This window comes from Carboxylicivirga agarovorans (genome assembly GCF_050589845.1).
Classification (GTDB): Bacteria; Bacteroidota; Bacteroidia; order Bacteroidales; family Marinilabiliaceae; genus Carboxylicivirga; species Carboxylicivirga agarovorans.
In genome coordinates, this window is sequence record NZ_JBNGPA010000032.1 from 1 (window position 1) to 57,671 (window position 57,671).

A 57,671-nucleotide genomic window follows, 5' to 3' on the forward strand; every position below is an offset into this window, starting at 1 on the left:
CTTAATATCTGTGATAGATTCTTCCTAATTACACGGTAAAGTTAACGCAGCAGATGGAGCTTTTATCCAAAGAAAATATTCTTTTTTATCTTCTTCTCTTTTTCAAGTACAAACTAACGATTACACGAATTACACGGATTATCTAATCGCGTAGCGATTAGTGGTAACCATAATCAAATGGCCCAGTCAATAATACGTGTACCCCGATAGCCATTGGGGTTAGCGGATTATACGGTTTATGGCATCGCCATAGCAATCGCGTAGCGATTGCACAATTCGTGTAATTCGTGTAATTCGTGGTTCATTTTTTTTATTTATTTAAATCATTGGTTTGTGTTATTTTTTGCCTCTCAGTAAAACCACGGTTTTCTTTTTCTTTTGACCACGCCCCAATAGTTATCGGCGTGCTTGCTTTAAGTATCAGTAATTCAGTTCTCTATTTACTGTTTGGCAGTTCATCAATTAAGCAATTCGACAATCCTACAATCCTACAAACCTACAAACCTACACTTCCATTCATCAACTTTTAAACAAAAAAAGCCCTGACTATTTCCAGTCAGAGCCCTTATATCATACTTTGTCACAAATTATTAGACGGTGTATTCATCATGTTCATCATCACCTCCTCCAGGTTAAACTTAGCAGGCTTCTGGCGTGGTGGAAACTCTTTGAATGTTTCTATCATTTCACCTACTTTAACCTGGGCCGGAACAGCTAAAAACTGCGCAACGCGCTCCATCCATTCATAATAACCATTGGCGTCGGTTGAAGCCCTCTCGTATGGATCCATTCTCAGATCAAAGATCAAAGGAACACGTAAGGCCGTGAAAGGTTCCATCCAAACTCTGAACTGCTTAGCTTTTTGTTCCATAAAGACCAACTTCCAACGGTCATAACGGTAAGCAACCAGATCACCATCATCACTCCAGTAAAAAAACTCCTGCCTCGGCCACTCAGACTGTGGTTTTTCATCTATCAGGTTCGGCAAAAGGTTATAACCATCGATGTGAACCTTATACGTCATATCGCCAACCGTGTGTCCTCTTTTGAGTTTATCTTTAATGTCATGCTCACCAACAACCGCCATCAAGGTCGGCAACCAGTCTGTGTGAGAAGTTATACCGTTTTCAATTTGTCCGGCTTTGATCTTTTCGGGCCAGCGCATGGCAAACGGAACACGATAGGCCCCTTCCCAGTTGGTGTTTTTTTCGCCGCGGAAAGGTGTTACGCCACCATCGGGCCACATATTGAAATGCACACCGTTATCTGTTGTATAAATAACAATGGTATTATCAGCAATGCCTAACTCATCCAACTTATTAAGTAGTATGCCTATCTGATCATCGTGTTGGATCATTCCATCGGCATACACATTTAAGCCCGATTTGCCTTTGTATTCATCCGGCACATGGGTGTGGTAATGCATGCGTGAAGGATTAAACCATACAAACCATGGTGTTTCCTCATCTTCTTTTCGTTCTATAAATTCCATTGTGACATCCAAAAATTCCTGGTCAATGGTTTCCATGCGTTTTTTGGTCAGCGGGCCCGTGTCTTCCACTTTACCATCTGCCGTTGATCTAATAACACCGCGTGGACCAAAACGCTCTCTGAATTCCGGATTCTGCGGATAGTTCGAATGTTCAGGTGCTTCCTCGGCATTCAGGTGGTAGAGGTTACCAAAGAACTCATCAAAGCCATGCTCGGTGGGCAGAAATTCATCTTTATCACCTAAATGATTCTTACCAAATTGTGCGGTTGCATACCCATAAGGCTTTAATAGTGTGGCCAGGGTAGGATCTTCTTTTCGAATTCCAAGGTCAGCTCCTGGCAGGCCTACTTTCGTTAAGCCTGTTCTCACAGGCATTTGTCCCGTAATAAAAGCCGAGCGCCCCGCAGTACATGACTGCTCAGCGTAATAGTCGGTAAATTGCACACCCTCGTTGGCAATACGATCGATGTTGGGAGTTGTATATCCCATCATACCTTTATTGTTGTAACTTAGATTAGATATCCCGATATCATCGGCCATAATAACTAAAATGTTTGGTCTTTCGCTTTTTTGTGCAAATGCGACAAGGGAACTAAGGGAGATCATTAAATAGAATAATACCGTTTTTCTCATACCTTTTTTGTTTGTTATAGTTAATATTCAGTATTCAACTTATAATTACATGACAAAGATATGGTGAGTCACTACTTCAGTTGTGTAACGAAAGTGACTAAGAGTATCGCGAATGCGTCAAGTGATATGAAGGGATTACTTATTTAATAAGCTTGAGGGGGAGTAACCAAACTGATCTTTAAATATTTTAGAAAAATGACTTGTTGATGTATAGCCCATTTTATAGCTGACATCAGTAATAGAAAGACGTTGTTCCAGTATCATGTGCCTGGCCTGCTCAAGTCGCACTTGTTTTCGATAGCTGGTCATGTCAAGACCATGATAGGCCTTGAATAAGCGTTGCAGTTTTCGTATGCCTACCGACAGTTTGTCTGATAGCTCTGATATTTTAACGATCTCGTCATTGGATTCAAGCAGCATCTTCTCTGCCTCATATAAGGTACTGAGATCATCCTGATGCATAAAACTGTTTTTATCCGATCTTTGACTTTGTTCTTTGAATATCTGCTCAAGTGCCAGCATGATTAATTCTTCCGATTTATTGATCATATAACCTTTAGCAAAATCATCTTCAATTTTATAGCTGGATAACTGATGCAACACTTTTTGCACCTCAGGTGTAAACGGAAACTTATAGCACCATTGCTCATCTTTCATTAGTTGGCGGGTGACTTCAGCAGGCAACTTGTAATAGCTGCATAGTGACATGAGTTTATCGACGCTTACAAACAATTGTATTTGCTTAAACCTGGTATAGGCAGGAACAATGTTATTGTAGGAATAATACTTATTAAAGAATAAAAGGTAATTATGAATGCCCGATTCATTGTTTTCATCGTTGGTAAATATGTAATTGGGCTGATTGAAGACATATATTAATGAGAAATGGTGTATGCTTTCATCTTCATCAACTTTACGATTGATGATAAAATCCTGAAACAGGTTAAACTCACCATCCTGCAGAATGATGCCTTTGACCAGCTGATTTCTTGAGATCTGACCTTTCCCCAGGTGTTCAGGAATAGACATGATGTTATTTTCTATTGTGCCGCCCAGTTGGGTAGCCAATTCATGCAGTTGGGTTTCTGTTTTGGTGATTTTAAATTGCAACATGGTGCTTATCACTGTTTTTTACCTAAATCGCGATGTGCCAAGTATTCATTTTACTGCATCCAACTTGGTGTAGCAAACAAAATACTGTGATGAAGATACATTTATGTATTTGATTAATATTGAAATATTCAAAAGAAATTACACTTAGCTCATAAGCACAGGCTGCCCTGAAAACGAATTACCACGTCTTGGTATGCCTGCATACCATGTCTTGGTAAGCCTGCATAGCACGTCTTGGTAAGCCTGTATACCACGCCGTGGTAAATGACATGTTATTACCGAAGCATGTTGTCATATTCATGTAAAATTGAATGAATGACCTGATAATGTTGATTTTAAGTGAGTAAATAATTAACTTTTTCTACTTCAATAGTATTCATGTATATAAAGCGCTATAATATGAAAATGTCAATCAGGTTAATTTTAGTTTTAGTTACAGTATCTTTCTTTACAAGTGCTTTTGCCCAGGATATTCCGGTTAAAGAAAGCGATCAAAAGAAAATGTTATCGGAGAAATACAAAGGAAAATCCTATTCTCCGCATGCCAAACGCGATTTTCCAAGTAAAGTGCTTTGGGGTGATTCGCATCTTCATACGGGAATGTCTTTCGATGCTGGTACAGCAGGATGTATATTACTTCCGGAAGATGCTTATCGTTTTGCAAAAGGAGAGGAAGTCATTTCTTCATTTGGTATTCCGGTTAAACTATCGCGTCCGCTCGATTGGCTGGCAGTTACTGACCATAGCGACAATATGGGATTTGTTATTGATATGATTGCCGGTAAGCCTGAAATAATGGCTAACCCCATGGGAAAAGACTGGCATGACAGACTGACGGTTGCCAATAAAGAAGAAAAACCTGAAATAGCCTATGAGATCATTAAAGCTTTGATGGTTACTAAAACCTTTCCACAGGAAATATACTATGGACCTGAATCAGCAGGCTATAAATCGACATGGGAAAATATTGTTGGTGCTGCAGAAAAACATAATGATCCCGGGCAATTTACAGCTATGATAGGTTATGAGTGGACCTCCACATTGAATGGAAATAACCTGCATAGGAATGTCCTATACAGAGATGGTGCGGTAGAGGCATTAAGGCTGGTTCCCTATACAACAACACCACCATTGGGCAGTTCTGATCCGATGGAACTGTGGAAATGGATGACCAATTATGAAAAGGAAACAGGAGGACAGGTATTGGCGATAGCCCATAATGGTAATTTGTCAAATGGTTTGATGTTTCCGCTTGTTGCACAATATACAGGTCGAGAACTGGATGATTTTTACATGAAAGAGCGCGCTAAATGGGAGCCCATTTATGAAATAACCCAAATAAAGGGAGATGGCGAGGCGCATCCGTTGTTGTCGCCCAAGGATGAATTTGCAGATTATGAAACCTGGGATTTTGGTAACATTGTACCCGGTAATATGGTCATTGCCAAAGAAACGGAAATGTTGCCGAAAGAATATGCTCGTGAGGCATTGAAAAATGGTATGGTACTGGAAAGTAAATTTGGTACCAACCCCTATAAAATGGGTTTTGTAGGTGCCACCGATAGTCATACGGGACTGGCTACAGCCCAGGAAGATAATTTCTTTGGTAAGCATTCTGGTTATGAGCCGGATCCTAACCGGATGGATCATTTGTTCATGCAAAGCACCGTTGGTAAAATGATGAGTTGGGGACAGGTAGCTGCCGGTCTTGGTGCCGTGTGGGCCAAAGACAATACACGCAAAGAGATCTTTGATGCGATGCAGCGCAAGGAGGTATATGCGACCACAGGCAGTCGAATGGCCGTTCGCTTTTTTGGAGGCTGGGAATATACGGATGAGGATTTAATGAGCAGGGAACCAGCATTTGCCGGTTACCAGAAAGGTGTACCTATGGGAGGCGACTTATTCGATGCGCCAACGGGTAAAGCGCCCACATTTATGGTGTATGCTTTGCGTGATCCGATAGGAGGAAACCTTGATAGGATTCAAATTATTAAAGGCTGGTTGGATAAGGACGGTGCAACCCATGAACGTGTATATGACGTGGCTGTTTCAGACGGCAGGGTGATCGATAAGGACGGCAGATGCAAAAAAGATGTGGGCAATACGGTTGATGCGGCTACTGCAAGTTTTAAAAATTCCATCGGGGCTTCAGAACTTAGTGTGGTTTGGACTGATCCTGAATTTGATCCGAAGCAAAAGGCCTTTTATTATGCCAGGGTTATTGAAATACCAACACCTCGCTGGACCACCATTGATGCTTTCCGTTTTGGTATTGAAATACCTGAAGGAGCTCCTGTAAGTACTCAGGAAAGAGCTTATACCAGCCCGATCTGGTACTCTCCGAAGAAATAGCTTATCAGCTGAGAATATTAAGAGCTGCATTCTGGATTATCGCAGTTAAAACGCAAGATAACCGGGCACCGGGTAGTTAACCGGGGCCTGGTTAAACTGTACTTTCAGTACGGTTTAATTCATGTATCACAAAAAAAACATTGATGGAAAAGATGTCAGTATTCGCATATATAGTAATAAACAAGCTGTCCCTGGTAGCTGTCGGAATCAGTTCTGCTCTTTTCAACTTTCAACATTTTTGATCAAATAATGGATTTTAATGCTTAAATCATTTAGATTTGAATATAAGCATTAAGGACCAGTCTGTTACAATTGGTGGGCAGTAAATAGAAAATTGTAACAGAAAGAGCAAAGACCTAACACGAATATGTACGAAACTTTTAACCTGTTTGCAGCTATTGCACTTGCTATCTTTATTGAGGCAATGCCTTTTTTAGTGATTGGCGCACTCTTCTCTGCATTTATCGAAGTATATGTCTCCACTCAGCGACTCCTGCGCATGGTACCAAGGAATATTGCAGGAGGTCTGGCATTGGGTATTAGTGCTGGTTTTGTGCTTCCAACCTGTGAATGTGGAGTGGTACCGATCGTTCGTCGCCTGATGAACAAGGGAGTACCTCCTTATATTGCCATCGCCTACATGTTGGCGGCCCCCATCGTAAATCCGGTAGTTTTGGCGTCTACCTACATTGCGTTTCGTGGAAGTTTTACCATGGTTTTTGCCAGGATATTGCTGGCTGTTATAGTTGCAGCAACTGTGGCATTGATAGCTAAGTCACTGGTCAATGTTATACGTCATTCATACCAATTGGCAGATGAGCACAAATGTGATCACGAGCATCATGATCACAATCATCATGATCATTCCCATACATCCCATAAGCCGAAAATAGTCACTGTACTCAGGCATGCTGCAATGGAATTTATGGATATGGGTAAGTATCTTATCATAGGAGCGTTAATTGCGGCAGCTTTTAAAACGTTTCTGCCCGTAAGTGTCATGGATAGCTTTGGTGATAACCTGGCTTTATCCATTGGCGGAATGATGGTTCTTGCCATTCTCCTGTCTGTTTGTTCGGAGGCAGATGCCTTTGTGGCCGCCTCATTTGTTGGTTTCCCGCTGGCATCTCAATTGGCATTTATAGGAATAGGTCCAATGGTTGATCTAAAACTAATAGGCATGTATGGCATCACCTTTCAGCGAAGAATGGTGATGGTTTTGATACTTGTACCATTTGTGCTGGTATACCTGATTGCAATGATTGCAGGTAAAGCAGGAATCATAATTAGTTAATGTATGAAGGCGACTTTAGCAAAAATATATGGAATAACAGAGGCCCTTATGCTATTAATCACAGGGCTGTTCGCCTTGGGTCTGTCCTTATCAGATAACTATGGTTTATTAATGAATGAAAACTTCAGGTGGCTAACCTTTGCAGGTGCTTTGTTACTCATAATAGCAGGGCTTGTATTGCTTGTAAAGCCGCCTGAAAAAAAAGGAAGTAACCTGGTGTTTTTTGGTCTTTTGTTTCTGCTTGTTGTTATTGGTAAGCCATTTTTACCCAATTCAGATATGCCTGATCCTTCCGCGAGTTTTATGCAAGCCGGACTGTGGGATCAGATTGATCAGACACGTTTTCCCAAAGAAGAATTGAGCAATCTTTCGACACTTGGGGCAGATATGGTATATACCAGCGGCTCATCCTTTACAACAGTAGGGGTAGTTAAGCGCCTTGACGAATTGGATGAACAACAGAGTTTTGCATTGATGTCAACCTTTATGTACTGCTGTGTGGCTGATATGTTTGGGACCGGGTTCCGTGTTCCGGCAGACAATTTTGATAAACTGGAAGATGGGCAAATGGTAATGATCAGCGGTAAGCTCGAAAAAGAACAATTGCCGGTTGACCTGCCTAATTTCAGGTTTGGCAGGGCATTGATTTCGTCAACCAATAAAGATTACTACCTGAAAGCAGAACATATAATGACCTATAACCGGCTGGATCAATTGCCATTGCTTTCTGAATTAATCACAGAGGGAGAACGAATTGAACGATTCAGAGCGGCACTGGAACGAGCCAGTTTATTGGACAAACTGGCTTCAGATGAACCATTCACCATTTTTATTCCTGTCGATAAGGCTCTTGAGGATCTGGATGTGCCGTTTGAGAAGATGTCAAAAAGGGAATTGAAGAAATTTCTGAAGACCCATATGGTGAAAGGCAAATTGCTGAGCAGGGATCTTATGCAATATGACCAAATTGAGTCGTTAAGTGGCATGGAATTGAAGATTGATTTTAAACACGCAAAGAATACCGTTAATACATCACGTGTCTTATTTAAAGATACAGAAGCGCAGAACGGCGTGTTGCATTTTATTTATCCGGCTCTTACAGCTTCGGAATAGATCATAATTGAAACATTAAAACTCTATGAATAAAATAGTCCACTTGCTTAAACACCCTCTATTTATATTCTTCCTTCTTGGAACAGGTATGTATGTATTATATGTTTTGCTTGGGCGGTATGTAGAAAATAATAGCAGGAAAATTGTTGTCAGTAACGCGCAAATAGAACTTTTGCGTGAAGATTATTTCCGTACCTGGAGTCGTTATCCTACCGAAGAAGAAATGCAGAGCCAGATCTATGGTCATGTGATGGATGAAATATTTTATAAGGAAGCGGTTAACATGGGATTGGATAAATCTGATATCGCGGTGAAGAAAAGGTTGCGTCAGTTAATGGAAATGATGCTGGATGACTATTCTACGGTTTATGCCACTGAACAGCAGTTAAGGGAATATCTGCAATCGAATCCTGATAAATTCAGGGAGGAATCAACCATCTCTTTTTCCCACCTTTACTTTGATGTGAATGATAAGGAAACGGCTTATAAAGTTCTTAAAAACCTTAAGGATGCTTCAGATATAAGCAGGTATGAGGGCTATAGTTTAATGATGGTGCCTGTTGATTTTTACTCAGAGACAATGAGTAACGTTGCCAGAACTACGGGTAAAGAGTTTGCAAACCAGGTATTTCAGTTAAAAACCAATGAATGGCAAGGTCCGATAGCTTCTGTTTACGGATGGCACCTGGTATGGGTTGAGAACATTGAGCCGGGTAAAGTACCTGACCTGAACAGTGTATGGGATATTGTAGAAAGGGAGTGGGCAGCCGAACAAAAAAAGATCAGGAAGAAAGAGCAGTATTCTTTAATGCGTCAACAGTATGAAATCGTTTTTGAAGATACGGACAAATACACAAGTGATAAAAGCTAGTAATTAGTCGTTGTAAATAAGTTTTTCAATGAGTTACCCTCTTAATAAATACCAGGAACTACGATCATTGCCGGCCGCATTTAAAGCAATGCTGCTGTTGCTGATGTTTTGTTGTTTTCAGCCAGGCGACCTGTATGCCGACGATCCGGGTATTGCCAAAGTACGATTGATTCAGCAGAGTGACAGTAGTTATGTTTTTGAGGTTGATATCCCTCAGAACTTTCTTGGCTCTTTTCAAAAACCTATACTTCCTCCGGGATTTACGATTACTAAACCAGAAAGAGAGTTTCAATCCGGCTGGGTTACATTAAAAGCTGATATCATAGCAACAAAAAGAGGGTTCAGCCATGAAGATATTATTGTATTGCCATGGGCCAGGAATGCAGTTGATGTAACGGCGCAATGGTTGGACGGGACTTCTTATAAGGGCTTTTTCACAAGGTCTCTTAATGGCATTCATGTTCCCTTGAATCAGATTATGTCACATGAACTAAGCACAAAAGAGGTGCTGACAACATACTTTATAAGCGGACTCAGACATTGGCAGTTTAAGCTGGTTCACATATTACTCGTATTTACATTGGTTATAGTGCTGCCCAATCGTAAGCTATTTAAGGTTTTACTGGCTTTTACCCTGGGACAAATGACAGCTATGGTTCTGATTGACTTTCAAATTACAGGATCAGAGCTTCTTTTTGGCGATTTAATGCTATTGCTATTGGTAATTTATATCGCCTTTTATCACTATCGTAAAAAGAAAATTCAATACCTCTTACTAATGGTTTTTGCTACTGCTATATGCCATAGTATGTCTTTGGGCAATGAGCTTCGTTCTGAAAGTTTGCTATCAACGCAAAAAGTACAGGCCGTATTTGCATTCAATATGGCGATGGATATGGGAAACTATTTGCTGGGCAGTATTTTGCTAGGGATTATGAGCGTCATTGGTAATGAAAAACTTAATTCAATATACCTGCCGGTAGTATCAGGTAGTCTGGCTGTATTTTGCATGCTTTACATCTTTAATGACAATGTACTGGCGGGTAACGATCAGGTGCTTGACTTCCAAACAAGCAGAAATGAAGCAATGGTGCAGACAACTGTCAATAACCCTATCGAAGGGACGGGAGGTGTATCAAAAAGCAAGGGATTCATGACATCCCCGATCATGTTGTTTCTCTCGGTTGAACCATATGAAACACGTAAAGAAATACTGATAACGGGTCGTGAAGTTGTCAATATACTGGATCTGAAATTGACAGAGGAGAATACCATTCCATCTCATCAGCAACCGTCAATAAAGCGTCGTTTGGAGCAGTTGATAGGTCAAAGGGATTCCACGTTTATTAATAAGGACTTAAGCAATGCAGAAATAGTAGTAGCAAATTTTGTAATATTGGGAAAAGGTGGTGTCACGGTTAAGGAAACTGCAGTTGATGAGGATGTGGATGAAGCCATAGTAGGCATTACTTTGAATTATTTAACTGGTGATTATCCTGATTCGATCCGATTTAACTGGCACTTGTTTTCTGGGAGTGAAAGCATTGATTTATCTATGGTTGATCCGCATGCTACCTATTCAGGTGAGGTAACACCTCTTAAAAATGAGGTAAGATGGGCCAGTCGTATTAAAGGATATAAGGTTCCCGCCATTGAACCCATTGAAGTAAAGAAAGAGCCCATTGCCATTATTTCCTATGCTATCTGGTTTTGTTTGATACTGGCAGTGCTGGTGACCTGGTTTTATAAAAGGGTTTTGTACAATAACAGGATGGCACGGTTTTACCTGACTTTTACCTTATTACTTGGCTTCCTGTTATTTCCTTTTGCTCGTCCAGCACTGGGCATTTCCTTTATCTCCCATGGAAAACCATCAATGGAAAAGGGGAAGTTATTATTGGATGATCTGTTGACCAATGTATACCGTGCATTTGACCAAAAGCTGGAGGATGCTGTTTACGATCGCTTGGCATTGAGCGTAACAGATGAGCAATTGGCAGAGATCTATTTGCAGAACCGTGAATCAATGGCCCTTGAAAACAGGGGAGGGGCAAGAGCTACAGTGGATGAAGTAACAATAAGTGAGGTTTATGCAATCAGCCAATTAAAGGCCGGAACATACCAGGCCGATACTGAATGGACGGTTCGTGGTTCTGTCAATCATTTTGGTCATACTCATTATCGACAGAACAGATACCGCGCTTTGGTAACGCTTATAATAGAGAAGGATATCTGGAAGATCGGCAATGTGGAAATTTTGGATGCCAGGCGCATCTATTAATTGAATAAAGTGATTCAGTATTAGTTTAACATGGCAGATAAAGCATTATAGTATTTGAAAAGCAATAGATTATGATAGAACTGACCCAATTGGAATTTCGATATCCTAAATCTGATTTTAGGCTTTCTATCGAACAACTAAACATAGCTAAAGGTAGTAAGGTGGCGGTTATTGGGCCAAGCGGTTCGGGTAAAACAACCTTACTTAATCTTATTGCAGGCATTATTGATCCCATTGAAGGGCAGGTAAAGGTTGGTAATACAAAAGTGGAGATGCTTTCAGATAAGGCGAGGCGCAACTACAGGATTCAGGAAATTGGCTTTGTTTTTCAGGACTTTCGGCTGATCTCTTATCTGAATGCCAGGGATAATATCTATTTGCCTTTCAAAATCAATAATGGGATAAAAGCCAATAGTGATACAAATGAATGGATTGCACACATGACGAAAGAAATGGGTATTGAAAACAAATTACACAAGTATCCGGGGCATTTGTCACATGGTGAGAAACAGCGACTAGCCATTTGCAGAGCCCTGGTTGCCCGTCCTTCAGTTATTCTTGCTGATGAGCCCACCGGTAATCTGGATCCGGATAATAAGGCTAAAATTATGCAGTTACTATTCTCCTATGTTACTAAGAATAATTCAACCCTGGTGACAGTTACACATGACCATGAAATACTCAAGGGTTTTGATACTGTCATTGATTTTAATGATTTAAGAACCAGAAAGTCATGATTCAGAGTTTATATCTTGCTTTAAAATATTTGCAATACAATAGCTATCAAACGCTGACTCTTGTGGGTTCCATCGGACTGATGCTCTATCTCCCTGCCGGGCTTCAAAAACTGATCAGTGAAAGCGAACAGCAAATGATGTCAAGGGCAGAAACCACACCCCTGATCATAGGACCGAAGGGTAACTCAACCGATTTAGTTATTAACGGGATTTATTTTGAGCAGAATGAAATAGAACAGATAAGCTACCTCAAAGCCCGGGAATTAGATCAGCTTGGGTTTGGTTACTCCATTCCATTGATTTCTGTTTATAAAGCCAGGGATTACCCCATTGTAGGTACCACGCTTGATTATTTTAAGTTCAGAAAACTAAGTGTTGATGAAGGACGTAATCTACAATTTATTGGAGAATGTGTGATTGGCAGTGAGGTCTCAGAAACCTTAAATCTTAGTGTTGGCGACAGCCTGGTTTCCTCTCCTGATAATTTTCTTGACCTGGCTGGTTCGTACCCCCTTCAAATGACCGTTGTCGGTATTTTAAAAGCGTCAAATACCCCGGATGACAAAGCAGTATTCACAGACTTAAAAACCAACTGGGTGATTATGGGCTTTGGTCATGGTCATGAAGATATGTCAATGGTGAATGATCCGACGTTGATATTAAAAAAGGATAGTTCCAATATTACTGCGAGTTCCAAGCTGTTTATTCACAATCAAATTGATGGTAAAAAGCTGCAAAGTTTTCACTTTCATGGTGATATTATGTCATTTCCAATCAGTGCCATACTTTTTGTCACCAATGATCATAAATCAACCACGCTTTTAAGAGGACGCTACAAGACAGCAGATTATCAGGAACAGGTTCTTATTCCTTCTGAAGTGATTAGCAACCTTCTTGAGAATATATTCAGGATAAAACACATTTTTAATACTGTTTTTATTCTCGTTGGTGCAGCTACCTTATTAATCCTGGGTTTAATAATTATTCTTACACTGCGTCTGCGAAGAAAAGAATTATATACCATGTTTACCATTGGTTCAAGCAAAACAAAGACAATGGAAATTATCAGCGGCGAACTTCTTTTTGTCATTTGCGGTAGTTTTTTGCTTGCTACTATCCTATATGGCTTTACTGGTTACTTTGTTGATGATTTTATTCGTCAGTTTATTATTTAAATATATCACCGCTTGCATTTGCAATGGCACTAAATAAAAGAGATCAAATTAACAAACCAAATATCTGACACATGAAACACATAGTTTATTTATTACTGACCCTTAGCCTGTCAGCATGCTTTTCGAAAAAAGGGAATGAACAGGCACAAGCACCTTCAAAACCAGTGATCACAGCAGTGAATTACCCTTTGTATTACTTTACAGAACGTATAGGTGGTGATTATGTTGATTTGAAATACACCATCCCTTCCGATGTTGATCCTGCCTATTGGATCCCTGATTCAGAAAGTCTTACGCTCATTCAGGAATGTGACGTCCTGTTCACTAATGGTGCAGATTATGCCAAATGGTTGAATAATGTAAGTATACCCGAACGTATCAAAGTCAATACCACGGCTGGCCTTAAAGATGAATACATTGAAATTAAAATAGGACAGGCACACAGTCATGGAGATGGGGAGGAACATGTTCATACCGGCCTGGCTTTTACAACATGGTTGGATCTGTCGATTGCCATGCGGCAGGCAGAAGCAATTAAAGATAAGCTGGTTGAGTTGTGTCCTGACAAAAAGAGTGAGATTGAGGCCAATTTTGCAGGACTAAAGACCGATTTAAAAAGTCTCGACGGACAGTTGAAAAACATACAATCAGATGCCGTTTTAATAGGCTCACACCCTGTATATCAATACCTGGCTTCCGCCTATCACTTAGAGATATATAATGTTCATTTTGAGCCCAATGAACTGCCTTCTAACAAGCAGTGGCATGAATTGGATCATTTATTGGACCATTACCCGGCAGCAATGATGATTTGGGAAGCAGAGCCATTGCCTCAAATAAAAGAGGAGTTGGAGAAAAGAAAAGTTGCAGTCATTGTTTATAGTCCGGTTGGGAATAAACCTGTGGAGGGAAATTTTTTAAGTGTTATGCAAAGCAATGTAAAGGAGTTGTCCTCCCAATTGTATTAGGGTGTTGATCTACTGCTATTAAGAATCGTACGTTTTCAACCCTCAAATTGTTATTTAATTAATTGTACTGAATGTTAAATGTTTACGAAGATATTGACTACTATTTTTAATAGTCGTATTTTTTTGAGAATACAAGAACATAGTGCAGAATAATCATAACAATAAATAATGACTATGAAAAAACTAGTATTACTCATTTGTGCAGCATTGATAATTACAGGATTATTAAGTGCTCAGGATATTGGTACTCCGGATATGAAAAATATAAAGGGATTATATCCAGGAGAAACTTATTCCCCCTATGCAAAAAGGAAGTTTCCGAATAATGTTTATTGGGGAGATACACATTTGCATACAGGAGTTTCACTTGATGCAGGTCTATTTGGTAATATTTTAGGGCATGAAGATGCATACAGGTTATTACGAGGTGAAGAAATAACATCATCAACAGGTTTACCTGTTAAGCTCGGCCGTCCACTTGACTGGGTGGTAATAACAGATCATTCTGATTTGATGGGATTAGCTGTAGGTATCCAGGAAGGTTCTCCGAATATTCTTGCCGAACCTTTAGGGAAAAGGTGGCATGAAGCTTTTGAGAAAGGTGGTGAATATGCCGGAAAGGCAGCCTTTGAACTTATTCAAAACTTTTCACAGGGAACGCTTCCTGAGAGCATGTTGAACGATTACAGTCCGGGTTCTGCAGTATACAATAACATTTGGGAAGATATTATCAATACTGCTGATAAATACAATGAGCCGGGAAAATTCACGGCATTGATTGGATATGAATGGACGTCAGTTCCTAAAGGCTTTAACTTACACCGTAATGTGATCCTCAGGGATGATAAAACAAGAGCTGGACAAGTAGTTCCTATGGTTACAATGCCACCACTTGGTTCTACTGATCCACTTGACTTATACAAATGGTTGGAAATGTATGAGGAGAAAACAGGAGGGCAGGCCCTTGCACTCGCGCATAACGGTAACCTGTCAAATGGTTGGATCTTCCCTGTGGATAAGACTTATTCGGGTGGCGTAGTTGATGCCAATTACGTTGAGCAACGTGCCAAATGGGAACCTTTATACGAAGTGACACAGATCAAAGGTGATGGTGAAACCCACCCATACCTATCGCCCGACGATGAATTTGCAGACTATGAAACCTGGGCTGTTGGTAACCTGGACCTTTCAGAGCTTAAGAAGCCTGAGATGCTGGCTGGTGAATATGCAAGAGAAGCCTTGAAGAATGGTCTGATGCTTGAAACTAAATTTGGAACCAACCCATACAAATTTGGAATGGTCGGTGCAACAGATAGCCATACTTCACTGTCAACCGCTGAAGAGGATAATTTCTTTGGTAAATCAGTAAGTGTAGAGCCGTCAAAAACACGCGTAGAGCATCCTTTTATTAAATCGGATCTTGGTGAAATCAGTGGTGATATGATCGTGGCCTCTGGTTACCAGGGTGTATGGGCAACCGAAAATACGAGAGAGGCGATATTCGATGCCATGGAGCGAAAAGAAACCTATGCGACTACAGGTCCCCGTATTCCGGTTCGTTTCTTTGGAGGTTGGGAGTTTACTGATGATGATTTGAGAAGCAGAGCACCGGCATTTGTCGGTTATGAAAAAGGAGTGCCCATGGGAGGAGATCTAAGAAAAAGTACGGGTGCTGAGGCTCCTAATTTTATGGTATATGCCCTTCGCGACCCCATTGGAGCTAATCTTGACAGGATTCAAATTATAAAAGGTTGGGAAGATGCCAATGGCAAATTACACGAACGCGTATATGATGTAGCTGTATCAGGTGATCGGAAAATTGATAAGGATGGAAGGTGCAAAAAGCCTGTTGGTAATACAGTGGACTTAGAATCAGCCAGCTGGACCAATACGATTGGAGCCTCTGAACTAATGGCAGTTTGGAGAGACCCTGATTTTGATCCTAAGGAGAAGGCATTTTATTATGCAAGGGTAATTGAAATACCAACACCTCGCTGGTTGGTATATGACAAAGTAAGACTGGGTGCTCATATTCCTGATGGAGTCGAATTGATAGGTCAGGAGCGTGCCTATACTTCTCCTATTTGGTATAATCCACCTGAATAGGGTAAACAATAAGACAAGATCAAGAAAAGAGCAGGATTATCCTGCTCTTTTTCTATTTCAGGGCTTCAAAAAAAGATGAATGAAAATTGCTAACGGTAGTGATATATCAGCGATTAGAAAATGAATTTACTGGCAGAAGTCAGCATTTATTTTTTTTCATTACTTATTAATTTATCTAGTTTTGTAGTAAACCAAGAGGTAAGACGTATATGGAAATTGAAAGTTACTTTGATCTTTTTCTTTTATTTGGTGCCGCATTTGCATTCCTGATGTCAATGTATCTTGTATTTTATCCCCACAACTTATTTGCCAATAGAATTTTAGGTGTATTGGTATTTACATGGGCGTTTACGGTTGTTGGCTATGTATTGGGTTCTTTTGGCACTCCCCGATCGTTTTTCATAAAATATCCGCATTTCTATGGTGTTTCCACCTCATTTTCCCTATTATTTTTTCCTTTAATGTTCATGTACATAAAGAGTTACCTTTATAAGGATGCCCGGCGTTTCAGAAAGGGAATAATTCATTATGTACCTTCCATAGCTTATGTAATCATTTTTATGCCCTTCTTTTTAAAAAGTGGTGCAGAAAAAATAGAGATGTTAAAGCATGGGTTTTCTCCATGGATAATAACACTTCAGGGAGTTTTAAATATTGTCATTATACTTCAGGGGATTTTCTATTCCATATTATCATTACGCTCACTTCATCATTTTCAATATTTTAGAAAACGGAAGCTATCAAAGAACCAGGTTCAATCAGTTAAGTGGTTACGTTTTTTTGTCATTGCCAACGTTTTGTTATGGATCATTGGAGCATCAGGAGCCTTAACTGAGATTGTCGATATTTCCTATCCCATCAATCCATTCAATATCTTTTACCTTGGTTTGACATTATTAACTATTGTTATTAGTGTTTTTACAATAATACGCCCTCAACTTTTCGCCATAGAGGAAGATGTGACAAGTCTTCTGGATGAACCAAAGGCGGAGGAAGATACCATAAGCGATGAAGAAAAGGATCAGCGCGATTATGACTTTTTACTGGAGTACTTCAGCAGAGAAAAACCATTTCTGAAGAATGATCTTAAAATGAAAGACCTTGTCAATGGAACGGGCTTATCCAATAAACGGATAACTGATATTTTAAATTTAAAGTTTGATAAATCATTCTTTGACCTGGTAAATGAATACAGGACCAAAGAAGCCATTCGTTTAATACAGGAAGGATTTCATCAGAAACATACCTTGCCCCATTTAGCTGAAGAAGCCGGGTTTAATTCAAAGACAACTTTTAACCGGATTTTTAAGAAGTATACCGGACACACGCCCAGCGAATACATTCAGAGAAACAATTATTAAAGGAAAGTAAGTTTGCTGTCGAATATTAGGGTATTCGCTGTTATTTGTAATTTTGAATTGTGTCTTAAAGATCTTGAATACAAATACAAGGTTTAACTGCTTACTATCTACAATTATTAATTTCATACAGAGAATAACATGATCCTATGATATGTTATTTCTCCATACAAAGGCTCCTAATGTGACTTACACCTTATATTAAAACTAAACGATAATGGGGTAGAATAGTTAGGTTAGATACAGGAGTTGAACTAATCTGTGTATTCAAGATATAATTCTACTAGAGTTGAAACTAAATATACTTCATGTTATCGATCTTTAGATAGAGGCCTTAGCCTGCAATTTAAAGGGCAGGAATGAAAAAGAATCTAGTATTCTTAATTATTTCAGCAAGGGCAGGGTTTAAGCCCGACTTTTTAAGAGTGTCTCCAGGATTAAATAATACCTATCTCCTTCGCAAAAGCAAAAAAGACCCTGCAGTAATTGACAAGTAACCGAATGTGCAATTGTTTACCAAATTCTATACAGGAGGTAAGTGAATTTTTAAAAAAATCCCCGGAGTTATGAGCTCCGGGGACATAAGATATTATGAACTATTCTACAAAGGCTATTTGTACTAAGTTCACTTAATGGTTAGTTTTTAACAATGCGAATAATTTCTGTTTCACCTTCGATTTCGATAGAAAATAAATAAACGCCATTTGAAAGGTTTGAAATAGTCACTTGATTTAAACCTGCATAAAGAACCGTTGATCGAACAACTGAACCTGCTGCGTTATAAATAGTTAAATTTGCTGAATTAGTTAACTCAATATTTACAAAATCAGTAGCAGGGTTAGGATATGCTTTTAATTCAAAGTCTGGCACAACATCTTCAATAGCGGTAGGTACATTATCTACAGTACCTGTACCTGAGAAAGTAGCCGTCTCTGCGCCCGAATTAGTCATCCATCCGTTTTGCGGAACCAGGTCAGTGTTATTGTCGTTATACATGAAATAAGAAGTAATCATACCCTCATTCCAGATTCTCCACTTAAATTCACCATTCCACATTTCATCAGTATATGAAATCTTCACTCCTTCAGTAGGATGTTGATATACCGGCTTGTTATTGCTATCCGTTTCTACATACTCATATGTACCATTAAGGAAAGTTTGTGAAGCATTGGCAATAGTAACAGATGTACCTTCGAAAATACTTTGGGTACCAGTGCCAGAGAAAGTAGCTGTTTCTGCGCCCGAATTAGTCATCCATCCTTCTTGCGGAACCAGGTCAGTGTTATTGTCGTTATACATGAAATAAGAAGTAATCATACCCTCATTCCAGATTCTCCACTTAAATTCACCATTCCACATTTCATCAGTATATGAAATCTTCACTCCTTCAGTAGGATGTTGATATACCGGCTTGTTATTGCTATCCGTTTCTACATACTCATATGTACCATTAAGGAAAGTTTGTGAAGCATTGGCAATAGTAACAGATGTACCAGTATAATCTTGTGCATTGACTTTATCATTCATTCCAAATAAAGCAAACACCGCCAATAATGTTATCAGCCAATTTTTCATTTTGTGTACATTTTTTTTCATGTAATTCAATTTTAAATTTAACATCGCAACAAACATAGAAGGTATTGAATAGGCGGATGTACCAACTTGAATAAGTGTGTACCAATGGTTCAATATTGATATAGCTGTAAATGGTACAGTTGATTGGATTTTAGATTTGGTGCATCTTAACATTCAGAATATTAGTGTTATATGGATGGTGTATTGATAAAGGTAATATTGTTCCCCGCGCAATTCCAATTTTGCGGATCCAAATGGCAGGAGTTGTTATTGGTGATATCCTGGTTAGGGTATAATTACCCTTTTTTCATTTTTTTTGCCGGTAATATTATTTAGGGATGACTATAAAGTCAGCATGATATACAGGATAACTTATTGTTGGATCAATAGCATAGTAAAGTTACTCCTCTAACCTTTCTGCTTTTACATTTTAAAATCTGGTTAATTATTAAGTGTGTCATTCTAACTTTACGTATTAGCATAGACGCGTTATGGGTATGCAATTTATCCAATTCCATACTCCTGCTTATACTCAGGTGTGTTTATGGTGGGATCACAATGTAGGTCCATTATTGAAAAGAGCAATAAGCGTATAGATACAATATACTATTGTGTCTGTTTAGCAATTCAAGAGGAAGGAATTAAAGCTGTTGTAACTATTAGACTGTGGATTACCACATTAAATTTTCGTTGGAAACCACAATTTTTAATGTGGTATATGCTGTAAGTGTCAGGTAGTCTGATATGTATGTTTGTATTGTGAAATATTCCGCATCCGTATCGAAAGAAATTCTAAAGAAATTATGTCGTATTTGGATTGATGGTTTTAGATGTTCAATAAGGTAGAAAGTAAGATCAAATCACTTTTTCCAAAAAGTAAAAAGACAGGTGTTAACAGAAAATATTTTGTAAAGTGATTCAATTATCAATGGTGTTTAAGGAAATGAATATAAGGGTTATAGGCATCTCCTGTGTCAAGTGTTTCAAGTGTCAATTTGAGAGTTGGAACAATGTCAAAGTAATTGGTTCGACTGACAATACCTGAATATATAAAATTGCACACCTTAATCAGATTTCGAGAAGGTGTCTGTAACGAATACAAACTTTAAAATTTAATGTATGAAAAGAAAAATTTTATCAATGATGTTAGTGGCCTTCGTGGTCCTGTTAGGAAGCTGTGTTGGAGACGACATAGATGATTTGCAAGGGCAGATCGATGATTTAAATGAGCAGGTTCAACAGTTGGAAGAGGCCCAGAAAGCTGCACTTAGTGCTCAATTACAACTATTGATGGCAGAGATCGAAGATTTGAAAGCAGAAAATGCCGAACGTATTGCCAATAGCGAGGAACAAGCTAATAATATTGATCAGTTAGAAGCTGACTATACCGACTTATTGGAACAGATTGCTCTTTTGGAAGATTTAATTGCACAAAATGCTGATGGTGTTGAGGGCAATAAAAACATGATTTATTTTGGAGATGTGAATAACGAATCAGCCTATGCATCTTTTGCGGCTCAGGAAGGAGCAACAGTTATTGTGGGTAAAGTGAAGATTGAATCACAAGCTCAGGCAGAATTATTAGCTAATGTGACTTATGTTGGTGGTAGTGTTGAAATTATTAATATTGAAGCAGCCAACAGTATTGTTTTATTACCAAGTTTAAAAACTATTGCAGGAGATCTGTTAGTTGGTTTGGATTGGGATAAAACAAATAAATATAGTCAACCTAGTACTTCTGCGAATACAGGTTTGGTTGCGGTTGCAATGCCTGAATTAAAATTTATCGGATCAGTACGTATAAATAACTTCTTTTCTGCCGGAGGTACCGGAAGTGGAGCTGAAGACAATGACGGTTTAATAACCACATTAAATCTGGGAGGGGCCAGCGTATCTGGTGATGCCTGGTTCGGATATCTTAATAAGGCAACAACAATAAATATTGGTGCCGTAGCAGGAAACTTGAATATTAGCAAATGTAACTCTACAATTGTTGAGATAAATGGTAACATCGGCGGCGATTTCACCTTTTACAATAATAAGCTGACTACCTTGTTAACAGGTTCTTGTTCTTCTATTGGCGGTAATGTCGCTATTGAATCTAATGGTCACAAGCCACAAGTAGGTGATGTTAAGGGCATGGCAGGTGAGCTATTGTCTAGTGTAACAACAATTGGTGGAGATATTAAGTTGTGGGGCAATCATTATTTACCTGGCAGCAACATTGAGGTTAACTGGTTTAAGAACTTAATAAGCTGGAAAGGGCTACTGATTGATATCTATGAGTTTAGTGGAGGATATGCAACCTTAAAATTATTCAATAATCTGGAAGATGACCGATTCTTAAGCTATACACCTTATGGCACCCCTCAGGTAAAAGTAATTGTACCTACTGGCTTAGCTTCATTAGAGGCCTTTAATTCTGCTACTAAAATAGGTCATATTGACTTTAATTCGAATGATGCTCAATCGGTATTTGCATTTAAAAGCCTGACAGGTTGCCATGTTTCTGGAGGACCTTCTAAATTTGATTTCTCCGGTTCTCAGACTGTAGATGCCCTTAATGTTTTCACTACTTGTCGTTTTTCAAGTTCAGCTATTGAAATACATTTAAATTCAACACAGGATAAATGTTCTATGAATACTTTCTTACAAAGTGTTGCCGATGGTTCATTTGTAGGCAACCCGGTATTTTTTGTTGATGATGCAGAGGTAACGGATGTAACAGCATTTATTACAAGCGCAACAAGTGGTTGTTAGTAGAGTTTAAATTGTAATACTATATTCTAAAACAAAGGAAGAAGACTCTCCGGTACTTATAATAATATGCCGGAAACATAAAATAGTACCGGAGATGCTTTTCTACTTAGTCGTCAGCTAAGCTGATGTTTTTATTAGAATCAATCTTAAAATTAACAAGTCTAATTAATAACAGTTCTTATTCACAGCACTACTTGTGGTGATGAGTAATAAGGTGTGCTGTGTCAAAATTAAAAAACGAACTAATGAAAAGTTTTCTGTGGGGATTTCTTTTAAGCCTGGTATTTACAGTGTCATCATTGGCGCAAACAATTCAGGTTCAAGGAACAGTGACTGAAGAAGCCACCGGGTTAACATTGCCTGGGGTAAGTGTTTATATTGAAGGGACAACAACGGGTACCATCACTAATATTGATGGACAGTACATACTTGAAGTTCCTTCTGATGCTACCATAGTGTATTCATTTATCGGGATGAAAACCATTAAAGAGGTAGTGAACGGGCGTACAACCATTGATGTGTTGATGGCGCCAGACAGTGAAATTGTGGACGAGGTTATGGTGGTAGCTTATGGTTCAACGACCAAAGAGGCCTATACCGGTGCCGCACAGGTGGTGGAAGCCGAAGTTATTGAAAACCGCCCCGTAACATCTTTTGAAAAAGCCCTTCAGGGTACAACAGCAGGCCTTCAGGTGACCAGTACTTCAGGTCAGCCGGGAGCAACCGCTCAGGTCCGCATCCGTGGTATTGGCTCATTATCAGCCGGTAGCTCACCTTTATACATTGTTGATGGAGTACCTATTGAAGGAGGATTAAGCAGCATTAACCCAAATGATATTGAAAGTACAACTGTACTAAAGGATGCTGTGTCAGCGTCATTGTACGGTTCACGTGCAGCTAACGGTGTTATTATCATTACAACCAAACAAGGTAAAGCAGGTAAGACACGCATTTCTTTTAGTGCACAAACGGGTATCGCCAATCGTATTTCAGATGGTTACCCATTAATGAATTCTACCCAGTTTTACGAACACTCGTGGCAGGGTATATACAATTTTGGAATTGCAAATACACCTGAGGAAGGTGATACCGGATGGGAAGATTTCCAGAATATTGATGGGGGTGACCCACACAAATATGGTGTACGTATTGCCCACCGTGATGTTGAAGATATAGTTGGATACAATCCATTTGGCATTGCTAATCCACTGGATGACAATGGAAAGTTAATTCCAGGTACAGAAGTACGTACCAATACCAACTGGCGTGATGAAGTGTATAAGCAAGGTATCATACAGAACTACAACTTAAATATATCAGGAGGTACAGAAGATACCAAAGTATATTTCTCATTGGGTTATTATGATGATAATGGTACAGTATTAAGCTCTAATTATAAGCGATACAGCAGTAAAATTAACGTTTCGCATAAAGTTAATGATTTCATTACAGCAGGTGTAAACAGTTTAATGTCATACAGCATTACCAACGGACCTCCTTCAGGATCAGGTGGTGCCAACCCAACACGTTCGGCTGATATTATCAATGCCGCTTCTCCTGTTAAGATGCCTGACGGTTCTTGGGCATGGGGTAACAAGGCTGCTTTTGACTTTAACCCTGTTGCTTTGGCCGAGATGGATATTTATCGTTCAAAAGGCATGCGTAGCATGTTAAGCTCTTACATCAATGTTCAATTATTACCGTCATTATCGTTTAAAACAACAGGATCGGTTGATTACAGTCACTCAAAAGGATTAACATACTACAATCCGGAGCACGGTAATGGTGCTGCTGTAAACGGCCGTAGTTCTATGTCATCGGGAGAAGGATATGTGTGGAGTATTTCTAATATTTTCTCATGGAATAAGTATACCGATCGTTCAAGCCTGGAAGTTATTGCGGGTCAGGAAGCCTCAGGTACTTACAGTGAAAGTATGAGTGCAGGTGTAACTGACTTCGCCATTCCCGGTAAGTACGACCTGGTTTGGGGTAGTCAGCCGTCAACGGCAGGAAGTGGTAGTTCAGAATCAAACCTGATATCCTACTTGGGACAGGCTAAATACAATTTTGCCAGCAAGTACTATGTGAGTGCAAGTGTTCGTGCTGATGGTAGTTCCCGTTTTGGAGAAGAACACAAATATGGTTTGTTCTACTCTGTAGGTGGTAGCTGGCGTATAAAGCAGGAAGGATTTATGCAGAATATCCTTTGGTTAAACGACCTGAAATTCAGAGGTAGTTATGGTACTTCAGGTAATAACAACATTGGTAACTATGCTTCATTAGGTTTATATGGAGGAGGTGCTAATTATGGTGGTTACCCTGGTTTAGGTGCTTCACAACCACCAAATCCAAATATTCACTGGGAATCAATGACAGCCAGTAACTTAGGTGTGGAAGCTACGGTGTTTAAGAACCTGTCGATGACAGTGGAATTGTACGAAAAGAAATCAGAGGGACTGCTATATGCCCGACCATTGTCTTCATCAAAAGGTTTCACCAGCATTACGACCAACCTTGGAGCAATGAAAAACTATGGTATTGAGGCCATGGTGACATACAGAAAGAAGTTTGGTCAGTTTTATAATGAAACAGGTTTCAATGTAACGGCTAACCGCAATGAAATTCTAAACCTGGAGCAGGACCGTATTACAGGTGCTACACAGATGCGTGAGCCAGGTGGTGATATTCACCAATTCTTCATGAAAGAGTGGGCAGGAGTAAACCCAAACAACGGTGATCCAATGTGGTATACCAATGTAGCTTCTGATGATGAGGAAAACAATGTAGAGCCAGGGTCAGCATTTGCACATCCTGATGGTTCAGGACGAATGGTAACAAGTGATTACCAGGACGCGGAACGTACCCGCCAGGGATCAGCGATGCCTGATTTCTATGGTGGTCTGTCAAACATGTTGACGTACAAAAGTTTTGATTTTGCCTTTAACTGGTACTTCAGTGTAGGAGGTCAGATTTATAACTATGATTATGCGGGTAATATGCACGATGGATCGCGCACAGGCGATAACCTGTCAACGGATGCATTAGCAGCCTGGACACCTAATAATCGATATACAAATGTTCCTAAGTATGTACAGAATAATGCCAGCGGGAGTAATCAGATTTCAACCCGCTTCCTGGAAGATGCTTCATACCTAAGACTGAAGAATATTTCATTGACCTATAATTTACCCCAATCTATTTGTTCGAAGATGAAGATGCAAGGCTTAAAGGTATTTGTTTCAGCAGAAAACCTATTGACCTTCACTAACTTCAAAGGTTTTGATCCGGAGGGTGCCCTAAGTGGTACGACTAATAATAATATACCAGGTGTAAAAACTTACACCGTTGGTATTAAAATGGATTTGTAGAGCAAACAGGGATATTAAATAACAATGAGAGTTTCATCCCGATTTACAGGGACAAGTTGTAATCATTGAATAATAAATTTTAGACACATGAAGTTTTTAAATAAATATATAAAGTTAGTAGTTGCTGCCACTATCATAGGCTCAACACTTTCTTGTAGTGATGAGTTTCTGGATACCAAACCAGAAACAGCAGTGTCGTACGAAGAGGCATTTGAGTCGATCACCAATGCTGAATCCGCTTTGGTGGGTATGTACAACAACTTAAGTGCATATAATTTTGATGGTTTATATGCTCCTATTATGGGTGATTTGGTAGGTGAAGATCTGTTACTGGACTCAAAACAGAACTGGGGCTGGTTTTTATCAGTATATCAGTTAGAGACTTTGCCAAACTACACATGGGCAGCTGAACCATGGTCAAGTGGTTACTTTTTAATTTACCAGGCTAACCAGATAATTGAAAATGCTGATCGCGTACCTGACGCGACAGATGCTCAAAAAGGAAATTTGAAAGGTCAGGCTATGGTTATGCGTGCGGCTACCATGTTAAAACTGGTACAAATGTTTGGTGAAGCCTATACGGTGAATCCAGGTGCACCAGGTATTTTAAATGCCAATACTACAAAAGAATGGGATGAAGAAGACATTGCCCGCTCAACTGTTGGAGATTGCTATGGACAGATTCTTCAGGATCTGGAAGACGCGATTCCAATGTTGGAAGCTTATGCAGCTGAAGTATCTGAATTGCCGGTAAGTGAACAGCCACAAATGTTCAGAGATGCAACTGCTTTCTTTAATGTACGTTCGGCCAATGCTGTATTAGCCCGTGCTTACCTGGATATGCAAAACTGGGAAAAAGCCCGTGAGCACGCAGCCATTGCAAAGGAAGATATCACTCTGATGCAGATTGATGAATTATTGAGTGGTTTTAACTTTCCGAATAGCGAAACATTGTATTCCATAAAATACACAGCGGAGGATAACAATATCTACTTGTCAATTCCATCATTCTATTTTCCATTGGGAGGGTATAGCTCTATGCGTGCAGACACCAGCTTTGTTGATACCTACAATGATTTTGATGTACGCAAGAAATGGTTCCCGCACGGACGTGACCTGATGGTACGTTGGTCAGGAAGTGAAGAGGATGTTCCTTTAGATGCTGATAATTATGTGGTGTTGAAATTTCAAAGTATTAATGGACAAACGGGTTACGCACAACGCATCAGCATACGTGCTTCTGAGATGTACCTGATTGAGGCTGAATGTGAAGCTGAATTGGGTAATGATACAAAAGCACAAGAGCTTTTATATTCCATCCAGAGAAGAGCCTATCCTGGTGCTGTGAAGTCTGGTAATACCGGTCAGGCTTTGATTGATGAAATTTTATTGGAACGAAGAAAAGAATTAGTGGGAGAAGGTTTCCGCTGGAACGATATCAAGCGTCGCAGCCTGCCATTTAAGCGTAATGGTCACCACTGGTCGAAATGGGATTTCCAGTTTGGCGATGAAGATTACTACCGCCTGACTTTCCCGATACCGCAAAGTGAGATTGATAACAATAGTGCTTTATCGGAAGCAGACCAAAACCCAGGTTATTAATCGATGAAAGAGATTGATTAAAACGGGAAAAACATTGTCTATGATGGTAAATATAAATAAGTGGTTAACAATTGGTCAATTACTAAGTATCCTTGTGATACTTAGTAGTTGCTCCAAAGAAGAGAGCATGGTGAGCTTAAACCCCAACGCGGGTCAAAGCTTCCTTAATGTGGAGAGTGAGGGTTATGTAGTAACCTTAAACGCAGAGGAACCTGCAGATGACCAGGAAGGAATCTGGCGCATCTATAGTGGAGCAAACGGGACATTTGATGATGTGAATGACCCAAAGACAGTATTTCATGGTGAACCAGGAGAAATTTATCAGCTTGGATGGGAGGTAAGCCATGGAAAAGAATATAAAGCTGAAACCATAACAGTTTCATTTAAGCCATTAAAGGCGAATATAGCCACGGAAGTGGCAGATACATTAATTAATAATGTATCCGTTGAACTGGAAGCAGAAGCTGCAAGATTTGGCGCCAACGGACACTGGACAATTGTATCCGGAGAAGGTGGCCGAATTGAGAATGCAGATAATCATATAGCGCAGTTTATTGGAAGAGAAGGACATGATTACAAATTAAACTGGACACTTTCATTTGGTTCTAAAAAAGATATTAAGTCCGTTTCTTTTCATACCGATACCTTGCGCGCAGATGCAGGAATTAACAACCTGGATATAATAACAGCCAAAGAAGCCAGCGTTAAGTATACCAACCTTAATGCGTTTTTACCAGCAGGAGGTACCGGAAACTGGACATTATTAGGTTCGACCGATGGAGAGGTCCTGGCAAACAATGATGCCAGTTCGGTTTTCAAAGGAACAGCTGATCAAACCTATCAGCTAATGTGGACAGTGCAGGTAGATGACTATCAGGCTGCTGATACACTTGAGATACGTTTCCGCGGTCAGTGGGGCATGTGGACCGATGATAGAGATGATCAAAGCTACCGTTTTGTAGAGATCAATGGTCTGGAATGGATGGCTGATAATTATAATTACAACAGCTACCCTTATTCGGGAGGTGTACATCCGTATACTGAATATATCCGATCGTGGTACTATGGTCAAACACCGCGTGCACATATTAAAGATGGTGTTCCGGTGGAAGGAGAAGAGGCCAGAAAGTTATATGGTCGCCTGTATAACTTTTATGCAGCATTGTTTGATGCACCAGAAGGCTGGAGATTGCCAACCAAGGAAGAATTTCTGGCTTTGGGTGGCTACCTTTCATCTCATGGATATACAGCTGATGAACTGATGGTTGGCGGTAAAACAGGTCTTGAACTGGTATACGGAGGAAGCATGGCCTATAGCAATAACCGACCAGAGCAAAAAGATTATTTCTCAGAGCAAGGAATTGCCTGTTATTACATGACAAGCGAATACACCCCTGAAAAATTTGAAGTGATAGGAATCGCATTCAATTCAAATTACGGAGGACCGGCACAGGTGCCTATGTCCGCGTTTTTTACAGGTACTTCAGTTCGATATGTAAGAGAGGTGACGAATAATTGATTTTAAAACAAGGCTTAATGGTGAATTTTATTCACCATCAGGATTAATTGTAATCATATGAAAAGGTTAAAATATAGTTTTCTCTTAGTCATGTTCTTTTTACAGGTGCTGGCCGTGCAGGCTCAGGTGCCGGTGGAAGATCTGGTAAAGGGAAAAATCAGGATAAAGCTCAAGAAGGAATACCTGCAAGAGCTGTCACAACTTAAAGGAGCAACGACCAATACCAGCTCTAATGTTATTGGTATTGATCGTATTGATCAGTTAAGTGATGAAATAGGTATCACACGCATCAATCGTGTCTTTCCTTTCTCTCCATTACATGAAGAGCGTCACCGTAAGCACGATTTGCATTTATGGTACGAGTTGGATTTTGATGAGACAGAAAATCCTAATGGAGTGGCTACTATGTATGCACAGTTAGAAGATGTGGCCATTGCCAAACCGGTGTATAGGAAAATATTTATAGAGGGAGAGGGAACACCAGTTCCGGTTAATATTGACTCCCTGAATTTAACAGCTACTGAGGGTAGTGAAGCCAGTGCTACGCTTAAAAGTTCTACGGCTGGTAATAGTGGAGAAGTTAAGTTTAACGATCCACAGTTAAATCAGCAGTGGCATTATGAAAACGATGGTACTATTGGTACAGCCAATGTCGACATAGACCTGTTTAAAGCATGGGCTAAAGAGTCGGGAAGTGCCGATGTCATTGTTTCTATTGTAGATGGTGGGATTGATACAAAGCACGAAGACTTAATCGAAAACCTCTGGGTGAACCAGGCCGAAATGGATGGTGAACCGGGTGTTGATGACGACCAGAATGGATACGTAGATGATATTCATGGATTTAACTTTGTTTACGGTGGTGCTGTAACAGCTCATTTTCATGGAACGCACGTAGCCGGTACTGTTGGTGCAGTGTCCAATAATGGTATTGGTGTTGCCGGTGTCGCCGGTGGTGATTTTAAAGATGGTAAAGGTAATGGTGTCCGCCTGATGTCTTGTCAGGCCTATGATACACGAGGTGGTGACGGTAAAGGTTTTGCCGCAGCTATTGTATATGGTGCCGATAACGGTGCTGTTATCTCGCAGAACTCATGGGGTTACTCAACACCGGGATATTGGGAACCAGAAGTACTTGATGCCATTAAATATTTTATTGCCGAAGCGGGGTACTATGAAGGTAGTCCTATGCAGGGTGGAATTGTTTTCTTTGCAGCAGGTAACTCTGGTAAAATGGAGGAGCATTACCCGGGAGCCCATGAGGAAGTAATCGCTGTTGGTTCAACCGGTCCTGCAGGTGATAATGCGCCATATAGTACGCATGGTCCGTGGGTGGATTTGTGTGCTCCGGGAGGTGATCAGAGTGGAGCATTCGGACCGGAAGGTGGTGTATTAAGTACCCTGCCTAATAATAAATACGGTTTTCAACAGGGAACATCCATGGCTTGTCCACATGCTTCTGGTGTGGCTGCTTTGGTGGTCTCAAAGTTTGGCGGACCTGCCTTTACAGCTGACGATCTGAAAGGAATCATATTGGGTTCAACTACAGGTTTAACATTTGATCACAGCGATAACTATGGTATTGGTAACCTGAATGCACTCAACGCATTGGCAGAAGATTTACGGATTGCTCCTGATCCGATTAATGACATAAGGGCTTTTAATATTTCCCATAATGAATTGTCATTGGAATGGACTGTGCCTGTTGACTCAGATGATTTTCGTCCTATCAAGTTTCACCTGGCGGTTAGTGGAGATTTGCTGACTGCTAAAAACTTTGACCAGGCTTCGGTATTCACATTGGATAATCCTTTTGAAGCAGGAGAATCTGTACAGGTGCGTATACCTGGCTTACAAAAGCAGACTAAATATTACTTTGCTGTAAAATCATCAGATCGTTATGACAATGTTTCTGCAATTTCGAATGTGCTTGAAGTAACAACAACCGATGCGCCTTATTTCAAGGAATCAACGCGTGAAGTGTTCTTCAATGTTGATGTCACACAGTCTGCTCTTCAGTCACAGACCATTCAGTTCTCTAATATTGGAGAAGGATTGGTATACTGGGGAAGCGAAACAATGAATAATAGTGACTTGTGGATTGATATGGCCGACTGGGAGCAGGAAACACAGGCACTGGCAGAAGAAGCGGCCGCTAATCCGCAACTGTATCAAGCCACTCAACCTTATCTGGAAAGTGAAACAACGAGCTTAAAGAGTGGTACCAAAGATCATTTTATCAACGATAATACCATTGCATTTGACGGACAGTCATATGAAGCTGGAAACGGCTATTATGATTTGATTGGCTCTGGAACACCCAATGCCGGTCTTATTTACGGAACACGTTTCAAAGGGCCGATCAATCTCACACATGTGGAGATGGCCTTGTATCCGACACAAAAGGAATGGCCGATAAGAGTGGAGGTAAAAAGAGGATCAGATCAGATCGAAAACGCCAGAACCGTTATAGTGCAGGAATACTATGTGGATACAACAAATGTCATGAGTTTCTTCAAAGTGCCTTTGTATGAGCCACAGAATATGTATGAAGATGAGTATTTCTGGGTGGTGCTTCACTTTCCAAAAGAAGAGCCGTATCCTTTAGTGGTGGAAAGCCTTGCACCATACTATGAAGGAGCCTTTATGGTATCGACCAATAATGGTTATTCATATAATGAGGCCTATCATACAGTCGGACGCAATAAAGTACCACTGGTACGTGCTTTAACATCTGGTAAGGATGGTGCTTTTGCATTTATTGATCCAACTTCAGGGTCAATACAAGGAGGTGAATCGCAGGATGTACAGGTAACAGTGGATGCTGAGTACCTTAGCAATGGCAAGCACATGGCAACCCTTTCATTGTATACAACAGACATCTATAAGCCTGGTGTGGCCATTGATGTAAAGGTGCAGGTAAGTGGTCAGCAGCCAAAATTTGAGGCAGAGGATATTTATAGCTTTGATATACACGCAAATGTTGAGGAACTATTGCATTTTGATGTTGTTAACGGTGGTTATGATACCTTGGTAATACGTGATGTAAGTGATATCAATGGCTTCTACACAAAAGCCTTTTCTGATTCCCTGCTGATATTACCAAAGGAAAAAGTAAGCATACCGCTTAACTATCTGTCAACTCAGACGGGTATTTACAATGAAGATATAACAGTGATGACCAATATTGGTGATCAGCGGATGACAGCACAAATGAGAAGCATAGAGGCTCCAACGATGGTGGTAGCTGCATCTTCTTCTCCTGTCAATATTGAAGTCCCATACAACGGTTCATCAGATATTTTAGTAAATGTGAGTAATACAGGTACTGGTTCGGTGCTGAATTATGACATCAGTGAATATAACGCGTCAAGAGTATATGGTGGTTATCAGGCCAATGGTCTGAACTATGAAATCAAAAGTTCTCATGATGTGGATGGTCCTTCGGAGAACCTTTGGGAAGATATAGAACCTTTCGCTGTTACTTATCCACAAAAGTATTTCTTTATAAGAGAGTTTTCCTTCGAAAAGGCATTCCCATTCTTTAACGGACAGCTTAATAAAATGAGAATCGATCGTGATGGAACACTATTTAGTGATGGTCGCGATGAAAGTGCTGTGAGAGTATTGAGTAACTTTACAACCATTGATTGCAAGGATGCCAATGTTTTCTTCAGGGACGTTTATTATCATGATTTCGGTGATCGCCGTGTCTTTACATTGGTGACTTACCTGGCTGATAAACAATATGAAGGAGAAAAAGACATTTATACTCAGGTTGTTTTCTTCTCAAACGGAGCCATAGAGTATCGCTACAAAGATGTTGACGCCATTGTTACTAATAACCTGAATAATTGTAATATTCAGCTAAATGGGTTTAATACTGCCGATACCCTTGTGTATGCCCGATATGATGATGGACAGCAAGTTCTTAAAAACGGACTCGTTGTGCGATTTGAGCCAACAACGGATCTTAATGTTGTCTCAACTTATGAAACCAATGGTGCTGTAGCAAAAGATCAGACGCGTCAGATCGCTTTTAAGGTGGAGCCGTCAAAAGCAGGGTTGCCTGCAGGTACATATGCGAATACTATCCGCATTAAAGGCAATTCTCCTGACGAGTATCAGGACGTGCCGGTAACTATTACCGTCACCGGTATGCCAGAGTTAGCTGCAGCTGATACACTAAGTTTTCCAACGGTTAAAACGGGACAATCAGAAATCGCTTACCTGGAGGTAAAGAATACAGGAAGTGATATAGCCATAATAGATAATGGCGATATAATATTTGGTGATCCACAGCTTTCTGTAGTTAGTGCTTTACCGATTGAGCTACCGGCGTTCTCGTCACGATTAATTAAAGTAGCTTTTGCACCAACAACTGAAGGCAGTCTTACGACCACTGCCATTATTAATTTCTCTAACGGGCAAACAGCTTCATGCGTTGTTACCGCTACAGGTAAAACTAATCCTGTAATGACAAATACTTTGCCTTTATCTGTTACAGCAGAAGTGAATGCCGGAGATGTGCTATCCATTCCGTTCAGTATTGAAGCCGGTGCTGCTGATTTGGCATACAGCTTTAAGAATTCGGTATTTGCACAGGCGATCAGAGTGGATCAAAAGATGGGTGAAGGAACCATAGAGGAAGACCTGACAGGTTCATATGGATACAACTGGCAGGAAGGTGACATTTATGGTCCGACCCATAAATGGGATGACTTAAATGATTATACAGATACCGATACTTTGTATGTTTCTCAGGGCGGACAGTTTGCTCTTAGCTTAGGATTTGAATTCCCGTTTTACGGCGAGTTGGTTGATACAATTTATGTATCTAAGAATGGCTACGTGGCTACTGTATTGCCACAGAGTGATATAGTAGGTCTTAATTTTAGTAAGAACGATGGTATCCAGGGCATGATAGGACCTCATATTTCAGGAATGATCTCAGACAAAGAGGGTGGTGGCGTTATGTCGCGCTTGTTGGAAGATCGTGTAATCCTGCAGTGGGATAATTTTATCAGCGAAGGCTATTATACCTCAGCACCCGTTACTTTCCAGCTGGAACTGGTGAAGGATGGATCCATCTTTTTCCATTACAAGGATGTTGATCGCTGGGATGCACCATTGAATTACGGGATTGAAAGCCCTGATGAATCGGAGTACATAGAGCCAGAGCGCTCAATTGCCCTTACCAAAAATAATAAGACCATACATGATCATATGACACTGGCCTTAACGCCTCCGTCAAATGGTGTGGTAAAAGTAGGTGAAACAGTTAATTTCAATTTGCAATTAAGAGCTGCAGATCTGTATGACAATGGCGTTTATACGGATACACTGCTGCTTTACACCGGAAGTACACAGGACGCTTTGTTAAAAGTACCAGTGCAAATGACTGTGGTAAATGGTGTTGGTAATATTGTAGCGCCTGCGCAGGAAGATGCCGGTCAGGTTATCTTTAAAGCTGGCGTGAGCAATAATGCAAAGGCAGAATATTCGCTTGTATTAACCAACAAAGGGCGATCAACAGCAACAATTTCTAAAATTGGGTCAATAGGTCTGCAAGATCTTAGATTATATGATAATGATGGAAATGAAATTGTGAAAAGTAGTTCAGGAGACCTGGCAATTCCTATCACAATAGCAGCATGGGCAAAGAATACATTGATAGTACACTGCCCAGTTACCACTGAGCAGGATATAAATGGAGAATTAAGCTTTGAAGGTGATTTTGCTACTGCTTCTACTATTTTCAAAGCTGATGTGGTGTCTTCTCCTGAATTCTCATGGACGGCTGTTGATCAAAACATTAGTATGCTTAATGGTGAGGAGCATGAGTATGGGTTCTCTATCAGTAATAGTGGAACAACAGCTTTAACGTATAAAATGATACCTGCTGTAAAGTCGAATCTGCCTGAAGGTGAATATCCAGGTGAAATTGAGGAAATAGCGCAGCTCACAGAAAATCAGGTATATACCATTGACTCTTTGGCACTTGATCGTAAAGAGATACCGGATGCCTATCATACACCAGGTACTGAAATGTTATACAGTAACCTGTTCAGTGCAAAAGAAGGAGGGTTGTTAATTACGCATGTAAAAGTTAATCTGAACCTTAAAAATCCGGATAAGTTATTGGGCTTGCATATCGCTGTTGGCGGTGAACTGCCGAAAGAAGGACGCTGGAGTTCTGTGAAGGATGGCGGCGAAGTCTTTGGTTTGACGCCAGGAGAATTGGCTTATGAGCAACGTTATAAAGCTCCGGAAGCGATTGATAATGAATGGATATACATGCCATTGACACAACCTTTGCAAATTCAGGAAGGAGAACATTTTTGGGTGACCATTGATTACCCGGGAACTGATCTGGCTCGCTCTGGTCATTCTGTAGGATATGATGTTGCAATTCATGAAAGCACATTGGACTCAACAATGAATGGTCTTGAACGCTCCTGGTTTGATTATGGCGTTTCGTGGACTCCAACCGACATGGGTAAAGTATGGAAGATCAGACCAATCACTGCTGCGGGAAATGATGGGAACTGGCTTACTGCCGAACCATTGAATGGTACAGTTGAAGGTGGAGAATCAGTGGAAATATCTACTAAAGTTATTGGTGATCTAGCCAATAAAGGACAGCACGAAGGACAATTGATCGTGGTGACCAATGATGTGGACAATAAAACCAGTAGTATCAGGTACGATATTAATGTGAATGGTTATCCGGAGTTGGTGTTCAAACCTAATTCTTATCAGGATACTTTGCTTATGGTTGAAACGGAGACTCATATTCTGAATTATATCTTTGAAGATCCTGAAGGTGATGCCATTACCTTTAAAATGAATGACATTGATAATGACTCTATTAAGCTGGTAACAGAAGCTGTAACGGGCAATAGTGCCAAAGTTAAAGTAGTTACTAATTATAAGAGTGATGGATTTTATGAGATACCGGTAAGCCTTAGCGATGCAGCCGGTAATGTGTTGGGCGATACCATCCGTTTTGAAGTGAAGGATCTGAACCGTACACCTTATTTCAATCCTGTTTACAAGAATATTAAACTGAACCTGGCAGATCCGGAACCAATGGTGATTGATATCAATGACCTGTTCATTGATCCGGATGGTGATGACCTGTATTTACAGGCCGGTAATATTAATCAGCAAGTGCTGGATATGGCATTGGGGTACGATTATATAACCTTACATCCTAAGGCAGAAGGGCTGGGTTTCCTTGTTTTTGCTGCTGACGATGGTAAAGAAAACGGTTACAAGTTTGACTACAGCAATGTTATTGTCAATAATGAGCCGGAAGCAGTGCCTAACGACCTGTCTGGATTCGAAGGTAATGAGCAGTTGATGGAACAGTTGGAAAACGGCATGGTTATATCGCCTAATTTAATACATGGCGAGGTATCCAATGTGTTGTTCAGACTGGATGAAGATGCTGATGTACGAGTAGAATTATATAATATGAAAGGGCAATATATAGATGCTTACCTGAATACACAACATGCCGAAGGCCTGAATCAGGAGCAGATTGACTTTTCAACATTAACACCTGGATTGTATCTGTGTCGCTTTGTGGTTAACAACGAAGTGAAAAATACAGTTAAAATTATAGTTAAGTAGGCTTGCAGGCCTCTCTTTTCAACGGAATGGAGAGGCCTGTTTTTTATTGTCAGTTAGAACTGGTCCAATCAACAATCACATGAATAAAAAAACTACACATTATATTTATGCACTTTGTTTAATGCTGGCAACTTTTCTCAGTTGCTCAGAAGAACAGGATGAAGTGACAATTAATCCTGAAGCAGGTCAAAGTCTTCTGAATATTGAAAACGATGGCTACCAGGTTGAAATGAATGCAGCATTTCCTGATGAAGGTCAGATAGGTACCTGGCGCATCTATAGTGGTGAGAATGGTGTTTTTGATGATGTGAATGATCCGGAAACAACCTTTCATGGTGAACCCGGAGAAATTTATCGCATAGGCTGGGAAGTAAGTCAGGGTAAACACTATGAAAGTGATGTCATCACTGTTTCTTTCAAACCCTTAAACCCACAAATTGTATCCAATCTAAACGATACATTAACGAATAATATTTCAACTTTTATTAATGCAGAACAGGCAAAGTTCGGAGCAGAAGGTTATTGGCAAATCATTGAAGGAGCGAACGGCTACTTTATTGACACTACAGACCATGAAGCTGCATTTATAGGTGTTGAAAACACAAGCTATACACTACGTTGGAACCTGGAATATGGCAGCAAACACAGTTACAGGGAAATAAGCTTTACAACTGATAGCCTGAGGGCAGATGCGGGAGAAGACCGACGCTATATCCGCAATAAAGTGGAGGATGAGATAAAATATACAGCCCTGGAGGCCTTTTTACCGGCTGGTGCCACAGGGCAGTGGAACCTGGTAGACGGTCAGGATGGTAAAGTATATGTAAGTGATCATGCCAGGTCTTTGTTTGAAGGTAAGGCCATGGAAGACTATTTCCTTACCTGGACAGTGGAGCTGGACGGACGTATATCCATTGATACCGTTAACATTCATTTTCGTGATAAATGGGGATTGTTTGTTGATGAGCGCGACGGGCAACACTACCGAACAGTAGAACTTAATGGAAAAGAATGGTTCGCAGATAATTTCAACTTTTACAGCGCACCAACTGACATTGCATGGTCTTTTTACTACGGGCAGGCTGCGCAGACCTATATGCGCGAAGGTCACCCTGTAGAAACAGAAGAAGAGAAAAAATACTACGGCCGTTTATATAATTACGTGGCAGCCTACCAATGGGCACCTGAAGGATGGCGCATTCCAAGCCTTAAAGAGTACCGCGAACTAATCGAAGCGATGGGTGGCGGAAACACCGCTTTACCCAAATTGGTGCATGGGGGTGAAAAAGGATTAGACCTTGTACTTGGCGGAGCTATGTTTTATAGTGGTAACGTCGTCGATAATAAAGACTATTTCTTTGACCAGGAACAACTGGGTTATTTATGGACCAATGATTTTAACCCTGATACCTGGGGATGCATGTTTATGTTCTTTGATAACTACAACTCGGTAGTTAAAGAAGCATCAGCCTTGTATTCAGTATTTTCAGTACGCTACGTGCGCGATATTAAAACGGAGAATTAAGCAAATGAAGCATTCATTATCACATATAATTATAGCGTTTTTACTGGTATTGTCATCATTCGTTAGTGCACAGGTTTCTAACGAGCTCAGTAACGATTTTGTCAAAGGTAAAATACGTATTAAGCTGAAGAAGGAAAATCTTCAGGAAGTAAAGCAATTAAAAGCGGCACATGCACAATCCAATACAACTGCATTAGGCATAGAGTCTATTGATGCATTAAACGATGGATTTGGCATCAAACGCATACAACGTGTATTCCCCTTCTCAATCAAGCATGAGGCAAAACACAGGGAATATGGTTTACACTTGTGGTTTGAGCTGGATTTTGATCCTGCAATGGACCCTCAGGCACTGTCTGACGAATATCGCCTGTTGGAGGATGTCGCCATTGCCAAGCCGGTGTATAAAAAGATATTGATTGGCGATGACAAGAAGCCGGTCTATTTTAATGTTGATTCTCTGCAATTGGTTGGTAAAGCCAAAGAAAAGATAATTAATGGCTCTTTAAAGTCATCTTTTTCCGGTGTTGAATTCAATGATCCACGTTTACCTGAGCAATGGCATTACTATAATGATGGTGCAGTAGGAAGTGCAGGCGAGGACATTGACTTATTGAAAGCCTGGTCAAAATCAGTGGGTAGCAAAGATGTCATTGTTGCCATTGTAGATGGTGGTATTGATACGGAGCATGAAGACCTGAAAGACAATTTATGGGTCAACGAAGCAGAGTTGAACGGGGAAGAAGGCGTTGATGATGATCAGAATGGCTATGTCGATGATATTTATGGCTATAACTTTGTCTACGGTGGTCCTGTTACCGCCCATAAACATGGTACACACGTAGCCGGTACAGTGGGTGCAGTTTCCAATAATGGTATTGGTGTTGCCGGTGTTGCCGGTGGTGACGGAAGTGGCAATGGTGTTCGCCTGATGTCTTGCCAGATTTACGATGAGCGACCAGGAGGTAATGGTAACCAGGCAGCTGCCATAGTTTATGGTGCCGATCATGGAGCCGTAATCTCTCAAAACTCATGGGGTTACACCCAGCCGGGATATTTTGAACCGGAAGTGTATGATGCAGTGAAGTATTTTATAGCCGAGGCAGGTCAGTATGAAGGAAGCCCAATGAATGGCGGTATCTTTATTGCTGCGGCAGGTAATGCCGGCCGTGAACATGCTCATTATCCGGCTTCTTTTGAAGAGGCTTTATCGGTGGCGTCAACTGGTCCGACCGGAATGCCGGCACCTTACTCTAACTATGGAGAATGGGTGGATATTACCGCTCCGGGTGGTGATCAGGCCTATTTCGAAGAAGAAGGGGGTGTGTTAAGTACCTTACCAGGCAATACCTATGGTTTTTACCAGGGTACTTCAATGGCTTGTCCCCATGTATCAGGGGTGGCCGCCTTGGTGGTAGCTAAATATGGTGGGCCATCATTCCGACCAAACGAGTTGCGTAAATTACTCTTAAACTCGGCAAATGCCTTTGATTTTGAAGATAATGGAGAATATGGAGTAGGAAAGCTGAATGCTTTAAATGCCCTGATGGATGAGAGTAATGTAGCGCCCGATAAAATTGAAGACTTAAGGGCTAAAGAAGTATTTCATAACGAGATGAGACTGGAGTGGACTGTGCCAAGGGATAGTGATAATTTCCAGCCAAAATATTTCCATTTAGCCATTGACCTTGAACAGATTACCAAAAGCAATTTTGACCAACAGGCTCTCATTGTATTTGAAAACGCTTTTGAAGCTGGCGATACAGTGGCTATCACCATTCATGGCTTAAGGAAACAAACCTCCTATTATGCTGCACTCAAGTCCAGCGATCGCTTCGAGAATGTGTCAGAAATATCTAATGTTATTCAGGTTATTACTACAGATGAACCTCAGTTCACAGAATCAACACGTGAAGTGTATGTAGAGGTAGATGTAAATAATCAACATGCTCATTCTATACCTGTCACATTTTCTAATACAGGAGAAGGGATTGTCTATTGGAGGAGTTTCACCATTAATGAAAACGCATTCTGGACCAATTACAGGGACTGGGAAGCAGCCAAAGAGAGTGCTTTAGCGCAAGCGTCACTCAACCCTGAGCAATTTGAAGAGACAAGGCCCTTAACACAAGATTATACAGAATCACAGCTAAAGGGAAGTGTACCTTATTCTGATTTGTTACTCGAAAATGACAATACAGCTTTTAAAGAAACCTACTCATACATCACAGGAGGACCCCGGTTTTATATGGGAACAGGAAATGCCAATGCCGGGTTAATACTGGCAACGCGTTTCCGTATGCCGGCAGACGCCCATTTTAATATGACGCATCTGCAATTCATCATGTATCCCAATGTGGAGAATGCACCGGTACATATTGAAATCAGAAAAAGTAAAGAAGGAATCCTGCAAAACTCTGAAGTGGTATACCACCAGGAGTATGTACCAAAGGAGGTTAATAAACCACAGGTGGCCCGTATTCCTCTGTTGACACCCCAGCGCTTTGAGAATTTGGAATATTTTTGGGTGGTATTGTACTTCTCTCCTGAAGAAGACTACCCGATGATGATGGAACGAAGTTCATACTCCGGTGATTACACTGACTATTTTCTCGTTTCACGTAATAATGGTGTTTCGTACATGAATGCATTTGAGCTTATGTCTGCAAGAGTTGCGCCAATGTTAGAAGTGTGTAGCTCGGGACGTGACGGCTCTTTTACCTATTTAGCCCCTTATGAAGGTGAAATACAAGGTGGCGAAACACAGGAAGTCCAGTTAAACATTGAAGCCGGTAACCTGTCTAATGGTAAACATTCGGCCGCCATTGGCGTCTATACCAACGATGCTGCCAAACCTGGAATTGCCATCGATGTATTAGTGGATGTAACAGGTCAAAAGGCAGAGGCTGAGATAATGTCTGTGAATGAGTTTGAAGTATTGCAAAATAAGCCGGCTCAATTGGAGTTAAGTATTAAAAATATAGGGCTGGATACGCTTAAAATCAGCAGTATAAAGAATGTGTCAGAAACCATCCTGGAGAATTTTACCAATGATACCATAATTATTCTGCCAGGGGAAGAAGGCCATGTGCCATTTTCTTACACAGCCTTAAATACAGGAAGGCAATTTGAAACAGTTTCTGTTGAGACCAATATAGGCACACAGACAGCTCAGCTGGTAATGGATGCAAAGGCTCCTGCCGAAATCAGCCTTTCACTGGATATGAGTGAGGTGACTTTAGCGGCTAATGAAACTCAAGAAGTACAATTAACCATCACTAACGCTTCTTCCAATGCCATATTGGAATATTCACTGGAAGAATATGGACAGTTGAGGGTTAAAGGAGGCAATCAGCCCAATAAGCTGGGTTATCAAATAGTTACATCTAACGATGTTGGCGGACCACAAGCAGGTCGGTGGGATGAAATCAAGTCGTTCGCAGAAGAAATTGATGGCGACTCTTTAAGATGGCATACCGAAGCGATTAATCTGGGTATGAAGTTCCCGTTTGAAAATAACGTACTAAGCGAAATATGGGCCCCTTATGGTAATTCAAAATCGGTATTCTATTTCTATAATTATGGCGTTCCTGGCTTCTTTAGCGAAGAAATGAGGGCACGTAGTTATGATGGTAGTGGGGTGTTTGCTCCACTGTGGATGGATATTCAATTTTCAAAGGTAGATAAAGTCTACTTCCATAGCTATGGAGACCGAATTGTACTGAGTGTAGAAGAGGATCTGGTGATATCAAGATGGTACAATGACAAGCCTGGTCGATTGGAATACCAGGTTGTACTGTTCAGAGATGGAAGCATAGAGTACCGTTATAAGGATGTTTCAGTATTAAGTGAGCGACCTGAAATTAAGTATGCTATTGGTATCCAGGGCATACTCTGGGAAGACTACTATAAATACAAAGATTTTGACGACGAAACTAATCTGATAAGTGATGGATTGGTCATTCGTTTTGAGCCTCAGGGGGATGTGAATATTTCCTATACCGAAAACAATGTGAAGGGAGCACTTTCAATCAATGGATCGGTGTCAATTCCAGTAACAATTGATCCTTCTATTGCCATAGCGGGCGAGAAAACGCTTATCAATCACATTAGGGTGAAAGGCAACACTGTAAGTGGTCAGGAGGAGATACCTGTAAACATTAACATTACCGGATCAGCGGTTTATGATGCTCAGGACTCTATAGATTTTAACTGGCAACGGGTAGGAGAATTAAAAACGTTGTTTGCTAAAGTGGAGAATAGTGGTACTGCCAATGCTTCCATTATTGCACTGGACTTTAGCGATGCTGCTTTTTCAACGACACTGACATTGCCACAAAGTCTGCCTGCTCATTCGAATGTGATGATTCCGGTTGTATTTGAATCCCTTGAAGCAAAAGTGCATGACGCTTTCTTAACCGTTACTTTTGAGGATGGTTCAAAAGAGTTAATCGTCATAAAAGCAGAAGGCCGGCGCGATCCGCTGTTTACCTATGTAGTCGATGGTAGTCTGAATGTCGACCTGACTGCCGGCGAACCCCAAAGGATACCCTTAAGCATGGCTGTTGATGCCAACTCTGATGAATTGAGCTACGCATTCTCCAATGGCTTATTGGCAAACGTTACAAACAGTAAAAAACCAGAAGGCGAATTGGTGAATGAACTATTAGCAGGCGTTTTTGACTACCAGATGTTGGTAAGTGATTCACAGAAGGTATTTCATAAATGGGATAATATCAAAGGTAAAGCAACGAAGTACAAAATACTGCAGGACAGGCAACAGATGATTGAGTTACCATTCTCGTTCCCGTTCTATGGTGAGCTTTACGATACTATCTGGGTATCTAAAAACGGCTATATAACCGTTAATGAACCTTACAGCGATGCTACGCGAAATTTTTTCGCACCCAATGATGGGCTGAATGGTATGATTGCTCCATTATGGGTGGCAAGTCTGGAACCTTCAATTAAGGATGATGGTGTTTGGTACCAGGCATCGGAAAAAAGTATACAGATACAATGGACCCGTTATAAAAGTTCTGATCAACGTGATGGTGGGGGCAATGTGACCTTTCAGCTGGAACTGACCCATGATGGTTATATTTGGTGTCACTACTACCTTACTGAGGCCTTTGGAGGTGGCTTCACCTATGGCTTGGAGAGCCCGGATGAGCAACACATCATTGGTGAGATGACTATCAATAATTGGGATCCACCTGTTCAGGATTCAACTACCATCGTTTATGTGCCGTCATATACCGGTAATACACCCAAGGGTGTAACTGAGGAGCTTGAGATCGCACTTGATGGTCGTAATGTATTTGTGCATGGAATCTATAAGGATACCTTGATGCTGCATACCAATAGCGCAGCTCAACCCTTGGTGGAATTACCAATGGTTATTAACTACAGCGGACAGCCGGTGCTTGATGTCACTGATAGCCTGCAGTGGGAGGATGTAATTTATAATGCTGACGCAACTGAGTTTTATATCGAACAGGATATTCTACTTCGGAATACTGGTGTTGGCAGCTTATCGGTGTCGGCGATGACAATAGCTAATCTGGATGGCATAGATTTGTTTGACGATGGAAAAGAGCTTGTTATGTCTGGCTCTGGTCAATTGTCACCGGTCCTTGCATTAGAACCATGGGATGAGAAGGTATTGAAGGTCAGAATAGCTGTTAATGAGAAACAGGATATCGACAATGGTATCATTACCATAAACAGCAATGCGGGAACAAAACAGATAGCTGTTACAGCAAGTTTTGTTGAGCCTCCTGTGCTCAATTGGGATAATAGTAGCAGGGAATTCAATTTAGGGCAGGACCAGGATACATCCTTTGTATTCAATATTCAAAATACAGGTGCTTCGCCATTGGAGTTTGGTGTTTTCCCGGCTGTTAAAGCGCAAGGAGAAATAGGAGTTTATCCGGGTAAGATTGATGAAATAGGGCATTACACCTCGGAGAAGCCAACAGTTATGGATTCACTACTATGGGATAATAAAGATAATGCAGATGGCTATTTCTTCAGCTGGCATGGACCAGGGCAGCGTATTGCATGGGTGAATGAGTTTACCGCTCCTGAAGAAGGTTTTGCCTTGTCACATGTCAGCTCCTATGTGAAGCTAACGTCACTGGATAAAACAGTAAAGGTGGCAGTATACCTGGGAGGCAGATTCCCACAGGAAGGTGATACACTCTTCAATAAAAATTACATTATTGATCGTTATACAGAGAATGAATGGGTGTATTTCCCATTAAATACTGTTATCGATATACCGGCAGGTCAAAAATTCTTTATTGAAGTCACCCCTCACGGCAGCACTCATTTTATGGGCTTTGATGTGATGCCTGAAACTGAAGAGGGCGATGAGTTGCTTAGAAAATCATTCAATGCAACATATGGTGTGAATGACACAATTATTCATGCTTTTGGCATCGATGACAGTGGATGGTCAAATGATTTCCATATGCGCCATTTGAATAAAATCCGTGGATTGTCGGCTGCCGGTGAGGGTAGTTGGGTACAATTAAATCCATCAGGAGGAACTATAGCAAGTGGTGAATCATTAGAGGTGAAGGCATCTTTGTTTCCTGATAAAGGTGATGTTGGTCGCAATTATGCGCGTATCATAACACGAAGCAATGACATCAACAATAAGGTTGATGAATTTGATCTCGTCATGAATATAAATGGTCGTCCACAATTAAAGATGTGGCCCAACAAATACACAGATAAGCTTAAAGTAACAGAGACAGAAGAGGCTGTCTGGAATTACCTGTTCCATGATCCGGAAGGTGAGGACATGACGATATCTATTGAGCAGACCAATGATACATTAGTTCCTGTATTGGTGCAGCAAGGGCCAAACCTGGCAGAGGTGCTTGTTAAGACTGATTATCAAAGTGCCGGCACATATAATTATCCGGTACAAATAGCTGATGCCAGCGGAAACGTGACTCACGATACCATCTGTGTGCAGGTACTCAATAAAAACAGGGCTCCTGTATTTAATAAGGAGTACGAAGTCATTGAGTTAAACATGGCAGACCCGAATGTAACATCATTTACGGTTAACCAGTTATTTACTGATCCCGATGAAGATGTGATGCGTATGTACGCAGGGAACTATACACCACATATCGTTGATATGGCTTTAGGTAATGACTTCATCTCATTACATCCTTTACAAACAGGTACCGGGTTCGTGGTATTTGCAGCCGATGATGGCCATGATGATGGTTTCACGGTAGTAGGAAGTTATGTGTTGATTAGCAATAGTCCGGATGATGCCAATTCAGCCCCATATTCACTGGATGATATCAGTCAAACATTTATCAATTCAGTTAAGCAGGTAATGATATTACCTAACCCGGTATGCGATAACAATACAAATGTGGTATTTAAAACGCTGGAAGAGGGTGATGTTACCTTACAGGTATATACATTACAAGGGCAATTAAGTCAAACAATTAAGCTTGGTACCTTTGATGAAGGTATACACGTGACAAATATCCAGCTGGGAGATATGATGTCGGGCATGTATTTGTGTCGCCTGATAATTAATGAGAATCAGATGGGTACTTGTAAAATGATAATAAAGTAATTTGATATAAGACAATCTGAATACAGGATTTTTAATCCTGACTGTTTCATCAACGGATGAAATAGTAAACCTGAATAAGTTAATAAATGGGACAATGTTTTTTTCAAAGAATGGGTTTAGGTTGTTCATGGAGAATGGAGAGTTTTACTCTCCTCTCCAATCTTATTACCGGATGTTAGAATTAATATTTTCATAGACAGAGTTTTGGTTTGTAATGGCGCCAGGGAGAAAAAAGTTTCTCTCTGGAGCCATTAAAATGCATGACTGATTGAAAAGAGTAGAATAAACGATGTAGCACACATACATATTTAATATGGTCTTATCCTTAATTTATAAATTATGAAGCACAGGTTTTTAACAGTTGGAATCATCATCGGCATCTTTATTTATGGCGTATTACTGGCCATGGGATTATTATCTGATCAATCTGATGTTATTATGTGGTCGGTGGTAAGTCTGTTATTGGGTGTTATGTTAGCTGTGGTGGTATATTCCCTTAAACCCTTACTGAATCGTAAAATGCATCAAAAGATTTATGAGCTCTCAGCAGATATACATGATGATGAAAAGATCCTGATCGATGGTCCGGCCGGACTTAATTCGGATAAAAGCTGTATGGGTAAATTATTTCTGACCAGGGATAATTTACTGTTTAAAGCTCTGGATCAGAAGCAACTAAATTATAGTATCGAGAATATTTCAGATATCAGATTGTTGAAAAAGTGGGGGGTAATCAATAATGGCTTAAAGTTTAATTATAACGGGATTGAAGAGATGTATTATGTCGATTATGCAGGTGACTGGAAGGTGATAATCGAATATGTTAAGGGCTTTAATGATAAATCAATGAGTTGATTCAAATAATAATGCCATAATATAAAAACTGGGGAAGGTGTAAGGTGTAGATATCTTGGCAATTATGGCTTTTACTCGCTTGCCTCACTGCTTCTTTCTATAAAGCTTAAAAAGTTCCTCTCCTGCTACTTCTATCACAAATCTATGAGGTTTTGCTGTCCGTGACCTCAGGAAATCTGCCACAGATCATATTTGCATACCATGTTTCAGATAGTTAACTTGTACTATCGACCGTGACCATGTAAGCATACCATTTACTTTTTAAAATACAATGCCTGAGTAGACACATGTTGCTTATTGGTACGGAAATGAATAGTGCGCTTTCAGCATAAGAGAGTTTAATTATTTCTGATCAACAGGTGATGGATTTTAACCAGGAACTAAACATCAGCAGAGAACGAATCATCAATAAAGCCATTGAGGGGGCTGCTGTTGTTATACTTCCATCTGCCGTATTATCTCTAATCAGGTTCTACCTTATAGGCTGGTATGACGCATTTGTTGTCCATACGCTTATTTTTTGTGCCACCATCTTTCTGCTTTTGGTCAAAAACAAGTTGAAAACAGCCTTAAAATTACACTTGCTTGTTATCATTGTTCTTATTTTATCAGTTACGGCATTAAGCACATATACACTAACCGGTGGCGCTTTCCTGTTTTTCGCCATGATTTTTATCCCCCTCGTGTTCTATAGTCTCAGGCTAGCTATTTCTTACGCCCTTGTATACCTGGTAGTTTTTTTTGGCATCGCCATTTTGTTTCATACTGAAATGTTAGTTCCGGCACCTGACTTTAACAGCTACCTTGTCAATTTCTACATGTGGGTGGCTCACGGAATAATGTATGGCCTTATCCTGTTTTATATTGCCTATATGCTCAATATGTTCTTTAGCTTATACAAAAAGGTTTTAGGTTCTTCTATTGACTATTCAAATGAGCTTAAACAATCAATAGCTGCCATAGATTTTCAAAAAAACAGGTTTCAGTTGTTTATGGATGCTTATCCGTTTCACGTGACCATAAAAGATGAAAACAAAAGGTTCATGTTTGCCAATAAAGCCATCCTGGAGTATATAAACGCCAGCGATATTAATTTTTTGAATTTACACCGAGAGGAGGTTTTTCCTAAAGAGATAGCAGATGTTCTGGATCAAATGGACAACAAGGTGATTGATGATAAAGAAGCGATTAGGAAGGAACTGAATACCTGCCGTGAAGATGAAGGTTACAGATGTTATGATGTGATAAAATTTCCATTATTTACGCCTGATGATAAACTGCTTGTTGGCAGCATATCAATTGACATAACGAAGCAAAAAGAAGCAGAAATACAAAAGGTGGCCAGTGAGTCTAAATACAGAAGCATCTTTGAAGGAAGTAACGATGGAATGGTTTTCTTAGATGAAAACCTCAGGATAAGTGAATGTAACCAAAGTTATTGCGATTTATTAGGATACACGAGGGATGAACTGATCGGAAAGGATTATAAGTTCACAATTCATGATAAAGAAACCGACTGGGATAGTATTATCCTGAGCCTGGCAGCTCAGAACCGTTTAAATTCCCGAACCATTGAGATGGAGGGGATGAGCAAGGATGGTAATCTGATCTATGCCGACGTGACGGTTTACAAACGGATTCAGCATGATAAAGAGCTGGTATGGGCCGTGGTTAGAGATTTGAGTGAGAAAAAAAGCCTTGAGGAAGAAATATTTAAAACCATGGTACGATCAGAAGAGGCTGAAAGGTCAAGGTTTGCTAAGGAGTTGCACGACGGACTAGGTCCCTTGTTATCAACAAGCATGATCTACCTGCATACCCTTGGTAAAAAACAGGGAAAACACAATACGGGCAACTACGCCACCAGGGCCTACCAGTTGATTGAGGAGGCTGCATCCAGTATCAGGGAAATATCTAACAATTTAAGTCCTGATATTCTTGCTAAATATGGCTTGTTGCATGCTATACGTTCCTTTTGTGAGAAAGTGAAACTTGCTAAGGACATTAATTTTTCAATCAAAACCAATCTAAAGTGTCGCGTTGATGAGTTAATTGAGTTTACCATATACAGAATAATGACTGAGCTGATAAACAATACCATTAAATATGCCAATGCCACAACTATTCACATCAATATAATTGATCAGGATGGAGTTTTGCTGATAAGTTATACCGATGACGGGCAAGGATTTGATTACCCTGCTCAGAAAAATGATGCCAAAGGTTTTGGACTGGTAAACCTGGAGAACAGGATTGAAAAATTAGGTGGAAACTTTACCTATTATTCAGAACCGGGTAAAGGCGTAACAGTTAAAATAAGAATTAAAACCAAGTGTATATGATAAAGATTGCAATTGTAGAAGATTTACCAATGGTGCTTGAGGGCCTGAAGCTGTTGATAGATCAGGTTGAAGATTTTAAAATTGTCGCTGAGTATTCCAATGGAAAGGAATTTACAGATGATATCCTTAACCTGGATGCGGATATCGTATTGACCGATATTGATATGCCCGTTATGGATGGAATTGCTGCGACTACACTGGCAACCAGCCTGAAACCCGATATAAAAATAATCGCCCTGTCAATGCATAATGATCGCAAGTATTATTTCCAAATGGTAACAGCAGGAGCTAAAGGTTTCGTTCTAAAGCAATCAAACCCCAATGAACTGGAAAAAGCCATAAGAGATGTACATGCCAATGGAAATTTCTTTTCGCCGGATTTGCTGCATTCAATCATAGTCAATATTCATGGGCTGGAGAATGAAATAGTTAAGGACAAAAAAGAACTGCTTCAACTGTCAGATAGGGAAACTGAATTATTGAATCTTATTTGTCAGGGCTTGACGAACCAGCAGCTGGCAGATAAAATGTTTGTTAGTTTACGAACAATTGAATCCAATAAAAGTAAGTTGATGCAAAAAACCAATACCCGTAATAATGCGGGATTAATAATCTGGGCCATCAAAAACAAAGTAGTTACCATTTGAGCTCACGCCAATAGATGCTTGATGTTACACTTTAGGTGCTGATAATTAAATTCATGCAAATCTACCCCTGCTTTAGAATTTGTATTCGAGGCCTATTGTATTGCCCCAGTCATGTCCGGCATTGATTCCCGACAACGGTTCATTGTCAAAGCTGTTGTAATAGGTAAACTTCAGGAAGAAATCATGAAAAGCTTCCCATTTAATATTAGCGTCTATTTCATTTCTGAAACGTCCGGGCTCTGATATACCGGGAATTAAATTGGCTTTTACATTTATTGATACTTCAGGGGAGTCGAATAAAAACAACATGTAGTTAAACTGGATCAATCCTTCAAAATTATCCCTTACCAGTTCTCCTGAATATTCAGTGTTAGCTGTGATTCCCAGTCCTGCTGATAAATCCTGTTTATTATTTCGAATCAGAAAGTAGGTGGGGCCAAGAGCTACAGATGTACGCAGGTCAAGTTCGAAATAAGTATTGCTTTCTGCCAGGGCAGCACCATGAATGGACCAGTTCTTGGGTAAGACCCTGTATAAAGATGCACCTCCCGATTGTCTTTGGGTGGTACCAATCGATTCTTTGGTCAAAACAACATTATAGTCAACCTGTATAATGACCTTTTCGCCCCTGTACTTAAGATTACCGGCGAAATCAAGTTTGGTCACATCGCTGGCCTTTACATAACTATAGCCCGAGCTGACCGTGCCTGATACACGATCGATGAACCGTTTCTCCAGGGGAGTCAGTTCAACAATACTCCATAATCTGATCGTGTCTTTTGTGCCCGCTTCTTCCTCTATTATGCAACTGCCGACTTTGCCTGAAGGCTTCAGAATACCAAACATGATATGCCCATCGCTTAATATTATTCTCATGGGGTTTTTGATATGTACGCTGTCAATTTTACTCCATTCAATATGGATCGTACCTGAATCATCTGTTGAAAGATTGAGCATGTTATGATCCAGTGATTTAACCTCGCCGGTAATTCGGTCGCCATCCTGGAAATAGATAGTATCGATCTTTGAAGTGGCAAAACTCACATTGCTCAAAAGAAGTAACAGGCATGCAGATGCGATGTATTTAAATAATAATGATAAGCTTCTTTTCATTCGTCAACGGTAATTATTGCATTAAACTCTCAGTTGGTAAGAGAAATGAATATATATACATTGTATAGTAATGAATGTATCTGCTGTTTTTATTTTCTATTAATAGTCAATCATTTATGCCTTACTACTATACATCATATGGCCCGTAAATCCCGCCTGAACATATGATTGAAAAGGCCTTGTTAGTATGCTAACTGCCGGTGTAACAAATATCTTAACCAAATTGGAGAAAAATAGCTACAAATTCAATACGGATAGCCTTTTTTTTAATTGTTTGTTAAGTATTTATGGCTGCTGACTTTTTTGATGAGGGGGACTTTTTTCCAATGATTCCAACTTATCGGATGAGTTTACACAGTCCTTGTTAGTCCCCGAATAGACAAAGAAAAGAGATGGAAAATACACGGTAGCTACTTGCTTCTGCAGCGTATTTTAATAGACACAAAAGACGCAAATGTCGTCTGCATGAACCAAAGCTTTTTATTTTGCTATTGAACTTTAAAATATTGATTATTAAATTGTAATAATTGAATTAGAAGAATTTTACATTTTCAATAACTGAATAGCCATGAAACATCTCTTTACATTTCTTATTACGTTCTTTCTTATAATTGGCAGTATTGCACAGGATAAACCAAACGTGGTGCTGGTATTTCTTGACAATTTTGGTTGGGGAGAACCCGGCTTCAATGGAGGAGGTGTAACAAGGGGAACCGCAACTCCTAATATGGATAAGCTTGCGGCAGAGGGATTGCGCCTGACAAATTTTAACGTGGAAGTACAATGCACCCCTTCTCGCTCAGCACTCATGACCGGGCGCTATGCAATACGTAGTGGAAATGCCACAGTTCCTCTAGGTGAAGGGCTCTATGGCCTCTTGCAATGGGAAGTTACAATGGCAGAAATGTTAGCGGATAACGGTTATGCCACCGGCATGTTTGGGAAGTGGCACTTAGGCCGGACGCCGGGAAGATTCCCCACCGATCAGGGCTTTGATGAGTGGTACGGAATCCCAAACTCAACCGATGAATCACCCTATTCGTCCTTAGTTGGTTTTGAAGAGAGTAAGCTTCATGAAACGTTTGTGATGAAGGGCCAAAAAGGTAAAGTGCCTGAAAAGGTTAGGCCATACAGGTTAGATTATCGCCCGCTTATAGACCGTGACCTGACTGATAGGGCAATGGAATTTATGGAGAAACAGGCGAAGGCCGATAAGCCTTTCTTTGTGTATTTGCCTTACACGGCCACTCACTTTCCTACCATGCCACATCCCGATTATGAGGGAAAAACAGGGAAAGGAGCATGGGTCGATCTCTTGTTGCAGATAGATGATTACCTGGGTGAACTGTTGGATAAGATCGATAACCTGGGAATAAGCGATAATACCATATTTATTTTCACTGCCGATAATGGACCCGAAGCCATGTCCTATGGAAATACCAGTATGACAGTTGAAACAGCAATACATGGATCAGCAGGCCCATGGAGGGGAACTTTATTCACCGGATTTGAAGGTGCCTTGCGAGTGCCATTTGCCATCCGCTGGCCAGGGAAAATAAAGGCCGGTACATCGAGTGATGAAATAGTTCATGCCATGGATTTATATCCCACTTTAGCCGCTATCACCGGTGGTAATATTCCTGACGACCGGATTATTGATGGTATAGATATGTCTGATTTCTTCCTTGGTAAAACGGATAAATCAGGAAGGGATGGCTTTATTGTTTATATGGGGAACGACATATTTGCTGTTAAGTGGAGAAACTGGAAATTGCACTTTAAAGAACAAGATTCCTGGAACGGCGAGTTAAAAACCTATACCATGCCACGTGTATATAACTTATACAACGATCCCCAGGAAAAAGACAATGTGCTGTTTCCACATACCTGGGTGCCTAAAGCTGCACTGCAACAGTTAACAGAACATGTTGCTTCTCTGAAAGAAAATCCTCCTATTAAAGCCGGACAGGCTGATCCTTATGTGCCAGCTAAGAAATAAAATAGAGATGTGACTATAAGCATCAAAAAAGGAGCGTTATAAAATGATGTATAATGGAGTATGGTACAGGGAAAGGCCAATAAGGATGTCAATCAGGTACCACAATAACTAACGATAAATTAAAAACTTTTGAGATGGAAAAATTGCTTGTTTTATTCGCCATACTTTTATGTATTTCCTGTTCTGACAGTACGCAAACAGCAAATAAAAATATCCCCATTGTTGAGAGCTACATATCTGCAGTGGAAAATCTGGACTACAATACGATGGAATCACTTCTTGATGAGAGTTACCAGGGATTCGGACCGTCATTTACCGATTATACGACAAAAGCCGAGGCGGTGGAAAGCTGGAAATACAATTGTGAATACCTGTATGAAAATATCAAATACACCAGAAACCAGATCGCAGCTGTTCGCATACCTGAGGGACCCAATAAAGGCGACTGGATTGCCAATTGGTCAGAACTCCGGATAACTTATAAAAGCGGCGATGAGGCTACCATATGGGCCAATACCAACTATAAAATAGAGAATGGAAAAATTGTCCAGACCTATACCTTCTATAATGAGGCCGATGTATACAGGCAACTGGGGTACGGGTATGTGAAAACAGATGTTGATTAATTAAAATGAATATACGGATGAAAGCAATAATACTACTTCTGATTTTTGTGGTGGCTTCGGCCTTAGCGCTAGCTCAGACAGATGTGCCCACAACACAGGTTTTACCTGACACGGCAAAAATGACATACAACCAGATATCACAAAGTGGCGAACTGGTCGTCTTTCCTTCGAAAGGTCAGGACAAGCATCAGCAGAAAAATGATGAATTTGAATGCTATTTATGGGCATTGGAGCAAACAGGAATTGACCCTTTGAATCTGCCCAAGATTGAAGCTGAGAAAGTAAACAAGGCGCCTGAGGGCCATGCCGTAGCGGGTGCTGCAAGGGGTGCTGCTGCAGGGGCTGCCATTGGTGCCATAGCAGGTGATGCCGGAAAGGGTGCTGCCATAGGTGCCACTGCCGGTGCCTTGCGCGGGCGAAGAGCAAAAGTGTATGGTGATCAGCAGGAACAACAACAAAATAACGCCGCCGCTGCGGCTGCTGAAGAAGAAATGAAAGAAAAGTTTAAAAAGGCATTTGCTGCATGCATGGAAGGCAAAGGCTATACTGTTAAATAAAATTGAGGAGTTATGGGTGCATATAAGACGTTTACTTTGCTATTGATTTTTAGTTGTATGAATTCAGTAGCCATGTTTGGGCAAGGTGAAACAGCTCAATCCAGTCAGGACAGTACAAAGCTTAAAACTGAATACCCATATGTATTACCCATATGGGGGCAAAAAGTGGCAGATCGCAACATTAAAATGCAGTTGCCTTTCGGTATCAATGTCAATTATGTGTACAATCAAATGACCTTGGATTTAACGCATTTCAGCATGAATTTTTACGATGGTGAGAACCTCGATGATATTATTAATCCTGAAACTTTGAACTTTACCGAAACAGTCGGAACAACCAACGGTGTAAACATCAGGGCTGATGCATGGATATTTCCGTTTTTTAATGTATACGGTATTTATTCACGTAACCAGGGATCAACAAAGGTGGCTTTTCAACCGCGGGTGGTGGAAAAAGACCTGGGGCCCAATGGAAACCTGATGGAGATCAGAACTTTGGAAGAGCCGATAGATGTGGATAAGGTAACGTTTACCGCCAATTCATTTGGTATTGGTTCAACCCTTGTTTATGGATGGAGTGACTATTTTGTTAATGTTGATGGAAATATGACCTGGTCGACTTCCGATCTGTTGGAGCAAACTGTTGCTTTCTTTGTTGGTTCGGCCCGCATTGGAAAAAGGGTCAGTTTAAAGAATGATATGAAACTGGCATTTTACATTGGTGCCATGTATCGCGATTTCGTAAATAAAGAAAATAACACGGGTTCAATTGGCGTTCCTGAACTGGACGAAGGTATAGCACGGGCGATAGATGGATTAACAGCCATCAATGATGAGCAAATACTATTATGGGAAAGCCTGCCTGAATCAACTCCCGGGAGGGATGAGAAACTGGATGAATTATATGCCAGGGAAGAGCGGCTGGACCATGCCAGCGAAAGATTGGAAAATTCAGATGCTATCAATTACGACATTAAAAAAGAAATCGTTAACAATTGGAGTACACAAATTGGCTTTAACCTGGAAATAAACGAGAACTGGATGTACAGGGCGGAATTAGGTTACAGGGATGATCAAAAGTTCTTTATGACAGGCTTGCAGTACCGGTTTGGTTTTTAATACATGACAAAGGCTGCGAAATACAATACCCATTAGTTATCGCATCCAACATTATTTTTCATTAACAATGAAGTAATTAATGAGCAAAATATCAAAGTATATACTGATAATACTTGGTTTTATTATCAGTATTGACTGCAATGCCACCGGCATTGAGAAAGAAAAAAACGATACGACAAAGCAGCATAAAAACTTAAGGTTCAGTATACTTGGCGGACCGGGTTATACGCCTGATTTTGGCTTCTTACTAGGTGGAAGTATGCTGTTTACCTTTAGAACCGATCCCCAGGATATGGAATTGGATCGCTCTGTTGTACCCATTGGTTTTGCTTTCATGTTCAACGGTGGCTTTAACCTTATAAGTCGTCCCCAGTTCTTCTTTAACCATGATCGTTTCAGGATTTTTGGACAGGTGATCTTTAAAAATACCCTGGATAATTATTATGGAGTTGGTTATGATACCAATAACAGTATTGTACGAGGCGAAGAGACCTCGGAGTATCGGGCCAGTAACTGGCAGATAAATCCTATTCTTTTATGGCGAATGGGGCAAACAGATTTCTTCGGAGGAGCCTTGGTTGATGTTTCCAGGGATTATATGAAGAGTCCAAGTGAAGGCGTGCAAAATGATCCGGACTATATTGCCCAGGGTGGCGATGAATCAGGCTTGTTGTCGATGAACACCGGATTGGGCTTAACCATCTCTTATGATACCCGCGACATACCTGCCAATGCCTACAAAGGCTTACTCCTGGATTTTAAAACCACATTTTTTCTCGATGAGTTTGGTGGCGATTCCGATTATACACTGATCAACCTGGAGTACCGTCAGTTTACATTACTCGAATTTATGGGGCCAAGGCGTTCTTTGGGCTGGATGTTGAAAACAAGCAACAGCTTTGGCGATGTGCCTGTAACGCGTATGCAAATGATAGGCTCACCTTTTGATATCAGGGGATATTACCTGGGGCAGTACAGGGATAAATCAGCGCATTTTGGTTTGCTCGAATACAGACATATGTTTAACACCGATCAGACTGATTTCTGGAGCCGGCTTTTTAACCGCTTTGGCTTTGCCACCTGGGGTGGTGTCGGTTTTATGGGGCCCGACCTTGGGAATATAGAAGCTGTCTTACCTAATTTCGGTCTGGGATTGCGCATTGAGGTGCAGCCAAGGATGAATTTCAGAATTGATGCCGGGCATAATCCCATCGACGGTAATACGCTGATCTATTTTAATATGACAGAGGCATTCTGAGATAGTATGGTGTCATACTGTTTCAGGACACAACATTAGCCAATACACTGGCCATCTTCCACATAACTTCTTCGCTTATATCAAAGTTGGTTTGGTGATGGGTTCCTGAATCATTGGATGCACCTATACCCATAAATACTGCTTTCCCCCCGGTATTCTGGACATGATTCATTAAGGTACAGAAATCTTCACTGTAGGTATTGTGTAATTCTCCTTCGAGACAGTTAGTGAATAAACCTGCAGCTCTTGCCATCTGCTGAATGCTTTGGGCAAGGTCAACAGAGCTGGCAGCACTTTCGGCTTCACCTACCAAATTCACCTTACATTGGCAAGCGTATTTCTTTGATATAGCTTCAATCGTTTTGATAGAGGCAGAGTAGAGTTGATCACGTGTTTTGGTGTCGCCGGCACGGGTTTCAATTTTTAGTTGTGCTTCAGGGCACACGATGTTGCGTGCTGTACCTGCCTGCATCTGTCCGACATTTAGCCTGATATGCCTCGGGAATTCGCTTTTTAACTTCTCCAGGCTTAAGATAATTTCAGCAGCGGGAAGCATGGCATTGATACCCTTTTCAGGGGCCAGAGCCGCATGAGAAGCCTTACCTGTAATTGTCACATCAAACTTTTTACTGGCGAGCTGTCCATAGGTTCCACAAATAAACTCACCTTGCTCTTTGTTGGCCCATACATGGAAGCCGTATGCTTCATCAACATTGCTGAATAGTGGATGTTTCACGACGGCAGCCATTCCACCCAAACCCTCTTCAGCAGGTTGAAACAAGAGTATTATTCTACCCTTGAAATTATCTTTGTGTTCAGCCAGGTATTTGGCGAAACCCAAACCTATAGCGGAGTGGACATCATGACCACAGGCATGCATATAGCCATTATAAGCCGATGTAAAATTATTTGCAAAGGGGAAATGTTCGTTTGACCGGCTTTCAGAAACGGGGAGGGCATCCATATCAAAACGAAATACTTTCACCGGACCATCGCCACGGTCAATAACACCGGCAACAGCAGTGTAGCCTCCTTTGGTTTTTTCAAGTATCTCTTGATCCAGGTCTGCGCGCTCCATGGCTTGCGTATAGAACTTATCCAGACTTTCATTAGCAGGTAAGTTCATGCGTTCATCACATATCAATTCTTCGCCCATATAAACCGTAAAGTCCCATTGCTTAAGCGACTGAGCGACAAACGCAGCTGTCCCGAACTCACACCAGGCCGGCTCCGGATATTGATGAATAAGGCGGCGCCAATGAACCATTTCTTCCTGGATATCCTGAAAATATTTGGAGATGCTACTCATACTATGCTAGTTGTTTTTGCCAAAGATAACGAGAAATCAAGGCATGCTCATTTATTTTTATCAGGGAAGACGCTTTTTCTGGTATAAGCGGTACATCCAAACAGCAAGCCTGCACATTTTTATTGGTACAGCCACACAGGTACTTATTCGATTTTGTCAAATTCATGCTATTTGTTTTTTGAGTTCAATTTTCAACAAACATACAGCGATTACAAGCGCATTACAATTACAATGCATGCATTGTAATTTGGCTAGATGCCTATGTTGCACATTACATGATACTTAAGTGGTTTTTTGTGAGATATATGTTAAAAACAGTATACAAAGGACGTTAGGGAAAATGCCTGTTTTGACCAAAAAACATAAAAAATGATACAAAATTGTCACTTTTACGGCCCGTTTGAACCTTTTTAGGGCCATAATCGGACCATATTCGGGTCTTTATTGGTAGTTCTTCGGTAATCATTCGGTATTTCATCGTCTACGCGCGTAGCGAACAATTACCGAACAATTACCGAAGGATTACCGAACAGGAGTCGAAGCGGTTCCGAAGGTGACTGCAACCATTACCGAAGAAATAGTGCCTTCAGTAGTTGAAATGCACTTTTGTCGAACTGTTACATTGTCGAATTGTTGAATTGTTGAATTGTCGAATTGTCGAATTGTTGAACTGCTCTTTTGTAACCACGGATTTCTTCCTTTTGACCACGAATTTCACGGATTACACGGATTATCTAATCGCTTAGCGATT

Annotated in this window: 31 protein-coding genes and 1 pseudogene; 27 read left to right on the forward strand and 5 right to left on the reverse strand. The window is 40.6% G+C overall.

The annotated features are described in order from the left end of the window. Positions 1-580: 580 nt before the first annotated feature. Both ACRD69_RS20650 and ACRD69_RS20655 read right to left on the reverse strand, forming a co-directional pair. Positions 581-2,125: an arylsulfatase gene (locus tag ACRD69_RS20650; protein ID WP_430817042.1), complete on the reverse strand. Its 1,545-nt coding sequence runs from the start codon at positions 2,123-2,125 to the stop codon at positions 581-583. 135 nt (positions 2,126-2,260) lie between these two features. Next, the gene (locus ACRD69_RS20655) at positions 2,261-3,238 is read right to left on the reverse strand and encodes a helix-turn-helix domain-containing protein (protein WP_430817043.1); all 978 of its coding nucleotides are present in this window, start codon (positions 3,236-3,238) and stop codon (positions 2,261-2,263) included. 399 nt (positions 3,239-3,637) lie between these two features. Between ACRD69_RS20655 and ACRD69_RS20660 the strand changes: the two genes are divergently transcribed. The 11 genes from ACRD69_RS20660 to ACRD69_RS20710 all read left to right on the forward strand — a co-directional run bounded on the left by ACRD69_RS20660 (position 3,638) and on the right by ACRD69_RS20710 (position 17,993). Beyond that, positions 3,638-5,593, forward strand: a complete 1,956-nt coding sequence (locus ACRD69_RS20660) for a DUF3604 domain-containing protein (protein WP_430817044.1) — start codon at positions 3,638-3,640, stop codon at positions 5,591-5,593. A gap of 367 nt (positions 5,594-5,960) precedes the next feature. Continuing rightward, on the forward strand, positions 5,961-6,887 hold the full coding sequence (locus ACRD69_RS20665) for a permease (RefSeq protein WP_430817045.1): 927 nt from the start codon (positions 5,961-5,963) through the stop codon (positions 6,885-6,887). Between the two features lie 3 nt (positions 6,888-6,890). Further along, positions 6,891-8,000, forward strand: a complete 1,110-nt coding sequence (locus ACRD69_RS20670; protein WP_430817046.1) for a fasciclin domain-containing protein — start codon at positions 6,891-6,893, stop codon at positions 7,998-8,000. A 25-nt stretch (positions 8,001-8,025) separates the two neighbouring features. Continuing rightward, complete coding sequence (locus tag ACRD69_RS20675) at positions 8,026-8,871, forward strand: peptidyl-prolyl cis-trans isomerase (RefSeq protein WP_430817047.1); 846 nt, start codon at positions 8,026-8,028, stop codon at positions 8,869-8,871. Between the two features lie 28 nt (positions 8,872-8,899). Then, entirely contained in the window at positions 8,900-11,152 is a 2,253-nt protein-coding gene (locus ACRD69_RS20680; protein ID WP_430817048.1) for a HupE/UreJ family protein, read from the forward strand. 71 nt (positions 11,153-11,223) lie between these two features. Next, positions 11,224-11,889 carry an ABC transporter ATP-binding protein gene (locus ACRD69_RS20685; RefSeq protein WP_430817049.1) on the forward strand — a complete coding sequence of 222 codons (666 nt, stop codon included), beginning with the start codon at positions 11,224-11,226 and terminating at the stop codon, positions 11,887-11,889. Beyond that, positions 11,886-13,064 carry an ABC transporter permease gene (locus tag ACRD69_RS20690; RefSeq protein ID WP_430817050.1) on the forward strand — a complete coding sequence of 393 codons (1,179 nt, stop codon included), beginning with the start codon at positions 11,886-11,888 and terminating at the stop codon, positions 13,062-13,064. The genes ACRD69_RS20685 and ACRD69_RS20690 overlap by 4 nt, the downstream gene beginning before the upstream one ends. A gap of 71 nt (positions 13,065-13,135) precedes the next feature. After that, positions 13,136-14,032, forward strand: a complete 897-nt coding sequence (locus tag ACRD69_RS20695; RefSeq protein ID WP_430817051.1) for a metal ABC transporter substrate-binding protein — start codon at positions 13,136-13,138, stop codon at positions 14,030-14,032. Between the two features lie 174 nt (positions 14,033-14,206). Further along, on the forward strand, positions 14,207-16,138 hold the full coding sequence (locus tag ACRD69_RS20700; RefSeq protein ID WP_430817052.1) for a DUF3604 domain-containing protein: 1,932 nt from the start codon (positions 14,207-14,209) through the stop codon (positions 16,136-16,138). Between the two features lie 209 nt (positions 16,139-16,347). Beyond that, positions 16,348-17,499, forward strand: coding sequence for a helix-turn-helix domain-containing protein (locus tag ACRD69_RS20705; RefSeq protein ID WP_430817053.1), 1,152 nt, complete (start codon positions 16,348-16,350; stop codon positions 17,497-17,499). 356 nt (positions 17,500-17,855) lie between these two features. Further along, positions 17,856-17,993 carry a hypothetical protein gene (locus tag ACRD69_RS20710; protein ID WP_430817054.1) on the forward strand — a complete coding sequence of 46 codons (138 nt, stop codon included), beginning with the start codon at positions 17,856-17,858 and terminating at the stop codon, positions 17,991-17,993. Between the two features lie 139 nt (positions 17,994-18,132). Here the strand turns inward: ACRD69_RS20710 and ACRD69_RS20715 are convergent, their stop codons facing one another. Continuing rightward, positions 18,133-19,092: a T9SS type A sorting domain-containing protein gene (locus tag ACRD69_RS20715; protein ID WP_430817055.1), complete on the reverse strand. Its 960-nt coding sequence runs from the start codon at positions 19,090-19,092 to the stop codon at positions 18,133-18,135. A gap of 1,098 nt (positions 19,093-20,190) precedes the next feature. Between ACRD69_RS20715 and ACRD69_RS20720 the strand changes: the two genes are divergently transcribed. The 11 genes and pseudogenes from ACRD69_RS20720 to ACRD69_RS20765 all read left to right on the forward strand — a co-directional run bounded on the left by ACRD69_RS20720 (position 20,191) and on the right by ACRD69_RS20765 (position 48,939). Next, the gene (locus tag ACRD69_RS20720) at positions 20,191-21,831 is read left to right on the forward strand and encodes a hypothetical protein (protein WP_430817056.1); all 1,641 of its coding nucleotides are present in this window, start codon (positions 20,191-20,193) and stop codon (positions 21,829-21,831) included. A gap of 245 nt (positions 21,832-22,076) precedes the next feature. After that, positions 22,077-25,199: a SusC/RagA family TonB-linked outer membrane protein gene (locus ACRD69_RS20725; protein WP_430817057.1), complete on the forward strand. Its 3,123-nt coding sequence runs from the start codon at positions 22,077-22,079 to the stop codon at positions 25,197-25,199. 87 nt (positions 25,200-25,286) lie between these two features. Next, positions 25,287-26,801 (forward strand): RagB/SusD family nutrient uptake outer membrane protein, encoded by a 1,515-nt coding sequence (locus ACRD69_RS20730; protein WP_430817058.1) that lies wholly within the window; start codon positions 25,287-25,289, stop codon positions 26,799-26,801. 40 nt (positions 26,802-26,841) lie between these two features. Further along, complete coding sequence (locus ACRD69_RS20735; protein WP_430817059.1) at positions 26,842-28,320, forward strand: FISUMP domain-containing protein; 1,479 nt, start codon at positions 26,842-26,844, stop codon at positions 28,318-28,320. A gap of 57 nt (positions 28,321-28,377) precedes the next feature. Then, positions 28,378-35,958 carry a S8 family serine peptidase gene (locus ACRD69_RS20740; protein WP_430817060.1) on the forward strand — a complete coding sequence of 2,527 codons (7,581 nt, stop codon included), beginning with the start codon at positions 28,378-28,380 and terminating at the stop codon, positions 35,956-35,958. 79 nt (positions 35,959-36,037) lie between these two features. Beyond that, a complete protein-coding gene (locus ACRD69_RS20745; protein WP_430817061.1) occupies positions 36,038-37,483 on the forward strand; it encodes an FISUMP domain-containing protein in 1,446 nt (481 codons plus the stop codon). A gap of 337 nt (positions 37,484-37,820) precedes the next feature. Further along, positions 37,821-38,993, forward strand: a pseudogene (locus tag ACRD69_RS25310) (S8 family serine peptidase); the annotation flags it as partial. A gap of 3,180 nt (positions 38,994-42,173) precedes the next feature. Beyond that, complete coding sequence (locus tag ACRD69_RS25315) at positions 42,174-45,095, forward strand: T9SS type A sorting domain-containing protein (protein ID WP_489685674.1); 2,922 nt, start codon at positions 42,174-42,176, stop codon at positions 45,093-45,095. A gap of 339 nt (positions 45,096-45,434) precedes the next feature. Then, complete coding sequence (locus tag ACRD69_RS20755) at positions 45,435-45,950, forward strand: hypothetical protein (protein WP_430817062.1); 516 nt, start codon at positions 45,435-45,437, stop codon at positions 45,948-45,950. A 362-nt stretch (positions 45,951-46,312) separates the two neighbouring features. Continuing rightward, positions 46,313-48,292, forward strand: coding sequence for a PAS domain-containing sensor histidine kinase (locus tag ACRD69_RS20760; RefSeq protein WP_430817063.1), 1,980 nt, complete (start codon positions 46,313-46,315; stop codon positions 48,290-48,292). Next, positions 48,289-48,939, forward strand: coding sequence for a response regulator transcription factor (locus ACRD69_RS20765; RefSeq protein WP_430817064.1), 651 nt, complete (start codon positions 48,289-48,291; stop codon positions 48,937-48,939). Before ACRD69_RS20760 ends, ACRD69_RS20765 begins: the two co-directional genes overlap by 4 nt. A 72-nt stretch (positions 48,940-49,011) precedes the next feature. On the opposite strand, the gene ACRD69_RS20770 is transcribed toward ACRD69_RS20765, so the two are convergent. Next, positions 49,012-50,052, reverse strand: a complete 1,041-nt coding sequence (locus ACRD69_RS20770) for a DUF481 domain-containing protein (protein ID WP_430817065.1) — start codon at positions 50,050-50,052, stop codon at positions 49,012-49,014. A gap of 568 nt (positions 50,053-50,620) precedes the next feature. On the opposite strand from ACRD69_RS20770, the gene ACRD69_RS20775 reads away from it, so the two are divergent. From ACRD69_RS20775 to ACRD69_RS20795, 5 genes are all read left to right on the forward strand, one after another. Continuing rightward, positions 50,621-52,051, forward strand: coding sequence for an arylsulfatase (locus ACRD69_RS20775; protein ID WP_430817066.1), 1,431 nt, complete (start codon positions 50,621-50,623; stop codon positions 52,049-52,051). A 134-nt stretch (positions 52,052-52,185) separates the two neighbouring features. Next, positions 52,186-52,677: a nuclear transport factor 2 family protein gene (locus tag ACRD69_RS20780; protein ID WP_430817067.1), complete on the forward strand. Its 492-nt coding sequence runs from the start codon at positions 52,186-52,188 to the stop codon at positions 52,675-52,677. A gap of 17 nt (positions 52,678-52,694) precedes the next feature. Next, the gene (locus ACRD69_RS20785; protein ID WP_430817068.1) at positions 52,695-53,234 is read left to right on the forward strand and encodes a glycine zipper family protein; all 540 of its coding nucleotides are present in this window, start codon (positions 52,695-52,697) and stop codon (positions 53,232-53,234) included. A 12-nt stretch (positions 53,235-53,246) separates the two neighbouring features. Continuing rightward, complete coding sequence (locus tag ACRD69_RS20790) at positions 53,247-54,353, forward strand: hypothetical protein (RefSeq protein WP_430817069.1); 1,107 nt, start codon at positions 53,247-53,249, stop codon at positions 54,351-54,353. Positions 54,354-54,432: 79 nt separating this feature from the next. Next, positions 54,433-55,611, forward strand: a complete 1,179-nt coding sequence (locus tag ACRD69_RS20795) for a BamA/TamA family outer membrane protein (RefSeq protein WP_430817070.1) — start codon at positions 54,433-54,435, stop codon at positions 55,609-55,611. 22 nt (positions 55,612-55,633) lie between these two features. Here the strand turns inward: ACRD69_RS20795 and ACRD69_RS20800 are convergent, their stop codons facing one another. Continuing rightward, a complete protein-coding gene (locus tag ACRD69_RS20800; protein ID WP_430817071.1) occupies positions 55,634-56,920 on the reverse strand; it encodes an amidohydrolase in 1,287 nt (428 codons plus the stop codon). Positions 56,921-57,671 lie beyond the last annotated feature (751 nt).

Excerpts from the sequence above, each read along its gene's own strand:
- ACRD69_RS20700 (WP_430817052.1), top strand. The coding sequence starts at position 14,207 with ATGAAAAAACTAGTATTACTCATTTGTGCAGCATTGATAATTACAGGA.
- ACRD69_RS20705 (WP_430817053.1), top strand. The coding sequence starts at position 16,348 with ATGGAAATTGAAAGTTACTTTGATCTTTTTCTTTTATTTGGTGCCGCA.
- ACRD69_RS20755 (WP_430817062.1), top strand. The coding sequence starts at position 45,435 with ATGAAGCACAGGTTTTTAACAGTTGGAATCATCATCGGCATCTTTATT.
- ACRD69_RS20670 (WP_430817046.1), top strand. The coding sequence starts at position 6,891 with ATGAAGGCGACTTTAGCAAAAATATATGGAATAACAGAGGCCCTTATG.
- ACRD69_RS20790 (WP_430817069.1), top strand. The coding sequence starts at position 53,247 with ATGGGTGCATATAAGACGTTTACTTTGCTATTGATTTTTAGTTGTATG.
- ACRD69_RS20655 (WP_430817043.1), bottom strand. The coding sequence starts at position 3,238 with ATGTTGCAATTTAAAATCACCAAAACAGAAACCCAACTGCATGAATTG.
- ACRD69_RS20720 (WP_430817056.1), top strand. The coding sequence starts at position 20,191 with ATGAAAAGAAAAATTTTATCAATGATGTTAGTGGCCTTCGTGGTCCTG.
- ACRD69_RS20685 (WP_430817049.1), top strand. The coding sequence starts at position 11,224 with ATGATAGAACTGACCCAATTGGAATTTCGATATCCTAAATCTGATTTT.
- ACRD69_RS20735 (WP_430817059.1), top strand. The coding sequence starts at position 26,842 with ATGATGGTAAATATAAATAAGTGGTTAACAATTGGTCAATTACTAAGT.
- ACRD69_RS20690 (WP_430817050.1), top strand. The coding sequence starts at position 11,886 with ATGATTCAGAGTTTATATCTTGCTTTAAAATATTTGCAATACAATAGC.
- ACRD69_RS20800 (WP_430817071.1), bottom strand. The coding sequence starts at position 56,920 with ATGAGTAGCATCTCCAAATATTTTCAGGATATCCAGGAAGAAATGGTT.
- ACRD69_RS20675 (WP_430817047.1), top strand. The coding sequence starts at position 8,026 with ATGAATAAAATAGTCCACTTGCTTAAACACCCTCTATTTATATTCTTC.
- ACRD69_RS20740 (WP_430817060.1), top strand. The coding sequence starts at position 28,378 with ATGAAAAGGTTAAAATATAGTTTTCTCTTAGTCATGTTCTTTTTACAG.
- ACRD69_RS20785 (WP_430817068.1), top strand. The coding sequence starts at position 52,695 with ATGAAAGCAATAATACTACTTCTGATTTTTGTGGTGGCTTCGGCCTTA.
- ACRD69_RS20725 (WP_430817057.1), top strand. The coding sequence starts at position 22,077 with ATGAAAAGTTTTCTGTGGGGATTTCTTTTAAGCCTGGTATTTACAGTG.
- ACRD69_RS20715 (WP_430817055.1), bottom strand. The coding sequence starts at position 19,092 with ATGAAAAAAAATGTACACAAAATGAAAAATTGGCTGATAACATTATTG.
- ACRD69_RS20650 (WP_430817042.1), bottom strand. The coding sequence starts at position 2,125 with ATGAGAAAAACGGTATTATTCTATTTAATGATCTCCCTTAGTTCCCTT.
- ACRD69_RS20745 (WP_430817061.1), top strand. The coding sequence starts at position 36,038 with ATGAATAAAAAAACTACACATTATATTTATGCACTTTGTTTAATGCTG.
- ACRD69_RS20795 (WP_430817070.1), top strand. The coding sequence starts at position 54,433 with ATGAGCAAAATATCAAAGTATATACTGATAATACTTGGTTTTATTATC.
- ACRD69_RS20710 (WP_430817054.1), top strand. The coding sequence starts at position 17,856 with ATGAAAAAGAATCTAGTATTCTTAATTATTTCAGCAAGGGCAGGGTTT.
- ACRD69_RS20660 (WP_430817044.1), top strand. The coding sequence starts at position 3,638 with ATGAAAATGTCAATCAGGTTAATTTTAGTTTTAGTTACAGTATCTTTC.
- ACRD69_RS20770 (WP_430817065.1), bottom strand. The coding sequence starts at position 50,052 with ATGAAAAGAAGCTTATCATTATTATTTAAATACATCGCATCTGCATGC.
- ACRD69_RS20780 (WP_430817067.1), top strand. The coding sequence starts at position 52,186 with ATGGAAAAATTGCTTGTTTTATTCGCCATACTTTTATGTATTTCCTGT.
- ACRD69_RS20665 (WP_430817045.1), top strand. The coding sequence starts at position 5,961 with ATGTACGAAACTTTTAACCTGTTTGCAGCTATTGCACTTGCTATCTTT.
- ACRD69_RS20680 (WP_430817048.1), top strand. The coding sequence starts at position 8,900 with ATGAGTTACCCTCTTAATAAATACCAGGAACTACGATCATTGCCGGCC.
- ACRD69_RS20730 (WP_430817058.1), top strand. The coding sequence starts at position 25,287 with ATGAAGTTTTTAAATAAATATATAAAGTTAGTAGTTGCTGCCACTATC.
- ACRD69_RS25315 (WP_489685674.1), top strand. The coding sequence starts at position 42,174 with ATGTTGGTAAGTGATTCACAGAAGGTATTTCATAAATGGGATAATATC.
- ACRD69_RS20775 (WP_430817066.1), top strand. The coding sequence starts at position 50,621 with ATGAAACATCTCTTTACATTTCTTATTACGTTCTTTCTTATAATTGGC.
- ACRD69_RS20765 (WP_430817064.1), top strand. The coding sequence starts at position 48,289 with ATGATAAAGATTGCAATTGTAGAAGATTTACCAATGGTGCTTGAGGGC.
- ACRD69_RS20760 (WP_430817063.1), top strand. The coding sequence starts at position 46,313 with ATGGATTTTAACCAGGAACTAAACATCAGCAGAGAACGAATCATCAAT.
- ACRD69_RS20695 (WP_430817051.1), top strand. The coding sequence starts at position 13,136 with ATGAAACACATAGTTTATTTATTACTGACCCTTAGCCTGTCAGCATGC.